The organism is Roseofilum sp., assembly GCF_982964205.1.
In genome coordinates this window covers 1-57,671 of the sequence record NZ_CEZBFX010000008.1, presented here as the reverse complement: position 1 = coordinate 57,671, position 57,671 = coordinate 1, and the positions used below count along the sequence as shown (strand labels likewise).

The 57,671-nt window shown below is 45.9% G+C and carries 52 protein-coding genes and 1 tRNA gene; 26 read left to right on the top strand and 27 right to left on the bottom strand.

Annotated features, from left to right (window positions below; genetic code table 11):
* The first annotated feature begins 142 nt into the window (after positions 1–142).
* Positions 143–901, top strand: a complete 759-nt coding sequence (gene cysH, locus AC3A14_RS04140) for a phosphoadenosine phosphosulfate reductase (RefSeq protein ID WP_318731375.1) — start codon at positions 143–145, stop codon at positions 899–901.
* Positions 902–935: 34 nt separating this feature from the next.
* On the opposite strand, the gene AC3A14_RS04135 is transcribed toward cysH, so the two are convergent.
* Positions 936–1,808 carry an alpha/beta fold hydrolase gene (locus tag AC3A14_RS04135; RefSeq protein WP_318731376.1) on the bottom strand — a complete coding sequence of 291 codons (873 nt, stop codon included), beginning with the start codon at positions 1,806–1,808 and terminating at the stop codon, positions 936–938.
* Between the two features lie 39 nt (positions 1,809–1,847).
* On the opposite strand from AC3A14_RS04135, the gene AC3A14_RS04130 reads away from it, so the two are divergent.
* Positions 1,848–2,696 carry an EI24 domain-containing protein gene (locus tag AC3A14_RS04130; RefSeq protein ID WP_318731377.1) on the top strand — a complete coding sequence of 283 codons (849 nt, stop codon included), beginning with the start codon at positions 1,848–1,850 and terminating at the stop codon, positions 2,694–2,696.
* A 7-nt stretch (positions 2,697–2,703) separates the two neighbouring features.
* Here AC3A14_RS04130 and AC3A14_RS04125 read toward each other — a convergent pair whose 3' ends face one another.
* On the bottom strand, positions 2,704–4,347 hold the full coding sequence (locus AC3A14_RS04125) for a hypothetical protein (RefSeq protein WP_318731378.1): 1,644 nt from the start codon (positions 4,345–4,347) through the stop codon (positions 2,704–2,706).
* A gap of 594 nt (positions 4,348–4,941) precedes the next feature.
* Between AC3A14_RS04125 and psaA the strand changes: the two genes are divergently transcribed.
* Together psaA and psaB are read left to right on the top strand one after the other, a co-directional pair.
* Positions 4,942–7,209, top strand: a complete 2,268-nt coding sequence (gene psaA / locus AC3A14_RS04120) for a photosystem I core protein PsaA (protein ID WP_318731379.1) — start codon at positions 4,942–4,944, stop codon at positions 7,207–7,209.
* Between the two features lie 19 nt (positions 7,210–7,228).
* Complete coding sequence (gene psaB, locus AC3A14_RS04115) at positions 7,229–9,457, top strand: photosystem I core protein PsaB (RefSeq protein ID WP_271945369.1); 2,229 nt, start codon at positions 7,229–7,231, stop codon at positions 9,455–9,457.
* Positions 9,458–9,597: 140 nt separating this feature from the next.
* On the opposite strand, the gene pap is transcribed toward psaB, so the two are convergent.
* The 4 genes from pap to AC3A14_RS04095 form a co-directional block, all read right to left on the bottom strand.
* Positions 9,598–11,085, bottom strand: a complete 1,488-nt coding sequence (pap, locus tag AC3A14_RS04110; protein WP_318731380.1) for a polyphosphate:AMP phosphotransferase — start codon at positions 11,083–11,085, stop codon at positions 9,598–9,600.
* Between the two features lie 320 nt (positions 11,086–11,405).
* Complete coding sequence (locus AC3A14_RS04105; RefSeq protein ID WP_318731381.1) at positions 11,406–12,476, bottom strand: metal ABC transporter solute-binding protein, Zn/Mn family; 1,071 nt, start codon at positions 12,474–12,476, stop codon at positions 11,406–11,408.
* 59 nt (positions 12,477–12,535) lie between these two features.
* Entirely contained in the window at positions 12,536–14,200 is a 1,665-nt protein-coding gene (locus tag AC3A14_RS04100; RefSeq protein ID WP_318731382.1) for a hypothetical protein, read from the bottom strand.
* Between the two features lie 53 nt (positions 14,201–14,253).
* Positions 14,254–15,789: a diguanylate cyclase domain-containing protein gene (locus AC3A14_RS04095; RefSeq protein WP_318731383.1), complete on the bottom strand. Its 1,536-nt coding sequence runs from the start codon at positions 15,787–15,789 to the stop codon at positions 14,254–14,256.
* A 289-nt stretch (positions 15,790–16,078) separates the two neighbouring features.
* On the opposite strand from AC3A14_RS04095, the gene AC3A14_RS04090 reads away from it, so the two are divergent.
* Positions 16,079–16,963, top strand: a complete 885-nt coding sequence (locus AC3A14_RS04090; RefSeq protein ID WP_318731385.1) for an alpha/beta fold hydrolase — start codon at positions 16,079–16,081, stop codon at positions 16,961–16,963.
* Positions 16,964–17,224: 261 nt separating this feature from the next.
* Here AC3A14_RS04090 and AC3A14_RS04085 read toward each other — a convergent pair whose 3' ends face one another.
* The 7 genes from AC3A14_RS04085 to ruvA all read right to left on the bottom strand — a co-directional run bounded on the left by AC3A14_RS04085 (position 17,225) and on the right by ruvA (position 25,740).
* Positions 17,225–18,130 carry a hypothetical protein gene (locus AC3A14_RS04085; protein ID WP_318700037.1) on the bottom strand — a complete coding sequence of 302 codons (906 nt, stop codon included), beginning with the start codon at positions 18,128–18,130 and terminating at the stop codon, positions 17,225–17,227.
* Position 18,131: 1 nt separating this feature from the next.
* Positions 18,132–21,761, bottom strand: coding sequence for a CHAT domain-containing protein (locus AC3A14_RS04080; RefSeq protein ID WP_318731386.1), 3,630 nt, complete (start codon positions 21,759–21,761; stop codon positions 18,132–18,134).
* A 37-nt stretch (positions 21,762–21,798) separates the two neighbouring features.
* The gene (gene nadA / locus AC3A14_RS04075; protein WP_318731387.1) at positions 21,799–22,761 is read right to left on the bottom strand and encodes a quinolinate synthase NadA; all 963 of its coding nucleotides are present in this window, start codon (positions 22,759–22,761) and stop codon (positions 21,799–21,801) included.
* 119 nt (positions 22,762–22,880) lie between these two features.
* On the bottom strand, positions 22,881–23,939 hold the full coding sequence (gene aroF, locus AC3A14_RS04070) for a 3-deoxy-7-phosphoheptulonate synthase (RefSeq protein ID WP_318700040.1): 1,059 nt from the start codon (positions 23,937–23,939) through the stop codon (positions 22,881–22,883).
* A gap of 24 nt (positions 23,940–23,963) precedes the next feature.
* Complete coding sequence (locus AC3A14_RS04065) at positions 23,964–24,455, bottom strand: PAM68 family protein (RefSeq protein ID WP_318731388.1); 492 nt, start codon at positions 24,453–24,455, stop codon at positions 23,964–23,966.
* An 11-nt stretch (positions 24,456–24,466) separates the two neighbouring features.
* Complete coding sequence (gene rpsO / locus AC3A14_RS04060) at positions 24,467–24,736, bottom strand: 30S ribosomal protein S15 (RefSeq protein WP_318731389.1); 270 nt, start codon at positions 24,734–24,736, stop codon at positions 24,467–24,469.
* A 380-nt stretch (positions 24,737–25,116) separates the two neighbouring features.
* Positions 25,117–25,740: a Holliday junction branch migration protein RuvA gene (gene ruvA / locus AC3A14_RS04055; protein WP_318731390.1), complete on the bottom strand. Its 624-nt coding sequence runs from the start codon at positions 25,738–25,740 to the stop codon at positions 25,117–25,119.
* A 267-nt stretch (positions 25,741–26,007) separates the two neighbouring features.
* Between ruvA and btpA the strand changes: the two genes are divergently transcribed.
* From btpA to AC3A14_RS04025, 6 genes are all read left to right on the top strand, one after another.
* The gene (gene btpA, locus AC3A14_RS04050; protein ID WP_318731391.1) at positions 26,008–26,817 is read left to right on the top strand and encodes a photosystem I biogenesis protein BtpA; all 810 of its coding nucleotides are present in this window, start codon (positions 26,008–26,010) and stop codon (positions 26,815–26,817) included.
* A gap of 89 nt (positions 26,818–26,906) precedes the next feature.
* On the top strand, positions 26,907–27,398 hold the full coding sequence (locus AC3A14_RS04045; protein WP_318731392.1) for a thioredoxin domain-containing protein: 492 nt from the start codon (positions 26,907–26,909) through the stop codon (positions 27,396–27,398).
* 547 nt (positions 27,399–27,945) lie between these two features.
* Entirely contained in the window at positions 27,946–28,854 is a 909-nt protein-coding gene (locus AC3A14_RS04040; protein ID WP_318700047.1) for a vitamin K epoxide reductase family protein, read from the top strand.
* 93 nt (positions 28,855–28,947) lie between these two features.
* Complete coding sequence (locus AC3A14_RS04035; protein WP_318731393.1) at positions 28,948–29,151, top strand: hypothetical protein; 204 nt, start codon at positions 28,948–28,950, stop codon at positions 29,149–29,151.
* A 93-nt stretch (positions 29,152–29,244) separates the two neighbouring features.
* Positions 29,245–31,416: a CHASE2 domain-containing protein gene (locus AC3A14_RS04030; RefSeq protein ID WP_318731394.1), complete on the top strand. Its 2,172-nt coding sequence runs from the start codon at positions 29,245–29,247 to the stop codon at positions 31,414–31,416.
* A gap of 261 nt (positions 31,417–31,677) precedes the next feature.
* Positions 31,678–31,890, top strand: a complete 213-nt coding sequence (locus AC3A14_RS04025; RefSeq protein WP_318734753.1) for a hypothetical protein — start codon at positions 31,678–31,680, stop codon at positions 31,888–31,890.
* Positions 31,891–32,468: 578 nt separating this feature from the next.
* On the opposite strand, the gene psbU is transcribed toward AC3A14_RS04025, so the two are convergent.
* The gene (gene psbU, locus AC3A14_RS04020) at positions 32,469–32,888 is read right to left on the bottom strand and encodes a photosystem II complex extrinsic protein PsbU (protein WP_318731396.1); all 420 of its coding nucleotides are present in this window, start codon (positions 32,886–32,888) and stop codon (positions 32,469–32,471) included.
* A 96-nt stretch (positions 32,889–32,984) separates the two neighbouring features.
* Positions 32,985–33,989 (bottom strand): adenylate/guanylate cyclase domain-containing protein, encoded by a 1,005-nt coding sequence (locus tag AC3A14_RS04015; protein ID WP_318719267.1) that lies wholly within the window; start codon positions 33,987–33,989, stop codon positions 32,985–32,987.
* 144 nt (positions 33,990–34,133) lie between these two features.
* On the opposite strand from AC3A14_RS04015, the gene AC3A14_RS04010 reads away from it, so the two are divergent.
* The gene (locus AC3A14_RS04010) at positions 34,134–34,742 is read left to right on the top strand and encodes a DUF3611 family protein (protein WP_318731397.1); all 609 of its coding nucleotides are present in this window, start codon (positions 34,134–34,136) and stop codon (positions 34,740–34,742) included.
* Between the two features lies 1 nt (position 34,743).
* On the opposite strand, the gene AC3A14_RS04005 is transcribed toward AC3A14_RS04010, so the two are convergent.
* On the bottom strand, positions 34,744–36,192 hold the full coding sequence (locus AC3A14_RS04005) for an efflux RND transporter periplasmic adaptor subunit (protein WP_318731398.1): 1,449 nt from the start codon (positions 36,190–36,192) through the stop codon (positions 34,744–34,746).
* A 193-nt stretch (positions 36,193–36,385) separates the two neighbouring features.
* Between AC3A14_RS04005 and AC3A14_RS04000 the strand changes: the two genes are divergently transcribed.
* Positions 36,386–37,552, top strand: coding sequence for a cysteine desulfurase family protein (locus AC3A14_RS04000; RefSeq protein WP_318731399.1), 1,167 nt, complete (start codon positions 36,386–36,388; stop codon positions 37,550–37,552).
* 103 nt (positions 37,553–37,655) lie between these two features.
* On the opposite strand, the gene AC3A14_RS03995 is transcribed toward AC3A14_RS04000, so the two are convergent.
* Positions 37,656–38,606 carry an o-succinylbenzoate synthase gene (locus tag AC3A14_RS03995; RefSeq protein WP_318731400.1) on the bottom strand — a complete coding sequence of 317 codons (951 nt, stop codon included), beginning with the start codon at positions 38,604–38,606 and terminating at the stop codon, positions 37,656–37,658.
* A gap of 376 nt (positions 38,607–38,982) precedes the next feature.
* Between AC3A14_RS03995 and AC3A14_RS03990 the strand changes: the two genes are divergently transcribed.
* The 3 genes from AC3A14_RS03990 to AC3A14_RS03980 all read left to right on the top strand — a co-directional run bounded on the left by AC3A14_RS03990 (position 38,983) and on the right by AC3A14_RS03980 (position 41,811).
* Positions 38,983–39,240, top strand: coding sequence for a hypothetical protein (locus AC3A14_RS03990; RefSeq protein ID WP_318698112.1), 258 nt, complete (start codon positions 38,983–38,985; stop codon positions 39,238–39,240).
* A 291-nt stretch (positions 39,241–39,531) separates the two neighbouring features.
* A complete protein-coding gene (locus AC3A14_RS03985) occupies positions 39,532–40,425 on the top strand; it encodes a M48 family metallopeptidase (protein ID WP_318731401.1) in 894 nt (297 codons plus the stop codon).
* Positions 40,426–40,584: 159 nt separating this feature from the next.
* On the top strand, positions 40,585–41,811 hold the full coding sequence (locus AC3A14_RS03980; RefSeq protein ID WP_318731402.1) for an HhoA/HhoB/HtrA family serine endopeptidase: 1,227 nt from the start codon (positions 40,585–40,587) through the stop codon (positions 41,809–41,811).
* 178 nt (positions 41,812–41,989) lie between these two features.
* Here the strand turns inward: AC3A14_RS03980 and AC3A14_RS03975 are convergent, their stop codons facing one another.
* The gene (locus AC3A14_RS03975) at positions 41,990–42,898 is read right to left on the bottom strand and encodes a hypothetical protein (RefSeq protein WP_318731403.1); all 909 of its coding nucleotides are present in this window, start codon (positions 42,896–42,898) and stop codon (positions 41,990–41,992) included.
* A gap of 139 nt (positions 42,899–43,037) precedes the next feature.
* On the opposite strand from AC3A14_RS03975, the gene AC3A14_RS03970 reads away from it, so the two are divergent.
* Positions 43,038–43,295 carry a hypothetical protein gene (locus tag AC3A14_RS03970; protein WP_413039050.1) on the top strand — a complete coding sequence of 86 codons (258 nt, stop codon included), beginning with the start codon at positions 43,038–43,040 and terminating at the stop codon, positions 43,293–43,295.
* Here AC3A14_RS03970 and AC3A14_RS03965 read toward each other — a convergent pair.
* The 3 genes from AC3A14_RS03965 to AC3A14_RS03955 form a co-directional block, all read right to left on the bottom strand.
* Positions 43,252–43,482 carry a DUF2283 domain-containing protein gene (locus AC3A14_RS03965; RefSeq protein WP_413039049.1) on the bottom strand — a complete coding sequence of 77 codons (231 nt, stop codon included), beginning with the start codon at positions 43,480–43,482 and terminating at the stop codon, positions 43,252–43,254. The two genes, AC3A14_RS03970 and AC3A14_RS03965, sit on opposite strands and share 44 nt — an antisense overlap.
* 81 nt (positions 43,483–43,563) lie before the next feature.
* Positions 43,564–43,842 carry a hypothetical protein gene (locus AC3A14_RS03960; RefSeq protein WP_318731406.1) on the bottom strand — a complete coding sequence of 93 codons (279 nt, stop codon included), beginning with the start codon at positions 43,840–43,842 and terminating at the stop codon, positions 43,564–43,566.
* Between the two features lie 220 nt (positions 43,843–44,062).
* The gene (locus AC3A14_RS03955) at positions 44,063–45,001 is read right to left on the bottom strand and encodes a DUF1822 family protein (protein WP_318731407.1); all 939 of its coding nucleotides are present in this window, start codon (positions 44,999–45,001) and stop codon (positions 44,063–44,065) included.
* 179 nt (positions 45,002–45,180) lie between these two features.
* On the opposite strand from AC3A14_RS03955, the gene AC3A14_RS03950 reads away from it, so the two are divergent.
* From AC3A14_RS03950 to AC3A14_RS03940, 3 genes are all read left to right on the top strand, one after another.
* Positions 45,181–45,336, top strand: a complete 156-nt coding sequence (locus AC3A14_RS03950; protein ID WP_318731408.1) for a hypothetical protein — start codon at positions 45,181–45,183, stop codon at positions 45,334–45,336.
* 168 nt (positions 45,337–45,504) lie between these two features.
* Positions 45,505–45,678 (top strand): hypothetical protein, encoded by a 174-nt coding sequence (locus AC3A14_RS03945; RefSeq protein ID WP_318731409.1) that lies wholly within the window; start codon positions 45,505–45,507, stop codon positions 45,676–45,678.
* A 100-nt stretch (positions 45,679–45,778) separates the two neighbouring features.
* Positions 45,779–46,117, top strand: coding sequence for a DUF4189 domain-containing protein (locus AC3A14_RS03940; protein WP_318731410.1), 339 nt, complete (start codon positions 45,779–45,781; stop codon positions 46,115–46,117).
* A 41-nt stretch (positions 46,118–46,158) separates the two neighbouring features.
* Here AC3A14_RS03940 and AC3A14_RS03935 read toward each other — a convergent pair whose 3' ends face one another.
* From AC3A14_RS03935 to AC3A14_RS03910, 6 genes are all read right to left on the bottom strand, one after another.
* Positions 46,159–48,336 carry a putative baseplate assembly protein gene (locus tag AC3A14_RS03935; protein ID WP_318731411.1) on the bottom strand — a complete coding sequence of 726 codons (2,178 nt, stop codon included), beginning with the start codon at positions 48,334–48,336 and terminating at the stop codon, positions 46,159–46,161.
* 243 nt (positions 48,337–48,579) lie between these two features.
* Positions 48,580–49,257 carry an HAS-barrel domain-containing protein gene (locus AC3A14_RS03930; RefSeq protein ID WP_318731412.1) on the bottom strand — a complete coding sequence of 226 codons (678 nt, stop codon included), beginning with the start codon at positions 49,255–49,257 and terminating at the stop codon, positions 48,580–48,582.
* A 106-nt stretch (positions 49,258–49,363) separates the two neighbouring features.
* Positions 49,364–49,549, bottom strand: coding sequence for an NAD(P)H dehydrogenase subunit NdhS (locus tag AC3A14_RS03925; RefSeq protein ID WP_318731413.1), 186 nt, complete (start codon positions 49,547–49,549; stop codon positions 49,364–49,366).
* 30 nt (positions 49,550–49,579) lie between these two features.
* Positions 49,580–50,851, bottom strand: a complete 1,272-nt coding sequence (gene rodA / locus AC3A14_RS03920) for a rod shape-determining protein RodA (protein ID WP_318731414.1) — start codon at positions 50,849–50,851, stop codon at positions 49,580–49,582.
* Positions 50,852–50,954: 103 nt separating this feature from the next.
* A complete protein-coding gene (locus AC3A14_RS03915) occupies positions 50,955–52,034 on the bottom strand; it encodes an Mrp/NBP35 family ATP-binding protein (RefSeq protein ID WP_318731415.1) in 1,080 nt (359 codons plus the stop codon).
* Between the two features lie 92 nt (positions 52,035–52,126).
* The gene (locus AC3A14_RS03910; protein WP_318701093.1) at positions 52,127–52,654 is read right to left on the bottom strand and encodes an SRPBCC family protein; all 528 of its coding nucleotides are present in this window, start codon (positions 52,652–52,654) and stop codon (positions 52,127–52,129) included.
* A 271-nt stretch (positions 52,655–52,925) separates the two neighbouring features.
* Between AC3A14_RS03910 and AC3A14_RS03905 the strand changes: the two genes are divergently transcribed.
* The 6 genes from AC3A14_RS03905 to AC3A14_RS03880 all read left to right on the top strand — a co-directional run bounded on the left by AC3A14_RS03905 (position 52,926) and on the right by AC3A14_RS03880 (position 57,638).
* The gene (locus AC3A14_RS03905) at positions 52,926–53,282 is read left to right on the top strand and encodes an STAS domain-containing protein (protein ID WP_271945430.1); all 357 of its coding nucleotides are present in this window, start codon (positions 52,926–52,928) and stop codon (positions 53,280–53,282) included.
* Positions 53,283–53,462: 180 nt separating this feature from the next.
* Complete coding sequence (gene psb29 / locus AC3A14_RS03900) at positions 53,463–54,143, top strand: photosystem II biogenesis protein Psp29 (RefSeq protein WP_318731416.1); 681 nt, start codon at positions 53,463–53,465, stop codon at positions 54,141–54,143.
* 64 nt (positions 54,144–54,207) lie between these two features.
* Positions 54,208–55,524 carry a cytosine deaminase gene (locus tag AC3A14_RS03895; RefSeq protein WP_318731417.1) on the top strand — a complete coding sequence of 439 codons (1,317 nt, stop codon included), beginning with the start codon at positions 54,208–54,210 and terminating at the stop codon, positions 55,522–55,524.
* Between the two features lie 102 nt (positions 55,525–55,626).
* Positions 55,627–56,331: a dienelactone hydrolase family protein gene (locus AC3A14_RS03890; RefSeq protein WP_318731418.1), complete on the top strand. Its 705-nt coding sequence runs from the start codon at positions 55,627–55,629 to the stop codon at positions 56,329–56,331.
* 15 nt (positions 56,332–56,346) lie between these two features.
* Positions 56,347–57,486 carry a patatin-like phospholipase family protein gene (locus AC3A14_RS03885; protein ID WP_318701098.1) on the top strand — a complete coding sequence of 380 codons (1,140 nt, stop codon included), beginning with the start codon at positions 56,347–56,349 and terminating at the stop codon, positions 57,484–57,486.
* A 63-nt stretch (positions 57,487–57,549) separates the two neighbouring features.
* Positions 57,550–57,638, top strand: a tRNA-Ser gene (locus AC3A14_RS03880).
* Positions 57,639–57,671 lie beyond the last annotated feature (33 nt).

The window sequence follows — 57,671 nt, the reverse complement described above, 5'->3', positions numbered from 1 at the left end:
CACGAATTGCTCCACCAGTGGGCAGCGCTATACCAATGGGAAATTCCTGACTTAAGGTTTAAATTCTCCCCCTTCATCTCCATCCTTTGATAACCTGATATGAATAATCCAGTCTACTACCGCTTAGGAACCTGAATCATTAATGAATTCAACCATCACCGCGCTACCCAACCTCGATACTCAAACCCTACACGAACAGTTCTCCGATATAGAAGCTAGGGATATTGTACAATGGGCTGCTAGAACCTTTGGCGAAGGTCTAGCCATGAGTACCAGTTTCGGCATTCAATCGGCTGTGATGCTCCATTTGGTCACTTCTGTTGTGCCCAATATCCCAGTTATTTGGGTAGATACGGGCTATTTACCTCCAGAAACCTATCGCTTTGCCCATGATTTAACCCACAAACTTAACCTCAACCTAAAAATTTACCAATCTTCCATGAGTCCGGCCCATATGGAAGCTATTTATGGAAAACTCTGGGAACAAGGTACAGTAGAAGCATTAAATCAATACGATCAACTGCGTAAAGTTGAACCCATGCAACGAGCGTTAAAAGAACTTAACGTCACGGCTTGGTTAGCGGGTTTGCGCCGCGACCAAACCGATCACCGTAAGAGTTTACAGTTTATTAATCGTCAAGGCAATATTTATAAGGTTTTACCCATTCTGAATTGGAATTCACGGGATGTTTACCAATATTTAGTTGCCCATGATTTACCCTATCATCCGTTGTTTGATGAGGGGTATATGACTGTTGGAGATTGGCATTCTTCTCGTCCGCTCAGTTTGGAAGATGGGCATGAACGCGATACGCGATTCCAAGGTCTTAAACAAGAATGTGGATTGCATTTGCCCGAGACTGACGATGAGGCTCACAGTCTTGATTCTAGTAGTTTATAGCGTTTTGGACTGGGGAATAGGCAAGAGGGAATAGTCATTGCCTCTTGCCTATTCCCTGAGTAATAGAAGAGGAATGACTTTGCAAAAAATCACCTAAAATTTGATTAAAGGGTTCCGGCTCAACTAAAAAGGCCCAATGGTTACTGGGGACTGTTTCAATTGTTAAATTCTGAAGATAAGTGCGGTACGGTTTTAATTGCCAGTTTGTGCGATTGAGGCCTTTTTCTGGAGTAATTAATAAAGTGGGCAGGTCTAGGAGTTGAGTCAGTCCAGCAACTTGCATCACTTCTTTAAAGATTTCATTGCGAGCATCAACAGTGAATTTGCTTCCCCAAGTTCCATCCGGTTTAGATTCGATACTGTTTTGAAAAACTTGTTGCTGTAAATCGCTCCATCCCCGATATTGCTTGAGGGTTTTGGCTTTGGTTTCGGCAACCTCATAGCTGCTAAAGGGGCCCATCCCTTGCAAGAAGGGCAAGACGCGATAGAGTAAGGGAAAAGTGACCTCAAAAAATTTGGGGATTTTATCGATAAAAAAGGGATCGACTAAGGTCATAGTCCGGAAACGTTGGGAATTCTGACTTGCCCAGAGGGGTAAAAATTTTGCGGAAAAGGAGTGACCAATAATATGGGCACTTTTCCATCCCAGATGATCCATTAATGCTTCTAAATCAGTAATGAGGCGATCGAAGGTATATCCAGTTTTGGGTTTATCACTTTCTCCATGGCCGCGCAAGTCGGGGGCAATGCAATGGAAGTTTGGCCTTAGGGAGGAAGCGAAACTTGACCAAACGAGGGCATGATCGGCTAAACCATGCAATAACAAAACGGGTTCTGTGCCTGAGCAATGCCATTGAAGGTAGGATAATTGTAGATGATCTGTGGAGAATGTATGACGGATAGCCATGTGATGCTCTCTCTGGATTTACGATAAGGTGCGATCGCTATGTTTAATCTTCCCATGGGATTGATTGCTGGAGCAACTTACCCGTTTCGGGCTTTGGCCTTATTGGTGAGTACACCTAAATTACGCGGTTATGTGATTGTGCCGATTTTAATCAATATCTTGATTGGTATTGCGCTCTATGTGGGTTTAGTTTTCCCAGGTTTGGAACTGGTGAATACTCTGACACAGCAGTGGACGCTTCAATGGAATGACTGGATCGCTAGTTTACCGATATGGTTAGGATTTTTGACCGGGTTCACAGTTGTCTTGCATTGGCTGTTGAATGCTTTGGTACTGTTGGTGTTATTCCTGGTTACGGGCTTTTTGTTGGTTCAGTTTGGGGCAATTTTAGGGTCTCCCTGGTATGGTCAATTATCGGAACAAATTGAGAAAATACGCCTGGGACAACTGCCGCAGATCAATACTCATCCGTTGGCGATCGCCCAGGATATTTGGCGAGCCATCCTGTTTGAGTTAAAAAAACTACTGTTGATGGCGATCGCTGGTATTCCCTTATTGCTATTTAACTTTATTCCGGCGATCGGAACGCTGCTCTTTAGCATCGGCAGTTTAACCCTAGCGACAACCCTCGTTTGCCTAGATTTTTTTGATTCCCCTCTAGAGCGCCGCAAGCTTCCCTTTCGGCAAAAGTTAACCTTAGTTTGGCGCACGTTTCCCGCCAGTGCCACGTTTGGCTTAGTGTGTTTTGGATTGGTGAGTGTTCCGTTTATCAATATTTTAACGGTTCCCCTTTGTGTGTCTGGTGGCACTCTATTGTTCTGCGATCGCATTTGGCCCCATCATTTTACCCAAGAGCGATCGGATATAGCGATTGGTACTAGGGAATAGAGCAGTTCTAGTTAACGCGCTCCATTGATTCTATCCTTGGAGTAGAGAGCATTTCTTCCGACTCGGATGCTTCCATTTCTGAAGGGTTAGTCAAGGTTTCCAGGGGAGGAGATTCTATAGGAGCTATCGATTCTTCCAAAGGCGCAGAATCGACTAAATCGGGAAATTCGATCGCCTCTTGAGCTTCTTCTTCTAACGCTTCTGGAGTCTCGATTTCCTCTTCTATAACTTCGGGTTCTGGCGTTTCAATTTCTTCTTCTATAGTTTCGGGTTCAGAAGGGGATTCAATCACCTCTTCTACAACCGGAGATTCAGGGGTGATTTCCAAAGTCTCTTCTGGCTCTACAGCTTTATTACCAAAGGGATTAATAGACTTAACATCAAGTTGGTTCCATTTGGATTTTAGGCGATCTCGCCACTGATTCAGATTTAGTTGCTTACGCCATACTGGAGTTTCACTAACAACTGGTTCCGCTTCCTCTTCCACTCCTGAAGATTCCAGTATGATTTCTTCTGGTTCTACCGTTTCCATCGGTTCTGACTCTAGAGTTTCTAGACTCTCTTCTTCCACATCCACAGTTTCAGCAACCTCTTCTTCTACAGGTTCCTCTACCGCTGGAGTTTCCAAAACCTCTTCCTCTACCTCTGGAGTTTCCGGAACTTCTTCCTCCGCCGCTACTGGTTCTTCCTGCGGTTCTAAAACTTCCGTCTCTGGTACAGCAGGAGTGATATAGTCTGGATCGACAATACCTTGGGCCACTTCAGCACTAATTTCACCTCGAATCAGTTGAGACAGGGTATCCGTGGCTTCAGGATCGTAGGTTACCAACCGAGCAGTGGTATTGAAAACATTGTTAATCGGGTTACCCAGTTCATCTAGAATTTCCAGTTTGACCCAGTTTTTGCCTCGGTCAAATCCTTTCAGATACAAAGGTTCCCAGCGATCGAGGATAAACTCTTCTCCATTTACCGATGCCCGAATCCGCCAGTCTAGAATATTGTCCTCTGAATTTTCTTGCGCGACAACATGCAGAGGCGCATTGGTGAGATAGAAATCTAACAGAATGGGTTCGGCACCATACGTACCGATGGGATTGCTGTAGGTGAGCAGGGGAAGGTCAGGATTAGGGATTTGGTCTTCAGTTTGCGTAAAGACGTGAAACGTGGTTTGGGCGTAAGCACTTTCATTTTTGAAGCTCTCTCCCCAGGGAGTGGTGGCGAATACTCTAATGGTATGGGTTCCCGGATTGAGGTTGCTAAACCTAAGGGGTTGGGATAGGTCATAAAGGGTTGTGTAGGGTTCGTTGTCTAGGGTCACTTCCAGGTGAGGTCCTAGAGCTAGATTCGGGTCTTTATGTATGGGTAAGTCTTGAACTTCGAGTTTTAGGGTAAAGGTGGTGTCTTGGAGTGTTTGCTCAGGTTGAGGATTGAGGATTGTGACTTGGGGTTGGTAGCTTTCGAGAATTGGCCGTAGTTTTTGGATGGCTTCTGGGGGCGAGACTTCAGCGATTTTGGAGGGAACTTCCCGCTTAAGAGGATTGGAGATCCCGGAGGTGGGATTGGGGAGATTGAGGCTTCCTTGATCCCCACAACTGACCACTCCCAGGGATAGACCCAGCACTAACATGAGTCCTAAGAGGCTTGAAATCATGCGTTTCCCGATTTTCTGATGCAACACCGACATCCTTAATCCCTTGCACGTTAAAGTACAGCGCTATTTTATCACCAACCTGGAAGTCTCTAAACTGGGTCTCCTTCATTCCATTGAGTTTTGTAAATATTATTGATAGATTATTGACTTTTGTTCTGTTTTTTGAACAAAAAGCTATCTGAAGATTTAACCCCACACTTGATGAAGGCAAATTTGAATTATTGTTAAGTAGCTTCCTCAAAGGGAAGACAAGTCCTATAATTCACAGTCAGTACACTACTTAAAACCGGTGACCTTCTGGATCGCTTGATCCTAGTGAAACCTTCGGAGTATCGGGATCAAAGAGAAAAGGCTATAAAAGGGCAATGTCCTGAGTAAGGAAATTAAAATTCCTCAAATTCAGTAACAAAGCTTTACATAGCCCCACATCTTCAAAAAAAACCGCTCTTGAACATCAAGAAATCTAATCTTGAACATCAAGAGATCGCCGAATAGATCCCAAAACCACGTTAAAGTCCCTCACAGAACTAACCCTATTAAGTAGTGCCTAGCGTTCTGTAATGACGCTACTTGTCTAAAGAGAGGAGAGTCTCAATGACAACTACCCCAAAGGAGCAAAAAGCAAAGGCGAGGGTGGTCGTCGATAAAGACCCAGTCCCCACTTCATTTGAAAAATGGGGCAAGCCGGGTCATTTTGACAGAACCCTAGCTAGAGGACCCAAAACCACAACCTGGATTTGGAATCTTCACGCCGATGCTCACGATTTCGATAGTCATACCAGCGATCTAGAAGACGTATCTAGAAAAATCTTTAGTGCCCATTTCGGTCATTTAGCTGTTGTATTTGTCTGGCTAAGTGGCGCTTATTTCCACGGTGCTAAATTCTCAAACTATGAAGCTTGGTTGAGCGATCCTCTCGGAATTAAACCGAGTGCCCAAGTGGTTTGGCCCATTGTCGGCCAAGATATTCTTAACGGTGATGTTGGTGGTGGATTCCACGGAATCCAAATTACCTCTGGGTTATTCCAACTCTGGAGAGCCTCCGGCTTCACCAACTCTTACCAACTCTACTGCACCGCGATTGGTGGGTTGGTGATGGCTGGCTTAATGTTATTTGCCGGTTGGTTCCACTATCACAAAGCAGCTCCCAAACTGGAATGGTTCCAGAATGTGGAGTCGATGATGAACCATCATCTATCTGTACTGCTCGGTTGTGGTTCCCTCGGTTGGGCCGGTCACCAAATCCACGTTTCCTTACCGATCAACAAGTTGTTGGATTCTGGAGTAGCTCTCAAGGATATTCCCTTGCCCCATGAGTTTATTCTCAATCCCAGCTTGATGACGGAACTATACCCCAGTGTAGAGTGGGGAGGTCTCGGTGGAATCCAGCCTTTCTTTACCCTGAATTGGGGTGCTTTCAGTGACTTTTTAACCTTCAAAGGTGGACTCAATCCGGTCACTGGTGGATTGTGGTTGTCTGATACAGCCCATCACCATCTGGCGATCGCCGTCCTCTTTATCATTGCTGGCCATATGTACCGCACCAACTGGGGTATTGGTCACAGCATGAAGGAAATCCTAGAAGCTCACAAAGGCCCCTTCACTGGAGAAGGCCACAAGGGATTGTATGAAATCTTCACAACCTCTTGGCACGCTCAACTGGCACTCAACCTAGCGTTGTTGGGATCATTGAGTATCATTGTGGCTCATCATATGTATGCGATGCCTCCGTATCCATACATCGCTACAGACTATCCGACTCAACTCTCCCTGTTTACTCACCATGTTTGGATTGGGGGATTCCTGATTGTCGGCGCGGGCGCTCACGCAGCTATCTTTATGGTTCGTGACTACGACCCTGCGAAAAATGTTGATAACTTGTTAGACCGGGTGATTCGTCATCGGGATGCAATTATCTCTCACCTCAATTGGGTTTGCATATGGCTAGGCTTCCACAGCTTTGGCTTGTATGTTCATAACGACACCATGCGTGCGTTAGGTCGTACCCAAGATATGTTCTCGGATACGGCAATTCAACTTCAGCCTATCTTTGCTCAGTGGGTACAGAATCTACATAATCTAGCTCCTGGCAACACAGCCCCCAATGCGTTGGCTAGTGTAAGTCCTGCCTTTGGTGGTGATGTCGTAGCTGTTGGTGGAAAAGTAGCTATGATGCCGATCGCGCTGGGAACAGCCGACTTCATGGTTCACCACATCCACGCCTTTACCATCCACGTTACGGTACTCATCCTGCTCAAAGGTGTTCTCTATGCCCGTAGCTCTCGTCTAGTTCCTGACAAAGGCAATCTGGGCTTCCGCTTCCCCTGTGATGGTCCGGGTCGGGGCGGTACTTGTCAAGTCTCAGGATGGGATCATGTCTTCCTGGGTCTGTTCTGGATGTACAACTCCCTGTCCATTGTAATTTTCCACTTTAGCTGGAAGATGCAATCGGATGTTTGGGGAAGTGTATCCTCTGATGGAACCGTTTCCCACATCACTAATGGTAATTTTGCCCAAAGTGCAATTACCATCAATGGCTGGTTGCGTGATTTCTTATGGGCGCAAGCGTCTCAAGTAATTACGTCCTACGGGTCTGCTTTGTCCGCCTATGGCATTATGTTCCTAGCTGGTCACTTCATCTTTGCCTTTAGTCTCATGTTCCTCTTTAGTGGTCGTGGATACTGGCAAGAGTTGATTGAATCAATTGTTTGGGCCCATAATAAGCTCAAAGTCGCACCCGCGATTCAGCCTCGCGCCTTGAGTATCATTCAAGGTCGCGCTGTAGGGGTAGCCCACTACCTCTTGGGAGGAATTGTCACTACTTGGGCATTCTTCCTGGCTCGCATTATTGCAGTAGGATGAGGTCGAGAAGGACTTAAACATGGCAACGAAATTCCCCAAGTTTAGCCAAGACCTCGCACAAGATCCCACAACTCGTCGGATCTGGTACGGGATAGCTACCGCCCACGATTTTGAAACCCATGATGGAATGACGGAAGAAAATCTTTACCAAAAGATTTTCGCCTCCCATTTCGGTCATCTGGCAATCATCTTCCTGTGGACTTCTGGCAACCTGTTCCACGTAGCTTGGCAAGGTAACTTTGAACAGTGGATCAAAGATCCTCTCAATGTCCGTCCCATTGCTCACGCGATTTGGGACCCACAATTTGGACAAGCAGCGATCGATGCTTACACTCAAGCTGGTGCTGCTAACCCTGTAAACATTGCTTATTCTGGTGTCTACCACTGGTGGTACACCATTGGAATGCGGACGAATGGCGATCTGTATCAAGGAGCGATCTTCCTTTTGGTTCTAGCTTCGTTGATGCTGTTCGCTGGCTGGTTACACCTCCAGCCCAGTTTCCGTCCTAGCTTGTCTTGGTTCAAGAACGCTGAATCCCGTCTGAATCACCACTTGGCTGGTTTATTCGGTGTTAGCTCTCTGGCTTGGACCGGTCACTTAGTTCACGTCGCAATCCCCGAATCTCGCGGTCAGCACGTGGGCTGGGATAACTTCCTTAGCACTTTGCCTCACCCGGCTGGTTTGGTTCCCTTCTTCACAGGGAACTGGGGCGTATATGCGGAAAATGCAGATACGGCTGGTCATGTGTTTGGCACATCTGAAGGTGCAGGAACCGCAATTCTAACCTTCTTAGGTGGTTTCCATCCCCAAACTGAGTCTCTGTGGCTCACCGATATGGCTCATCACCATTTGGCGATCGCAGTTCTCTTCATCGTTGCTGGACATATGTACCGCACGAACTGGGGTATTGGCCACAGCATGAAGGAAATCATGGAAGCCCATAATCCTCCCAAAGGAACCCCCTTTGGAGGCATGATCGGTGACGGTCATAAAGGAATGTACGATACCTACAACGAATCGTTACACTTCCAGTTGGGATGGCACTTGGCTTGTCTAGGTGTTGTGACTTCTCTAGTCGCCCAACATATGTATGCCATGCCTCCTTATGCTTTCATGGCTAAGGACTACACCACCATGGCAGCTCTATACACCCATCACCAGTACATTGCTGGATTCCTGATGGTAGGGGCTTTTGCTCACGGTGCAATCTTCTTAGTTCGGGACTACGATCCAGAAGCCAACAAGAACAACGTATTGGCTCGGATGCTTGAGCATAAAGAAGCTCTTATTTCTCACCTGAGCTGGGTTTCCTTGTTCCTCGGTTTCCATACCCTGGGACTGTATGTTCACAATGATGTTGTGGTTGCCTTTGGCACTCCTGAGAAGCAAATCTTGATTGAACCTGTGTTTGCTCAGTTCGTTCAAGCTTCTTCCGGTAAGTTAATGTATGGAATGGATGTTTTACTGTCCAATCCTGACAGCATTGCTTATACCGCATTCCCCAATCACGCTAACTTCTGGCTACCCGGATGGTTAGATGCGATTAATAACAACTCTAACTCTCTGTTCTTACCCATTGGCCCTGGTGATTTCTTGGTTCACCATGCGATCGCCCTTGGTCTGCACACCACCACCTTAATCCTTGTGAAAGGTGCGTTGGATGCACGGGGTTCCAAGCTGATGCCCGATAAGAAAGATTTCGGTTACAGCTTCCCCTGTGATGGCCCCGGTCGTGGTGGTACTTGCGACATCTCTGCTTGGGATGCCTTCTACCTCGCCATGTTCTGGATGCTCAATACCCTAGGCTGGTTAACCTTCTACTGGCACTGGAAGCATCTGGCTATTTGGCAAGGAAATCTGGCTCAGTTCAATGAGTCCTCTACCCACCTCATGGGTTGGTTCCGCGATTACCTGTGGTTAAACTCCTCTCAGTTGATCAATGGATATAATCCCTACGGCATGAATAACCTGGCTGTTTGGGCTTGGATGTTCCTCTTCGGACACCTGGTCTGGGCAACTGGATTCATGTTCCTGATTAGCTGGCGTGGTTACTGGCAAGAGTTGATTGAAACGATTGTTTGGGCCCACGAGCGTACTCCTCTAGCGAACTTGGTTCGTTGGAAAGATAAGCCCGTTGCTCTGTCTATCGTTCAAGCTCGTGTAGTTGGTCTAGCTCACTTCACTGTTGGCTACGTCCTCACCTATGCAGCCTTCTTAATTGCCTCCACTGCGGGTAAGTTCGGTTAAATCCTTCTGGACCGATCATTAACTGATAAAAACCCCTCACCTTCGGGTGGGGGGTTTTGTTGTCCGATACAGCAGGGAAAGGGATAATCAAGGAATCAGGATTTGAAACTCCTTTTTCACAACGTGACAGAAGAGGGATATCATGGGTTTCTTAAACCCAGTTCGATCGCCTCAATGACAGACTCCAATACCTTCACTCGTGCATAAAGCTTATCGTTGCCAGCGACTACTGTCCAAGGAGCATTGGGTGTATGGGTACGGCCAATGGCCTGATTCACTGCAACCTCGTATAGTCCCCATTTTTCGCGGTTTCGCCAATCTTCATCAGTTAACTTATACTGCTTAAAGGGGTCATCCTGGCGAAACTCAAAGCGCTTTAACTGCTCTTCTGGACTTACATGAAGCCAAAACTTAACCAAAACATACCCTGCATCGGTCAACATGGCTTCAAATTCGTTAATCTCACGATAGGCTCTCCGCCATTGAGTATCGGTAGCAAAGCCTTCAATGCGTTCAACTAAAACCCGGCCATACCAGGTTCGGTCAAAAATACCAATTTTGCCAGCGGTGGGTAAATCTCGCCAAAATCGCCACAGATAATGATGCATTTTTTCCTCCGCCGTCGGTGCAGAAAAGGCTTTGACTTCATAACTGCGAGGATCTAAATTATCGGTTAAGCGCTTAATGGCTCCGCCTTTTCCAGCCGCATCCCATCCTTCAAATAAGGCTAATACGGGCAATTTAGCCTTAAAAATCTTCAGTTGTAATTCTTGCAATCTCATCTGGGCTTTTTTTAGCCGTTTCTGATACTCTTTCTTAGAGAAGGAAGCACTCAGATCGACCCGCGCCAGGAAATCCGGTTCTGTGGGTTCTAAATGCTCTTGGGGAGGAAGAGAAGGGGGAATGAGTTGACTTTGACTGCGATCTAAGGCTTCTCGCAGGGTAGCGGCTACGGTTTGTAATACTTTGACTTGGGCCCAGCGTTGACAGTTGCCTTCGACTAATGTCCAGGGGGCAAACCCAGTGCTGGTTTGAATAATCATTTCTTCTGCCAGCATCCGATAGTCGTCATACCGTTTGACCTGTTGCCAATCTTCATCCCTCACTCGCCAGGCATTGAGGGTGTCTTTGGCATAGGCTTTGAGCCGTTGCTTGAGTTCTTTTTTACTCAGATGAATCCAAAATTTGGCGATCGCACAACCATCATCGCTCATTTGCCGCTCAAAAGCGTTAAGATGGCGCATCAGAGCGGGAACTTGAGCTTCTCGAACACGATTAAATAGCCGGTCTTCGAGAACATGGGTATACCAGCTATGGTAAAACAGCCCAATGCTGCCGTAGTGGGGGATTTTCTGCCAAAATCTCCAGAGGACAGGATAATTTTTTTCTTCGGTGTTTGGCGGCCAAATGGGATGCAGTGCAAATCCCCTGGGGTCCATATACCCAATCACTTTTTTGACTAGAGCGCCTTTACCAGCGGCTGCCCATCCTTCAAGCACGACGATCATGGGTAATTTTTTTTCCCAACAGGCGTGTTGAAGCGATCGCAACTGTTGCATCAGATCTTCTATTTCTATTTTGTAGCGGTGCTTGTCAAGAGAGCGATCGAGATCCAGTTGCTTGAGCATTCGTGTATATATCCTTGTATGGTTCTCGTTCTATGATCTGCGATCGCTTCCTGATTTTTCCAATCCTTTGGCTTATTTTTAAATTTGCACCCATATCCTATCCTGGGCAACATGGAGAAATGACTTAATTCTTTTTACATATAATTTGATACGCTAAACCCATGGTAACTGAAGAGATTTCATGATGGAATATCACTCCTACAACACTCAATTCCCTGCTCTCACTTGCGCTTAACAAGGGGCTGAGTGCCCCTTGCCTCTTAATGATCGATTAGGGGAAACCTTAGAAAGAAATGGTTTCAGGATTCAGAATAGTTAACTTATTCATTTAAAGCGTCAGCTAGATTAGTTGCATTTTGTTCCATAATCGTCAAATACATCGTGGGTTCAGTACTGGTTGAACCTCCTGTTTCGATTGGATCAAATGTACTAACTTCAATTTTGAGATCTTGAGCTAGAGTTTCAAAGGCTTTAGTGTTTCCTTGCTGCTCTTGGAGTAAGGCTTGAATTTGTTCTGCTTGCACAATTTCGATCAAGCGGCGCACATCTTCAGGAGAGGGATTTTCTTCCGGAATGTCTACCAAGAATTCAGCTCTGAGACCATAACTCTGAGCAAAATAATTGGCAAAATCATGGAAGGTGATAAAGGTTTGTCCGGCGTAAGGTTTCAGTTGTTCGGTAATCTGAGCATCTAAGCTTTTCAGTTCCTCGATAAAAGCAGCAGCATTTTGGGTATAAACTTCTGTTCCTTCTGGATCGGCAGCAATTAAAGCATCACGAATATTTTCGACTTGCTCAATTGCTCGTTTGGGATCGAGCCAAATATGAGGATCGAATTCTCCATGATCATGGTGACCATGCTCGCGATCGTGGTCGTGGTCGTGGTCGTGGTCATGATCGTGGTCGCGATCGTCTTCGTCACCATGGTCGTGGTCATGATCGTCTTCATCACCATGGTCGTGGTCATCATGGTCTTGTTCTGCAAACTTTAATGGTTCAATACCGGAACTTGAATCAACGATGATTAAATCGGTATTCTCGGCATTGTTAATGAGGTCATCTAGGAAAAATTCTAGTTCTAACCCATTTTTAATCAATATATCCGCTTGGGCGATCGCCTGAACATCACCAGGTTTGGCTTGGAAGTCATGGGGGCCGATGTTGGTTGGTAGTAATTGTATGACTTCTGCGCGATCGCCCGCCACTGCCTTCGTAAATTGGGTAATCGGCAAAAATGTGGTCACTACCTCCAAGCCGTCTTGCTCTTCGACAACGGCTGTATTTTGCCCTGTAATGGGTTCAGTGCTGGAGTTAGAAACACAACTGACGAGAGATAGGGCAGTGAAAACCGCGATCCCCAATTGACTTACTCTCTTTCCTGGAATGATCATGGACTTAAATTAGAATGATTATCATTGTATTTTAGCAGGAGGAGCAAAAAAATGTTCGCTTATTGGCACTCTTTTTCCTCAAACCCACGATTGCCGGTCACGGAAATTAGACAAGAAAACTCTAATACACTCTCACCCGTTCCCTGATTATTGATAATCGCATTTCCTCGTCCTCCTTGAGAAGCCTTAACTACAATATTGCCATGGACTTGATTATTTTCAATTCTGACATTATTCATCCCACTTGCTCCTCGATTGGTATCGGCACTGACGTAAATATTCGATTTCCCAATTGGAGCAGGTAAGAGGAGATTATCCGCGATTGTCACATTTTCAATCTCAGGAATTTTATAAATGCCAATATACGCATTACCTTGATTTCCCCGAATCACTGCTCCCTTAACCGACGTTCCTCCACAGCACTCTTGAATTAAAATCCCTTCTCCATCCACACTCCAATACCGATTATCCATAATTTGATGGCGATACACCTCATACTCATTTCCCTCAATAGTAACCTGATGTCCTGACCAATCAATCCCTCTATTTTCAAACGTATTAGCATTTCTGGGTTGACCTAATCCTGTCGGGTGAGTCCACACTTGCTTTCGCTGTTTATCGTAAATTTTATTGTCTTTAATCACCAATCCTTGACCAGAAGCTTGAATCCCAGAGCGCATCGTATGATAAATCCAATTATCTCGAATGGTAATTCCGTGACGAAATAATCCAGGTTGAGTCCTGGGAGTTTCTGCTAAACCGAACTGGCCAGAGCGATTCACGGCAATCCCATGATGGGCGCTATAATCGAAAGGGACACGACTACCTTGAGCATAAGTAATAATCTGTTTTTTCTTCAGTCCTTTCACTTTATATCCCGGTTGCTCATAAGTATCGGTAATCCGATCGTTGATGCGATTATTGGCGACTAAAATATGTTCATAGCCATTAATTTTAAAATTGGCACTAAAGCGACTTGCAAACCGCATCCAAGCATCTTGAAAAGAGCGATCGGGTACTCGACTGTCAGGATAGGCAACATTATTACTACGAATCCCAAATAGGATGATATTTCGGTTCTTTGCTGAGTTCAAATCTGGTACAATCTGCACTCCTGCGCGATTAATATCTAAATAGACTAACCCTAGATTACTGTCTGTTTCAGGATGAGCCGTACGAATCGTCTTAAATGCCGTGTCGTTGGCAGTTCCTTCTCCCGATAACTGGGGTTTATACTCGGGGAAAACCAAACGGGAGCGGGGTTGAAAGTCATCGAATTTTGCGTTGGTTATCTTCGGACGCTCTCCCCGCAGAATAATTCTATTGTCTAAAACCAGATCCTCGGAAAATTCATAGGTTCCGGTGGGAAAATAGATGACTCCTCCCCCGTGTTCCATGGCTGTTGCTTTGGCTTGCTCAAACTGGCGATCGCTGTTTTCTCCCGGAAAGTCCTTAATATTATACACGCATCCCCAAGGTAAGCGATCGCTCCAGGGATAAGCCTCTTTTCCATACCAATCGGCGATCGGATTAGTTTCCAGAACTGAATAATCCGCAGGACAATCGAGATCTGCAACTTGAATAATAGATACCGGTAAAGGCTCTAGATTAATACTTTCTAGAAAGAGATTCAAAAATAGAATATAACTGAGCAAGCATAAAATACCCATCCACCCTATGCTAAAAACTAATTTCTTGTATTTCCTCCATAATTTGCGGTTCATAAATTTGACCGTTGTCTCCCCTCAATACTTCCGCTGGAAACCTTTATAATCAATCAACACAGCTCGTTATCTAAAGGATGACAACAAAATCTATTTCTCCCTAACTTCTTAGCTTGATATAATGCCTGATCGGCAGCATTAATCAGAGATTTTACAGACCACTTATCGGATGGTATTACACTGCTAACTCCTAAACTCAACGTTACATACCGATCGATTTCAGACTCCTCGTGTATAATCTGCAAATCAGCCATTTCCTTCTGTAAACTACGAGCTACATCGCAAGCTCCATTCCGATTTGTACTGGGCAAAATTATAGCAAACTCTTCTCCACCATATCGAGCAACCAAATCCCCTGGTCTTCTCGCTGCTTTCGTCAATGCACCAGCAATTTCAATCAAACAATCATCCCCTGACAAATGCCCATAAAAATCATTATATTTCTTAAAATAATCTACATCACACAAAACCAAGGATAGGCATTTTTGTTCCCGTTTCATTCGCAACCATTCTTTTTCTAATACAGAATCAAAAACGCGTCTATTCGCTACCTGTGTCAATCCATCTCGATTAGCTAAACGTTCTAACTCTTGGTTCGCTATTTCTAGTTTTTGATACAATTTCGACTTTTCTAAAGGTGAAGCTAATTGATTGACAACTGCTTGAATTAAATCCACCAAATAATCCTGGCAATCTTCAACGCTTAATTTATAAAAAACTAGAATCGCTAAGACTCTTTGGTTGGCAACAATAGGGACACCAAAAACCGATTTAAATCCCGACTTTTCAGCCATTTTTTTACCCACACATAAATCATCTAAATAATCACAACAATCATGAATCCATTCTGGTTTTTGAGATGTCCAAATTCTACCAGGCAAACCTTGATTAGGAGCCAAGGCAATCTGGGCACTTTTTTCTTGAAATTCTTGAAATTGCTCTCTTCCAGTTTCTAGACAAGGAATATAGGTTAACCAAGTTTCCTCATGATTAGGAATCCAAGCTTCTGCATAATCCCACAAGATATGACGGCAGACTCGATCTAAAACTTGAGAAATAGCCAGTTGAATATCAAAAACATCATTGATTATTTTAGTAACATCTAACATTAAACTCATCTCTCCTTGAGTTTTCTGCAATTGTCTATTCTTGATCTCTAGAAAATTATTATTGAGTTGTAATTCTCGTTGTAAATCTCTTAATTCCAGATGATGTTTAACCCGAGCTAACAGTTCCTCCATTTGAAACGGTTTCGTCAAATAATCGGCTCCTCCCAATTGAAATGCTTTAGCCTTATCCATTCCTTCTTGAAGAGCGCTCAAAAAAATGACCGGGATATCAGAGGTTTTGGGATTTTGCTTCAGTTCTTGACAAAAAAGATACCCATTCATTTCAGGCATCATGATATCCAGAAGAATTAAATCAGGCTGGAAATGGTCAAGACTGGTGAGTGCAAATTTACCATTAGCGGCTAAACGAACTTCATAACCTTGCTGTTGCAAAACAGTTTTCAGTAGTCGAAGATTTTCTGTAAAATCATCAACGACTAACAGTTGTGGAGACAGGTTAGAATTAAAAGACTGAATCATGTTTTTAAATAAGAGTTGTATAAGCTACAAAGTTTAACTATAAAGACAATTCTCAATTATCAGGCTCAATCATCAAGATTAAAGCCATGTAAAGGGATAGAGTTTAGTAACTGAGATTCAGAGGACTAAAGATCTTAATTCTCATGATATGGCATGTTCAAATAATCAGCCATGCGATCGCACAAGCAATGGGTTGCGCGATCGCCCCCTACCTCACCTCTGACCCTAACCCCCAACTGTCAAAAGGGTTTAAAATCCAATCAGCACACCTGATATTCTCTCAAACCCTGTGACAACTCAACAGTTATCTCCAAAACTCTCAACCCCTCAAACCTGGCTCTGGCAAAACCATCGAATTATCTATACGGTTCAGGGCGAGGGTATTCCCCTTGTCCTACTCCATGGTTTTGGCGGGTGTGTGGGTCATTGGCGCAAAAATATCCCCATGTTAGCCCAGGCTGGATATCAAGTGTTTGCCCTCGATTTACTAGGGTTTGGAGCTTCAGATAAACCCCCTTTAGACTACTCTATGGATCTCTGGTATAGCCTGCTTCAGGACTTTTGGGCAACTCATATTCAACAGCCAGCCGTATGGATTGGTAATTCTATTGGCGGACTGTTGAGCTTAATGATTCTAGCCCAAACTCCAGAGCGGGGACAGGCTGGCGTTTTGATTAACTGTGCTGGAGGATTGAACCATCGTCCTGAAGAGCTGAATTTTCCCTTACGGATAATCATGGGAGCATTTACCCGTTTGGTAAGTTCTCCGGTTACTGGGCCATTTCTGTTCAATCAGGTGCGACAAAAACATCGTATTCGCAGGACGCTCCACCAAGTCTATATGTCCTCCGAGGCTATTACAGATGAGCTAGTAGATTTACTCTATCAACCCTCCTGCGATCCTGGCGCACAAAAAGTCTTTGCTTCGGTATTAACTGCTCCTCCAGGGCCAAAACCGGAAGAGTTATTAACCCAAGTCAAACAGCCCTTGTTGGTCTTGTGGGGCGAAAATGACCCTTGGACTCCGATTAGTGCAGGTAAGCTGTATCGTTGTTTGGCTCAAACCCGCGCAGATGTTGAGTTTATCTCGATTCCGAATGCGGGTCATTGTCCCCATGATGAATATCCGGATTTAGTAAATCGGTTGATTTTAAGGGGTTTGACTCAATTTTGAAGTTAGCCAATCATCATAGCGCGATCGCCGGAAACCACAGTTTCGATGGTAGATCAATATTCTGACAGTAGAACGGGGATTTAGATTTTTGAAAGATCCTTATTTTTTAACCGATAGTGTCTTTCTGAAATCCCCTCACAGAATAGAAGCTTTAGGACTGCTGATGGGGCTGTACTTATTGGTTTGGCATGGTTATGCAATCCCGACTTTTGAGTTGATCTTTTCAGCAAAACACCACTGATAAAGGTTGCTACACCGACCTTAGCGGCTAATGCCAAAAGCAATATAATTGTGGGGAATTAACTCGGTATGATCGTAATCGTTAACGACCTGACTTGTTTCAGCATCGTACACCCAATCGCTCCAGTCCCACACGCGCCTTTCTTTTTCTGGGATTTGCACGGCGACGTAAACCCCTTCAGCTAAACGGGCTCCTAGAGGATTGCTGCCAAAATCTAATCCCAAGTAAAAATCCTGCACGGGAACATTTTTTCGGCGACGAGCAATCGCTTTAGTCAAACCAACCGCCATCGCTGATAGAGGCGCGATCGCTGGCTGTACGGTTGACGATAGCTTAAGTCCAGCTTTAAATACGTCGGACTCCAAAAACTTTACAGCAGCCTCGTCTTCTTCGTTTTTGATATTGACCGTATAACACTTAAAAGGAATTCCATCATTACCGACATTCAACCCAACGAAGATAGGATAATTGATAATAGCCGCTCTTTCTCCTTCGCGCACGCGATAGGTGCTGTTGAAGTGCAAATGCTCTTGGGTGTTTTGTAATTGGTTTTGAGTATAAAAATCAAACAATATTTGGTGAGTGTCACCCCCAGGATAGGAGGCTACGCGCAAGCAGTTTAGCGTAATTTTAATACGAGCATTTTTGAGCGATAGGTCGGGATTAATATTTCCGGCAGATTTAATGGGAATAATTTTAGTGTTAGCAGGCACCGGAGCAATGTAGCCAAAGGTATGAGCGGCGTGCTGCCAGGGTCTTTCAAACAGACTCCATCCAGAAAAGGTACTTGCAGCCGGTTGCCGGTCTTCCGCTGCTAAGAGCGCTATAGCCAACTCCTCCTCTCCTATCTCGCGCAATTTGGCCGCTGCTTGCGTCACGGGCATTTTACCTATCGCGGGTAAGTCATCGAACCAGTTTACATTCATATTATTGACCTCGTTTGTGCCTTATAAGAACAATTAATTGCCTTGTCTTCTGAACGTCGTTTAAAGCTTTATCTCCATAGCCTTCGTAGTTGCTAAGAGCGGCCTCAGCAAAAAGCAAAGCATCGCTATACCGATTATCCCTTAGCAGATGCAAGGCTACATTGAAGCGGGTTCGGGCGGCTTGGTAAATATCTCCTTGGTCTTCTTCGTAACGAATGGCCTTCTGCCAGTGTTCCAAGGCAAGAGGAGAATAAGTAGCATCCGCTATGCTGTAGATGTTGCCAAGCTGGTTATGCACTAGCGCTAAGTAACTTAGCGCACCCGAAGGCAACAAATTGAGAGCCTTTTGGTAGCAGGCTAGCGCGTCATTGAGGTGATGGAGTTGGTCTTCCTGCGACTGCCCGGTGGCGATTGCTTCTTTGCATCGTTCGTAAGCTATCTGCCCCTGCTGTGCCAAAATACCGGCAATTTTTAGCGGGTCTTTCTCGCCAGGGACTGTTAAAGTTTCTAGATAGCTAGTCTCCGCTCGTGCTAAATCGCACAGATCGGGAACTGTCATATAGGCTTTACGAATATTGATGGCGGTAACAGCCGCACCCTCTCGGTCGCCTATGCGAAGCGACAGGTTGTAATCTTCCTCGTAAGCTATAAGACATTCGGGCGACCCTAGGTCACGCAGAATATCGCCCAACTGACTCAACGCTACCGCTAGGGTTCTAATAGCATCCCTTTGGCTGCCGTCTAACGATTCTGGAGGCGCGGCTAGAGATGGTTTGGCACGTTTGCGAGCTTCACGGACTGATAGCCGTTGCAAGCGTTCGGCCTTTTCCCACTGATGCCTTGCAGCGGCAACTTTTACGCGATATTCGGTAACGAGAATCCATAAAACCTCCCGCTCTGGAAGGGGTTCGTCACTGTCTGCATCGACGAACTCCGGTACGATTTCCTCTACCAGCCGCGCCCACTCCGAATGGTGTCCCGTATGTTCGTAAAGTGCCTTTAAACCTTGCATTGGATTTATAATTCCATTCCACCAGCTCCTTGCCAGCGATACTTCCCTTGCGTGGAGCAAGTTAGCCTCCTCCGCAGCGATTAAATTGACAACATTGCGCTTGCCTTTGTCATATTCGCGGTAGAAATAATCCCCCATATCGCCAATTGCTCGAACGTAAGCATGGATAGCTAAAGTTGCTTCCGATTCTTCTCCCTCAACGGAAGGAGACGCGGGGTAGTATCGGTCGAACAGGCGCTTAAAATACCACGGCAGGGCTGGGTGGATAGTGTAGAATCCGTTGCCGCGAGCAGTAAGCAGGCCAACCTCAGCAGCCCGGTCGAGCTTGGCAATACCAGCTTCGCGGGTCAAACCGCGCGTGGCAGGCACGCACCAGTCCTCATCGGGGTCGCCCATCCAACACAACACGTCCACATTTACAAAACCCTGAAATAAATGCAGCAATGCTAGTTGTTGGCGTTCCTCCTCTGTAAAGGCACGAGCAAAGCCGTAACTCAACGACACGCCCAATGACTTAGATCGCCCCTCCCTCTCGTCATCTTCAATCGCGGCTTTGCCCGTTCTTAGCCGAGCCACAAAATTCTCGACTTGCTGCTTGGTTTTCAATCCGTCATGCAGTGCTTGGCCTACTAGCACCGCAATCGTTAGTGGATTTCCCTGGCTGAATTGCAGCAAAGGCCACCAATCCCCTACCTCTATCAATTGATGTCCCAGCCTCTGGGCGATCGCCCGTGTCAGTTGCACCCGTTCCTGCATGGGCATTGGCGGTATTGCAATCCTGATAGGCTCTTCGCCCAACCACCCTCTCTCATCGCGACGGGAGGTAAGTAGAAACTTAGCCTGCGTCTGGCTTGCCTCCTGCAAAAATTTAGCCAGTTCGTCGCGCTCTTGGGAACTCCACGTCGACTCCGTGCCAGCAGGAAACCCAGCTACTGATTCGACGTTATCCCAAATCCACAGCACGGGAACTTCTCGCAATGCTAAAAGCGCCCAAGAATACCGCTGGCTATCGCTTAGCGTTAGCCAGCGAACTCCCCTTGTTTTTAACCAGCCCTCAAATGCTACGCCAACCTCGTCCAGCACTCGCCTCAAAGGCAAATATCGATCGAAAGAGGAAAACAGCACCCGTCCCTCCACGCCCCCAGTTTGCGCGTACCAGCGGCCAAACTCAACAGCGGTACTCGTTTTGCCGCTTCCAGCATAAGAATGCAGCAGAGTAATGCGCCCCGTATCGAAAGCACGGTCGAGTGCCAGCAGGGTTTCGTCGCGGCCCAAGAAAAACGCATCGGGGGTTTTGGACGATTGCCATCTCCTTTCTTCACCTGCAAGCGGAGTATCGTTGTCGCTAAGGTTAAAGGCTTGTTTGAGAGTGTTGGCAGAACTGGGGAACGCCACGGGGGCTGCTTCGTAAACTATCGGCACCGTCCAGTCTTGCAATGGCAGCGGGCTTAAGGCAACTTCCCGAATCGGTTGAGCGCGTAACTGCTGGCGTCCTTTTGTGACGGCTTCGCCCAGTGTTTGACCTAGAGCTAAAGCCTCGTACAAATTAGCCACAAACTCGGCAGCGGTGAAAACATAAACGTTGTAGCGCATTGCCACCACGCCAGCCACGCCAGCATTTATGACCTCTTGTGCTAGAGAACCTAATGCGCTACTCCTGTTATCTGCAAGAGTTTGACCCGGTTTGCTAGGTGTCTCAATATAAGCCGAACGACAAGCATTAAGCACCAGCAAAGATACCTCCGTTTCCGCGAGCAACGAACCGAGTAATTGCCCATGAACTAAGTCCTCCCGATCGCGAAGCGTCTCCGCAGGAGAATCGCCAGACTCGGAATCCGAGCTTTCAAATATCAGGTAACCTCGCTTTTTTTGAGGGGGCTTACCCGTTTTTTTTGCTCTGAGGTCTTCATAAATCCCGTGTCCGTCAAAATGGACGATTCGATAGGGAAATCCATCCTCCTTGGCTCTTCGCAAAACCTTCTCTAGCTCGTCATATGTTGGCGGGCGTAAAACGTCTAATTGAAAAACCTCGCTGCCGCCGTCTGTCAGCCCCTTAATCAACTTGGTTGCCACCGACCGAAACGCCACGTCTTTGCTACCTTGAGGGCGACAGATAACCATTAAAATCTTAATCTTGCTATTGCCGTAGCGAGCGGCGTGACTGTCCTGTCTTCCCTGAAACCCGGTACGAACAAAGGCGCTTGCACTCAATGCTAGAGGCGTATTGCTGCGCGGAACGCGCATGAGTTCCCACGGAATTGTCGCCGCATCAGAACCGTTGGGAGAAGCGATTTCTATGCGAGCGTTGCCGATTTTATGGCGTAAAACTTCCCATAGGTTGCGGGTATCGTTGTTGGCGTAAAATACCTTCTCGAACAGTTCCGTTCCAATTTCGTACATCCGCCGTTCTATCCTACGGGCAATCTTGGGTGCGGGTTCTTGAGGGTATTGCAAAAAGTCTTCGAGATACCAGCGAATGTCTTCAAGCTCTTGCTCCTCAATTCTAAATTCAAAGTCTGCCGCCGCACTCTGGCTCACCTCTGAGCCTTCCAGGGTAATTGCAACCTGGTATTTATCTCCCTGGTTATCTCCTTGCTGGATAATTCTGACTGTCACCATTGACTTCTAGGTTTCTAAAGATGTTTTTTTCCAATCATTAGGTCATCTCTAACATTCTTTGAATGGGACGTAAAGCGGCTACCTGAATCTCTTCGGGTAGGGTAATTTCTGGAGTCCGTTTTTTCATGGCCAAGTAGAGCTTTTCTAACGTATTGAGCCGCATATGAGGACATTCATTACAAGCACAGTTATTTATCGGTGGTGCAGGAATAAACTGTTTATGGGGCGCTTCCTTCTCCATTTGATGGATAATTCCCGGTTCAGTAGCCACAATAAATGTGGGACTGTGACTGGTTTGGGCATAGTTGAGTAAAGCAGTCGTGGAACCGATATGATCGGCATGGCGCAGTACGGAGGGTTCGCATTCGGGATGGGCTATAATTTCCGCTTCGGGGTGCTGCACTTTCAGTTGCACGATTTTCTTTTCGGAAAAGGTTTCATGGACAATACAACTGCCATCCCAGAGGAGGAGATCTCGTCCGGTTTGTTCCATGACATAGCGTCCTAAGTTGCGATCTGGTGCAAAGATGATGGGTTGATGGGTGGGAATTTGCTCGACTATCTGGACAGCGTTGGAACTGGTGCAGATAATATCGCTCATGGCCTTAATTTCGGCCGTACAGTTAATGTAGGAGATTACCAAATGATCTCGATTTTGGGCCTTAAATGCAGCAAAGGCATCAGGTGGACAACTATCGGCTAGGGAGCAACCTGCATCGAGATCTGGTAAAAGTACCAATTTATTAGGGTTAAGAATTTTGGCAGTTTCGGCCATAAAGTGAACCCCAGCAAAGACAATGACTTCTGCGTCAGTATTTGCAGCTTTGCGGGATAGGCCAAGGGAGTCACCGATATAGTCGGCAATGTCCTGAATATCGGGGTCTTGGTAGTAATGGGCCAAGACAATGGCGTTGAGTTCTCGCTTGAGAGTGGCGATCGCCTCAAAGAGGTCGTCGGGAAGTTCAGAGACGCGAGTGGGGGAGGAAACAGCAGTAAACAAGGTGAATAATAACCTAAACCATTATTACTTTCAGTTCTAATTATAGTTTATTTCACTAAAAAGGGTAGGGTGACCAACGCCCCTACCCAATTAGGGCATACTGATAACTCCCGAAACTCTTAAGCCAGAACGGTTTCTGGGATAGACCAGCGATCGACCGTTTTACCGATCGCCGCCAATTCTTTCATCAGTTCATCGAACTCATCTGGGGTGAGGGACTGAGGCCCATCCGAGAGCGCTTTCGAGGGGCTGGGATGAACTTCAATCATTAAGGCATCGGCTCCTACGGCGATCGCCCCTTTCGCCATCGCAGGTACATGCTGAGACCAGCCCGTCCCATGGGACGGGTCAATCATCACGGGTAAATGGGTCAGCGTCCGCAAGACCGGAACGACAGACAGATCCAAGGTATTGCGGGTATATTGACGGTCAAACGTGCGAATTCCCCGCTCACACAAGATCACTTGAGAATTTCCCCCAGCCAAAATATACTCAGCCGCCATCAGCCATTCCTGAATGGTTGCGGACATTCCTCGCTTGAGTAAAACCGGCTTATCCTGGGCCCCGACCTTCTTCAGCAAGGCAAAATTTTGCATATTTCTGGCCCCAATCTGAATCACATCAGCCACTTCTGCCACTGCATCCAGATCTGCCGTATCCATGATTTCTGTAATAATACCTAAGCCGCTCTTGTCCCGCGCTGTGGCCAGTAGCCCTAGGGCACTTTCTCCATGGCCTTGGAACGAATAGGGTGAGGTTCTTGGTTTATAAGCGCCACCGCGCAGAAACTTAGCTCCTGCCGCCTTAACTCGCAGGGCCGTTTCAACGATCATCTCCTCCGTCTCCACTGAACAAGGGCCAGCAACTACAACGATAGGATGACTTTCGCCAAAGGGAACATCACCTTGAGGTGTAGAAACTACCACATCCGAGGCTTGACCATGACGATATTCACGACTGGCACGCTTAAAGGGTTGTTCGACACGCAATACTAATTCAATCCAAGGACTCAATTCTTGAATTCTCTCCCGGTCTAAATCTGCTGTATCCCCAACTAAACCAATGACCACCTTGTGCTGACCCACTATTTTTTCTGGTGTCAGGCCCCAAGTTCCCAGTTCATCACTGACTCGGTCAATTTCTGCGGTTGGCGTACCGCTTTTCATTACTACAATCATGGTTGATATCCTGATTCGATAGGGTCATTCTGAATACTTATCTTGTTTGATCGATCGCCACGCGGCGATCGTTCTACCTAAATTTTGGGTAAAGTCCTGCCAACCGAGCAGAGTCCCTACTCGATTTTCATCCCAAGAGGCCGAGAGTACCCCATAACTTAAACCGAGGACACCCAGGCCAAAAAACCCCATACTCACCAACACCACAGCAATATGAGGTAAATCAAACTCTGTTTGGGTCAAAATCCAATAGCTGATCGCAAACGTTAACACACCTAGGGCAGTAGGTACACCAGACAACAAAGCCATGCGCTTAATCATCCGCTTACTTACAACTTCGGGGATCGCCCGGTCTTCTTGACGAATTGGGGTTCTTTTCTGCGACCCTTGAGAGGACTTTGATTTCCTGGAGGAGGATGAAGGAGTAGAACGATTTTTTTTACGGCTGGTTTTTGGCTCGAAGGGCAATCGTTCCTTCGCAACCGACTCACCCTTTTGAGTGGGTTCAGGGGACATAGGCAATTACTCTAGCCTCGGATACTCAAACGACTAATTAACGCTTTGTAACGGTCTTGGTCTTGTTTGTTAATGTAACCTAACAAACGCTTGCGCTGACCAATCATTTTCATCAGACCTCGCTGAGAAGCATAGTCTTTCTTATTCGATTTTAAGTGGGCACTTAAACGGTTAATCCGCTCAGTCAAAACAGCTACTTGCAGATCCGCTGAACCGGTATCGGTTTCGTGAACCTGGTACTCAGCCATTATTTGATGTTTTTTGGTTTGTGTGAGACTCATAAGGTGTTTTGTTGGTATAATCCATCAAAATTCAGCAACTTTGTACTATAACACAAATTTCGATTGTGACCCAAGCTCCTAAGCAAATCAGCCAGTTACACAAGCCAATGGGAAAGGTCACGGTTAATTAGCTCTTGCAGCTTGAGGATATCTTAACGATAAAATTCAATAACTTGTTGATGTTCTTCAGCGGATAAAGGCATAACTTTTTCTTTCGATAGGTTCATAAAAATGGCTTTATTTTTCTCCATAAAAGACGTTCTTGAAAAGCATTAATTATTTCTCCTTAGTCACGATGTGTTATCGCCTCTCAAACCTGCATCAAGCGCTCCGAGTAAGCACAAGCTGAATTCATGGAATCACCTCTGGAAAAATAAAACTTAACTCAACCAACTAATGGCTTCCCTGATCCAATCTTCTGCCTCTTGAGTTTTCATCAGATTGGGTTTCTGACTCAATGCACCTAACGCTTGGGCGATTTCTTCCTGGTTATATCCTAAAGCGAGAAGAGTCATTTCCACATCTTCTTGCAAAGCTGAAGGAATGGTACTAGAGACCGGTAGAGCGACTCCAGATGTATCTCGCCATTGGGATAACTTGTTTCTTAACTCTAGAGCAATACGTTCGGCTGTTTTACTACCCACCCCAGGAGTGCGTACCAGTTGTTTAATATTACCCGTAACGATCGCCTGCACCAAATCGGACAACCCCAACGTATCCAAAAGAGCGATCGCCAATTGTGCCCCAATACCACTTACTCCCACCAACTGGCGAAATAGATCCCGCTCTGCTGACGACGTAAAGCCATACAACAAGGGTTGCTCCTCGCGAATCATCAAATGGGTAAATACTTGAACCTCATCTTGACGCTCAGAGATCCCATCGCCTAACTGACGAGTCACTTGGATCTCATAACCTAAACCATTCACCTCCAACACCAGAGTCACACGATTTCCCGATCGCCGGTCAACTTGGGAAACGGTTCCCCTCAGATAACTGAGCATTTTGCTATCCCCTTGCGTGATTGAATCGCACAGCATAGCCTATGGTATTATCATACGGTGTTGTCTTACCAGCACACCCAAAAAGCAACTCCAAAAGTCAACCTGACTGGAGAGCCAACCGTGGCTCCTGCTTGCATCCGTTCCTGTAAGAAACAATAAATGTATGAAAGAGCAATCCCCAATCCATAAAATTTATAACCCTTACAGAAAACCGACTTCAGATATCCAAGTGGAGTTGTTGTTGATGAGTCCGGAAAGAGAAAACGGGTGGACTTAACTAAGATTTTTCAAACCTCAAACCCCATTATTGGCGTGGTTCATCTTTTACCCCTACCAACATCATCGCGGTGGGGAGGGAACCTGCAAACCGTCATTGCTAGAGCCGAACGAGAAGCCACTGCCCTAGCATCAGGCGGAGTCCATGGCATCATGGTAGAAAACTTTTTTGATGCCCCCTTCACAAAAGATCGGGTCGATCCATCTGTGGTGAGCGCCATGAGCCTAATTATCGATCGCCTAAAAAACCTTGTGACCTTGCCCATTGGAGTCAATGTCCTGCGCAATGATGCTCATAGTGCTTTGGCGATCGCCTCCTGCACCGAATCAGCATTTATTCGCGTCAACGTCCTCACTGGCGTAATGGCTACCGATCAAGGATTAATTGAAGGTAAAGCACACGAACTCCTACGCTATCGGCGCGAACTTGGAGCAGACGTAAAAATTTTGGCAGATGTCTTAGTCAAACATGCTCACACCTTAGGAGAGCAAACCCTCGCGTCTACTCTTACAGACACGATTGAACGAGGACTGGCCGATGCCATCATTCTATCTGGCCCAGCAACTGGCAGTCCCCCTGATATTAAAGACCTGAAATTGGCCAGCCAACTCGCCCAAGAAACCCCCGTATTTATCGGTAGTGGAGCAGATTGGCAGAATATTGGTCATCTATTCCCCCATGCTGATGGCGTGATTGTCTCCAGTTCCCTCAAACGCCATGGGCATATTGAACACCCCATTGATCCCAACCGAGTCAATCAATTTGTCGAAGTTGCCCAACAGAGTTTACCCTCAAACTAACCTAAATTAAGTGAATCGGTGGAAACTTCCAGCATTGAATCCTAGTCCACATCCACACTTCTGAAACCCCTATCTATGGAGGAACACCTGTGAACTCTTCCCGAAAATGGATTCCCAAAGGATTAACCCTTTCCCTCTTGTGGCTCGGCCTATGCACGGGTGGATTATTATTCCTAGAAGATTTTAACCCTTCCACCATCGGCAGATCGGCTCAAGCTCAACCCTCAAAACCTGAAAACCGGCCAATAGAAACAGCTTCAACCCCAGCGAGTTTAGCTCTAGCAGAGCATCTCCAGCGCATTGGCGCTAAAATGTATGGCGCTTATTGGTGTCCCCATTGCCATGACCAAAAAGAACGGTTTGGGCAAGAAGCTGTCGATCGCATCCTGCTAGCTGAAAGTGAGCCGGTTTATATCGAATGTTCCCCAGAAGGGCGAACAGCTCCCCAAGCACAAATCTGTCAACAGGCAAACATTAGCGCTTATCCAACTTGGATCGTTGACGGTCAAAAATATGAAGGAAATTTGTCCTTAGAGGAGTTGGCCCAATTGTCTGGATATCAAGGTTCACAGAACTTTTAACTGCGGAAAACCGGCTTCACCTGAATTCATTGCAGGTGGCAAGCCTAAGATTTGTATAGGGGATATGCCGAAACCCCCGTGAATTCATTCCGGGGATGAAGGCTAAAAGCAAGTTAAAACTTGCCTGTTAACTCCCTTCATTTTAGGACAGATTATGTTAAAATAATATTGGTCAATGACCCACCCGCGACGCAGACGAAACAGAAAGCCTTAACGTGACGAAATCGAGTTCAGCTCGTGGCGCAGAAAGCTCGGTAGACCGGGAAAAGAGGACAGGGCAATAAAAAGTATAAACTTTAAGAGTTTTAACCCTAGAATCAAACTTAAAATTGAATTTTCTGGTATGGATTTCAATACATAAGAACCGCGTGGCTCGCGGGGATAGTCTGTGGAGTGAGTGTAAGACCGGAGTCGAGGAAATCGGCGAAGGCAACTGCGATGAAGCAGAAACCTAAATTGTGAGATTTAGGAATCCCTGTGTCTTTAGACCGGGGAGGAGGTCAAGCTGCAATCGAAATATCTACATCGTTATTACTCAATTTAAGTTATGAGGCGTAGGCGTTCTAGTCCCTGGATTCATCGTTGGTCTCGACCCATTACCGCTGCGATAGCGACCGTTGGGGCGATTGAAACAGCATTTTTAACCGTGGCTGAGTTCATGGGTAGTGCAGAAGTGGTTTGCCCTAACACAGGCTGTAAAGAGGTCTTGGGCAGTCCCTATGCAACGGTTTTTGGTTTGCCTCTCACCCTGTTCGGCTTTTTTGGCTATGCAGCCATGCTGATGCTAGCGATCGCTCCCTTACTTATCAATCCCGATCGCAATCAGGAACTACGAACCACCCTAGACCAGTGGACTCGTTTCCTGATGTTCATCGCCAGTACGGTGATGGTCGTGGGGAGTGTCTATTTAATGTACATCATGGCCTTCGCCATTGGAGCTTTTTGTCCCTATTGTGTGCTTTCAGCTCTCTTATCTCTCTCCCTATTTGTGGTTACCCTCATGGGCCACGCTTGGGACGATATCGGACAATTAGCGTTTACCGGGTTAACTGTAGCCATGGTTACCCTGGTCGCTACCCTAGGCGTTTATGGAAGTGTCAATAATCCCCAAGCTGCCGCAGGAGCGCCACCCCCAATTACGACCCCCTCTGGACCGGCTGAATTGGCCTTGATTGACCATCTCAATGAGATTGGAGCCAAAAAATATGGTGCGTATTGGTGTCCCCACTGCCATGACCAAAAACAAATGTTTGGTAAAGAAGCAGTGGATAAACTCAATTATGTTGAATGTGCTGCTGACGGAATAAATCCGCAAGTGGAACAATGTCAAACTGCTGGCATTCAGGCTTTTCCCAGTTGGGAAATTAACGGTCAGATTTATGCTGGAGTGCTATCACTCAACGAGTTAGCTGATTTATCTGATTATCAGGGGCCCCGTGATTTCCTACAACGGTGATTGGAATCACTCACCCACTCTGGAAATTATCACACACTCCAAGAGCAAAAGCGCATATAAAGGATTCTGGTAGTCTTTCAAGGGTCGATAATCATGCGTTTACAGTTTAAGGGATGGGTTTTTTTTCACGCGATCGCCTTAACCGTCGGTCTAGGAGCGATCGCTCACCTTGAGCAACCTTGGCCTTCAACCTCAGATCGCAACTCATTGATTGAAAATGTAAATGCTAGTCCCTTAAAACCAACGATCCAAACGCCCTTATCAGGAAAAGTTTGGAGTACAACTTTACCCCTCTAGTTCTGTGCATCTATATCTTTAATCAGTGAATAACCGGATATGCCATCCTGCTTTTGGGGTCACTACCCTTCTCCTTAACCTAAAACCCGATCCGTGTCATATCCAATTTTCATACCCGCTTTTTGGAATCGGCTCATCCGGCGCTTTTTCAATCAACATCGAGTCATTTTTACCGCTTCTGGCATCACTCTCGCTCTCCTGACTCTACGCTTTTTCGGTCTATTCCAGGCGATCGAATTACTGGCCTTTGATGCCTTCATTCGTCTGCGTCCTGCCTTACCAAAAGATGACCGAATCATTATTATTGGCATCAATGAACCAGACCTACAAAACCTAGGATGGCCAGTCCCTGATTCTACCTTGGCTACTCTCCTAGAAACGATTGCTCAAAGCCAACCTCAAGCCATTGGATTAGATTTATATCGGGATTTACCGGTCAATCCTGGCCATGAAGAACTCAAACAGGTGATGCAACAGTTGCCTAACCTAGTCGGTATTGAACGGGTAGCTGATAAAAAAGCTCCAAATATTCCCGCTCCTCCAGTTTTGAACCCCACAACCCAAGTGGGATTTAATAATGTTCTCTTAGATGTTGATGGTAAGGTGCGTCGAGGGTTACTCTATGTGCATACGGAAACGGTTCACAAAAGTTTTGCCCTTCAACTTGCCTTAAAGTACTTAGGCCAGTTCGGTATAGAGGAAACAGCTTCATCAGTCAATCCCAAATACTTACAATTAGGCGAAGCCGTCTTCTATCCCTTTAAGTCCTACGATGGAGCCTATGTCAATGCAGAGGCTAGCGGATACCCTTTTTTAGCGGATTTTCGCGGTCCTCGCGATACTTTTACAACCGTTTCTATGTCTGAGGTTTTAAATGGAGAAGTTGATCCACAGTTATTTCGCGATCGCCTGGTTTTAATTGGTTTAACTGCTATTAGTCTCAAAGATTTTGTTCCGATTCCCTACAGCAACCCCGATCCGGTTCCTGGTGTTGAAGCTCAAGCCAATTTAATTAGCTTTATTTTAGATTTGGCTGCTGGAGAACAGAGTGCAATCCGAACCTTATCCGATCCTATTGAAGGGCTGTGGATTTTCGCTTGGTCAGGATTAGGCTCTATTCTAGCCTGGAAATTGAGAAGACCCTTCCAATTAACCCTCAGTTCAGGAGTCACCCTAGGAACGCTCTGTCTCACCAGCTATGTTCTGTTTCTGGCTCGCTGGTGGTTTCCCTTCATTCCACCTCTGTTCGGCTTTGTTGGCTCATCCCTGATGATTTTGATTCATTTTGCCCATCAGGAAGGAGAACTTAAACGCTCTACAGAATTTCTCCAGGGAATTATTAATACGATTCCCGATCCCATTTTTGTCAAAGATCAAAACCATCGTTGGATTGTCTTAAACCAAGCCTACGCTCAATTAGTGGGTTATCCCTTGCAAGTGTTAATGGATAAATCGGATTATGATTTGTTTGCACCTGAAGAAGCAGAACAATTCTGGAAACAAGATGAGAGCCTGTTTGTAACTCAGGAAAGTACCCAACAAGAAGAGGGATTTACGGATGCTGGGGGAATTCACCGAGTAATTGAAACTAAGCGATCGCTTCATCGGGATGCTGGGGGTAATTCATTTCTAGTGGGTGTGATCCGCGATATTACTCAACAAAAAGAACGGGAAGCGGAATTAGAGCGATTAGCTGAAGATCTCAAACGCCACAATGCCGAATTGAAGCTCTCAGAAGACCAGATGCGCCATATTGCCAATCATGACGTACTGACCGGTTTAGCCAATCGTAAGTTGTTTGAAGAAAGACTGCAAGAAGCGCTCGTTTATGCTCAGGCCAATGAAAAAATGCTAGCGACCTTCTTCCTCGATTTAGATGGCTTTAAAAATATTAATGATACATTTGGCCATGATATGGGGGATTTGGTGATTAAGGAAGTGGCTAAACGCCTGAAAAGTTGTTTGCGTGGAAGTGATACTGTCGCTCGACTTGGAGGAGATGAGTTTACAGTCCTGTTACCCCAAATTCCCAGTCGATCTGTAGCCATTCGGGTTGCAGAAAAGATTATTTTGGCAGTGACTCAACCCCTAGCTCTCAAAGGAGCGGATCTGAAAATCACTTTAAGTTTGGGCATTAGTCTATATCCTCAAGATGGCAAGAGTCTTGAGGTGTTGATCAAATCTGCCGATCAAGCGATGTACCAAGCCAAGATCCAGGGTAAAAATCAGTATTTTCTTGCTTCTTCCCATCAGAGCAATCCCTAAAGTTGTATCAAATCTTTACAATTAGAGCTTTAGGATTTCCGGGTTTGAGGGAACGGGTCAGAATAAAAGAATAAGGTTACGTAAATCCTCAGAATCAAGTCTGAGGTGTGGCACTTACCACGATCGTAAGCATTCTGAAGGCAAAACCGTATATCTACGGAATCTTCAGGATTGACCAATTGACAATATTTGTTAAATTCGGTAAAACTGCCAGTAAAATTGCCAGTATAATGGAAAGTAGGTCTCGCATTAACTAGGGTTATGGGTATGAGAACACCGTTAAGCCTTGACAAATATACAGCTCTCCTCTTAGCGGGAGCATTAGCGATCGCCAGTTGGGCACAACCCAGTTGGGCCAATTCCTCTATCGAGAGGGTTGATACCCCCTATCAAGATGCGATCCAACTGCTTAAAGGGTACGAACCTCCTGATAATGGTTCTCCTGACAGTACAGGAGATACTGGGGGGCGCTAACGCTCATACTCTACAAGGAACTATTTTGGCGATTGATGGATAAATATCACTAACCAGAATCTTCTAGCTAGAAAGGTAAGAATATTCCGACCCTTGTATTCTTGCTTTGTCAGCGAACTGAGGACACCTAACCGGGTTCGTCGCAACGAGATTTGACCGAGTAGGACTTTAGAATCGGCAGCATCCTAGTATAGTTCAGGTTGTTTCCAGTATTCAGTAGCGTAGGTAACAGATAGCTCACAATCGTACGAGTTTTTGATCTTTATTGAGTTCAATAATTTATCAGTTACCTTCATACCATTTCTATGTAAAGATGCGCTTCATGATTAGCTCTAAACCATTGCTGCTCAAGGATCGATTGGTTGCAGCTTTATAGATAGATAGTATCAGTATAGCACGTTCTCAATTGCGTAACCAGGGCAAAAGACAGAAAAATCCCAGCCTCTTGTGAATCTATAGAGAAAGAGACTGGGGGAGAAAAAACTTTAAAAATTGATCCTGAACCTGAATCAGAGGATCGGATAGGTTGAGGAGTCATCTATACAATGATCCCAACCTCTTAGTTTCAGTAATTGTGCTTAGTCATAGTTACCGTTATTCACATTATTTTGTCCATAGACAAACGCTTCTGTGGGTTCAGTAACGGTGAACTTATCCAAATTGGCTTCAAGTCTAGCTTTTTGGCGATCGCTCAACCCAGGAATGTCCAGAATCTCTTCCACATTCCCATAAGGGCTATTGTTCACAATTTTGGTCGCTAAGACTGGATAAAATCCTTTCAGCTCTAGAAAAGATCGGACACTAGAGTTATTCAAATCAATGAGATCGCCTATTTCCGCCAATTTATCATCGGCCTTATTGCGCACATTAGCCTCGGCCAAGATAGGCTGTACACTTGAAACTGTCAAAGCCCCAGCCGTAGCAGGTGCTGTATTAACGCTCATCAGAGTGGCAAGCAAAATCACGAAAGCAGAGAATAGGCACAGCAATCGTTTCATGGGCATCATTCCTCCTTTATTAATCAGTTATTACTAAACCATGACACAGCCATCATTACCTATTATGGGACTGATTTGGCCCATTGATGCCATGCATCAGTGAAATTTAGGGGATTTAAGCAAAAATGCCTGCAATTGAGAAAACGAGCAGCCATAGGTAACAGCAGGATGTTCATACCCTTTCAGTTGCACCATATGTTTTTCAAATAGAGTCGGATTCGTTCCCACACTAAACAAATACTGATAAGTTGTTTTACCTAGAGCAATATCTTTCTGAATTTGCTTCGTACAAGATTCGAGTCGGAAAGCCGCATTAACGGTATCTCCTAAAGCTGTATAATCCGGGCGATCGCCACTTCCCGTATTGCCCACCATGGCATATCCCGTATTTACTCCAGCTCCAATACGCATCGGTGACGGCAAAGGATACTCCTTGGCCAACTTCTGGGTCATCTGATGCAGTTGATGGAGAGCATAGAGGATTTTCATCACCTCCATTTGGTTTACCCCCTCCGTACCATGAAACCAAACCGCCATCACCGCATCCCCAATATACTTATCCACCCAGCTATCATACTTGCGGAGAATCTTGCCAACATTGCGAAACCAATTGCCCATCATCGTTGATAAAGTGACATCATCCATCTGCTGAGTCAAACCGGTAAAATTGCGAATATCAACCACCATCACCGAAATCAACCGACGCACATGTAAAGCCGCCGTCACATGGGAATTCTCTTCTATATCTTCCAAATCTAAGGTTGGGTCTGGAACCGCCAAGGGATCGTGAAAGTGGGCCTCAGTCTGGCCAAACATCAAATGATCCCCATCTTGTAGGGTGACTGGCACATTCACCCGACGACCATTGACAAACGTTCCATTACGACTTCCAAGATCGATTAAATAAACTGTTCCCGTGTCTGTATGTTGGATCATGGCATGGTTACGCGAGATCCATGGATCAGACAACACGACGGTATTGTCTTGAGTGCGTCCAATGGTCCAACACTGATTGCCCGCTAATGAAAGATGGCGAATTGATGAAGGGGTTTTAAGGACAAGATAAGGAGGAGTATTTACGCTCACTGTGGACGGCCTCATTGCAGTTATGATGTCCCTAGATGCATCCTGACATAGTTTTTAAGATAAACGAATTCTCTAGAAGTTAAAGAAGTAAGGATCTAATTCTCTCGAGTTTCCTGTTCCTTGTACACTATCGATCATAGTCTCTGCTTTCCTAAATTTATGTTTGATCCGCTACCTCCTTCTAAACCTAATGTCCACCAAATTGCCAGCGAATTTTATCGATTGGGATGGATTGGTTTTTGGGTACAACTTGGTTTAGGAATCATACCCATTGTTATTTTGCTGTTTGTCTTGTTATTTGACAATAGACCGAACTCTGCACAAGCGGGTAATGCTTGGCTAGGTACAATTCTAGCCTATGGGTGTTTATTAACCTTAATTTTTACGATTTATTGGTGTTTTCATTACACTCAATTGTCCGATCAACTCAAAAATCCAGAATTGCGCCCCTCTAAGGCTCAAATTCGTCGTAGTCTATGGATTGGGATTCTAGCCAATTTGTGTGGCATGACTTGCGCGATGATTGTGGCTCTCTGGCGAGTCGGAACCTTATTATTCCGGATGTTATCCTTGCCTCCTGGAGCCTCAACCATTTATACGCCTATGCCAGGAGCTGCGGTTGTTAACCCCGGCTCTATTATTGTGCCTATGAATATGATTTCCCTACAAGCAATGATGAATACGATCGCCGCTGAACTCGTTGGTGTAACCGTCACCCTCTGGCTTCTCTATCGAGTCATCCAACATACCTCCCCTGGAGAATCTTAAGTCACCCATCCTCACTCGATTGGGTCTCTAAAGGGGTTCCCGGTTCCAAATTTAGATCTGGATTGGGTAGAATCACGTTATCCCCTGGTGTTAAACCAGATAGCACTTCTACTGTATCTAAGCCTTCTAAACCTAGGGTCACTTCTCGTTTTTGGGCGAAACCCTGCTCATCTTTGACCCAAACAAACGTCATTTTGCCTGACCTTTGTAACGCCTCTAAACCAACCACCACCACATCTTGGCGTTGATCGAGGATAATTTCCACATTGACCTGACTTCCCGGAATCAAAGTTCCTGTGGACTGATTGAGTTGAATGATAGCTGATACAGTCGCCAGTCCACCTGGCGAGCCTTGAGAGTCGGAGACGGAGATCGCTTGGGGAGATAACGCCACGACTTGACCGTCATAAACTGGGGAATCCGGACCAATAATCGTAATCCGAGCAGGTTGATTCAAGCGTACTTTGGCTGCATTCAGGGTGGATAAACTCAGCCGTACATATTCCTGGGTGGGGTCTCCCAGGGTTAATAACTCATGCCCCCGTGTGACTCCCTCACCATTATTAACATTCACCCGTAAAACTACGCCATTGATGGGAGTAGTAATCAGGGTATCTTGCAGTTCTTGTTGAATTTTGCGTAACTCTAACTCTTGTCGTTGCAGTTGCAGTTGGATTCTGTTGACAGCAAGTTGGGCATTTTGCAGTTCAGAAGTGGCACTTGCGATCGCCGTCTGCTGTTGATTAGATTGTTCTAATTTCTGCCGTTCTAAGATGAGGGTTTCTGTTTCTACTGTTAATTGGGCCTCACGCACAGCAATTTCAGCATCTCTGACCTTTCGGCGTTGGCTTCGCAATTGATCTCCAGAAATAAATCCCTTCTCCTCTAATTCTAGTAGATTTTCTAACTCTTCTTGACTATCGGCTAAATCCGCTTGTTTTTCCTGCACCTGTTGTTGGTGACGTTCTAACCTTAACTGTTTTTCTTCCAATTCCAACGTGTGAATCTGAAGTTGTCGTTGGGTTGTTTCTAATGTCTGTTCGGCTGCTTGCACCTTCTGTCGATCGTGTGCCAACTGAACCATCGTTTCTTCGATTTCAGTCAGTTGTGCTTGCAAACGAGTTTCCCGTTCTGGATTGCGTAACCGAATGATTTCCTCTCCAGCCTGTACCTGTTCACCCACAGTGACTAACACTTGCTCGACTGTACTATCATCAGGGGCTTTGATCGTTTGTTGATCGCCCAATCGCACGATTCCACTTTCGTTAATCGTCTGCTCTAGTGAACCGGATTCAATCGCTGTTGTCGTGACTTTCACGGGTGAAGGGGTACGTTGAAGTATTGAGGTATAAGCCAGAAGACTGAAAACAGAAATTGCGGCGATCGCCCCCGATCCCATCAACCACCGAATTCCCTGTTTATGTTGTTGTTTAGCCAAAATTTCCATCATTGTTAAGCATAGGTAGATCAATTGGCGATCCTGCTCCCTGTCGCCTAAATTTTCGGACTCAGGTAATCAAAGTCCCGTATGGCAATCACCTTGCTTAGTCTATCCAATCTCTAGCCGAAGATGCCAATTGACACACAGCGGTCAAACCATACTAAGCTGAAGAGAGGAGATCCCGACGCTACTGAACCCACTTATGCAAATTTATTTGGATTATAGTGCTACCACCCCAACACGCCCAGAGGCGATCGCTGCCATGCAGGAGATTTTGCTTCATCAATGGGGCAATCCGTCCAGTTTACATAGTTGGGGACAACGGGCAGCGACGGTATTAGAATTAGCCAGAATGCAGGTGGCTGGTTTAATTGGAGCCAGTTCTAGCGAATCGATTATTTTTACGTCTGGTGGCACCGAGTCTGATAATTTAGCCCTGATGGGGATTGCTGGGCAATATACTCAACCGCAACATTTAATTATTTCCAGTGTGGAGCATTCGGCTGTTGCCCAACCGGCCCAATTTTTAGAGCAACGGGGATGGAGGGTGACTCGTTTACCGGTGAGTCGCCAGGGCAGGATCAATCCGGCGGATTTAGAAGCGGCTATTAGTAAGGATACGGTGTTAATTTCGGTTATCTATGGTCAAAGTGAGGTGGGAACCTTACAACCGATTGAGGAGTTGGGAAAAATTGCACAAGCCCATGGCATCGTTTTTCACACAGATGCGGTACAGGTGGCAGGACGATTACCTTTAGATGTGGCTAGTTTGCCGGTAGATTTGTTGTCGTTGTCGAGTCATAAGATTTATGGTCCTCAAGGAACGGGAGCGTTGTATGTGCGACCGGGAGTTCAGTTGTATCCCTTAATCGGTGGAGGCGGACAGGAGCGGGGATTACGTTCGGGAACAGAGGCTACGGTGGCGATCGCTGGTTTTGGGGTAGCTGCGGAATTAGCAAGTGAAGAGTTACCAGAAGAAATGCTGCGGTTAAGGCGGTTGCGAGATCGCCTCTTTGAGCAATTGGTGGATATTGAGGGCTTAGTCCCTACGGGCGATCGCTGGCATCGCTTACCTCATCACGTAAGCTTATGTTGGCAAGATACTCGGGAAATTACGGGAAAAACCTTAGTACGGCAACTGAATTTAGCGGGAATTGGGATTAGTGCGGGTTCGGCTTGTCATAGTGGGAAACTTTCTCCAAGTCCGATTTTAAGAGCGATGGGATATTCCGATCGGGAGGCGATCGGCGGCATTCGCTTCACGTTGGGTAAACAAACCACTGAAGCGGACATAGATTGGACCGCAATGGTGTTAAAGCAGATTTTGCAACGGTTGCGCTCAGAGTCTCCATGTTTGGTAAGAATTTGAGGGAAGAGGGAAGAGGGAATAGGGAAGAGGGAATAGGGAATAGGGAATCTCCCCGCGTATGGAGCGTCCCCGTGTCTCCCTATCGCCCCATCCACGCGTCCCCTCAGTCCTCGAACCAGCGATCGGTTCCCAATCCAAGGGCACGCTGTAGGTTAAGAGTCGCCGCTAATCTGAGGAGCATTTTACGGGCGATCGCCGTTTCAAAGACAGAAGAGAGAACCATATCCACTCGATAAGCTTGGCAAAACTCGATCAACCGGGAGGGAAAGCCTAAAATTGCGGGTTTAACAACCATAACTCCTGGCCATACTGCGTGATAACAGTTTAGGAACTGTTGCCAGGTGGCGATCGATTCATCTAAAGCTAAAGGGGTTGGATACTCCTGAGAGAGGGCTAACATAGCCTCAAACTCAGATATCCCTAGAGGTTGTTCCAAAAATTCCACCGGCCGATCTGCACAGGCTTGCAACCATTGATGGGCCTGAGTTTCCGTGAGTCCTCCATTAGCATCCAAGCGCAGTTTTATCCCATCTGGAAGCATTGATAAGAGGTCTTGAAAATCGTTCAATTCTTGGGAAATCTCTGCTACCGCTATTTTCCATTTCAATGTTTGATAGCCCTGATTCCAAATCGGTAATTGGAGGTCGAGGGCTGCTTTTCCTGTCGGTAATAAGCCACAAACGTGAGTTAAATTAGGCGGCACTTCCCAATTGTGTAGATCGATTAAGGCTGACTCAAAACCAAATTGACAGGCAGGGAAATGATCGGGAATAGAACGAATCTGTTCCTCGGTAATTTGATCGCCAAACGACTGACAAAATTGTAAAGCTTCTGTAACATTTTCTGACCCAAACCCAGGTAAGGGGGAAATTTCTCCCCAACCGCGATCGTTCGATTCTTCTTCGTCGATCCGGCGCAACTGAATCCAAATCCCTTGGCGATCTCGCCACACGCCATGATGGGTATGCAAGGGCTGTTTAAATGGACGGCAATAAGCTTGGATACTTAACCGATATCGATCGTTATTTTGAGAATTCTTAAAATTGATCCCCATGTGCCAACAAACTTGTTACTATAGATATAAGTTCTTTTTCCTGTAATTCTAACTTAATTTAAACCCAATTTTTATCCAATCATGTCTGATATGAATTAGAGACTGAAACTCTTGACTTGCTGCTCTATTTGTCTTCTATAGTGTTTCTCTCTTCTTATGGAGTTCAGCTTGAAGCCTTAGACCTTAAGTGATACAGACTATTGCTAGAGTGTGAAGCGCTATATTGTCTATTCCAGTTGCCCAGCAAGACTTTCAAGCGATCCGAATCTATATCAGCCGTCAATTAGTAAAAAACCAGATGGAAAACAATTCCTGAAGATGATATCATAGGATAAAAAAGATAACCACATCAGTTAGTCAGGAATAAAACGAGTCATTGCTTATTTTTATTCCCTTAATCTTGGGTCAAACTGCCATGAGAGAATTATCCTATTCCACCCCTCCCCCTGCCGTTTCTGCGGATAGGCTAGAACTGCAAGTTGAGCCGAATTCGTTACAGAAAATAGCGTCTGTCGATCGCGGATTAGTTCAATGGGTTAAACGTTTAATTTTCGTATTGCTCTTAGGAGTAGCCAGTGTGGGACTCCTGTTCTTAGCCGTAACTGTGGTGTCTCCAGTAGAAGGGGACGATTGATCTAGCTATTCTCAACTAACCTTCTGTGGCTCAACCTCAATTGGACACCCTTTTATGCAACACCAGAACAATCAATTCACGATAATAGGGGCAATTCATTGCCCCTATTTCGCCTTGATGTAAGACGACCCTTGAGAGTCCTGATTCCCTAAAACTAGACTGTACATTACATTAAAGTGTAGATAGAAAACTTTCCTCAGGATCGAACTCTAGAGCTTCAAGCAACCTTTGAAGAGGTGGGTGCGTCTAAGGACATCTGCGTGACGGTGAATGATGGCTATGTTAAGTCTTATGAAGAAATTGAAGCTTCGGCGATGGATTTATCCCGTGATTTCCCTTTGGGTTGCCCTGGGAGTTTGGGTGGGGAGTCCCCAAATGAGCCAAGGGTTTTCGATTTGGGATATTCTTCCAGATGTGATTCAATATGTGCAACTGGCCAGTTTAGGCGATCTCCAAGAAATGGCTCTAGGCAAACAAATTAACCAGCAACTCATTAGCCAAGAAGTCCGAATCTATGACGATCCTGAATTAACGGATTACATCGATCGTATTGGGCAACGGCTGGCGAAAGAAAGTTACCGTCCACCCACATCAAATTATCGGTATACATTCCAAATCGTTGATGATGATTCTGTTAATGCCTTTGCTACCCTGGGCGGCTTTGTTTATCTCCACACCGGACTGATGAAAGAAGCTGAAAACGAAGCCGAATTAGCGAGCGTCATCGGTCATGAAATTGCCCATATCACCGAACGTCATGCCATTAACCAAATGCGTCGCGTCGCTCTAACCAATGGGTTAGCCACTGCTGCGGGAGTCGATCAAAGCCAGATCGTGCGCTTAGGTGTAGAAATTGCCTTGCGTTTACCCCATTCTAGGGAAGCCGAATATGAAGCAGATCGAGTGGGACTGAATATGATCGCAGCGGCAGGCTATGCCCAAATTGGCATGGTAGACTTCATGAAAAAATTAAGCCGATCGCCCTCTAGACCAACCTTTCTCAGCACCCATCCCCATACTAACGATCGAGTTCAAGCTTTAGAACAGGCGATCGATCCAGAATTTGCAGCCATGGGTAAGGGACTCGATCCGAATGATTATCAACGTCAAATTGCTACGTTGAATGGCGGAAGTGGCGATCGGAATTCATCCGATCAATCTGATGAAGAATTTTGGCCCCTATAGCATAAGGCGTAGTGATTAATCTGCGCATCTGGAGTGCCCCCGCATCTTCTCCCAGTGCGGTTAACCGAAACAGCCAATCAACCGACAAAATCGCTAACCTAATAATATAAAGCTAAACGGTCAGCATTGACTTAACCTGATATCGCCAGAGTGTGACCCATGACCAATCCCTATCCATCCGATAAACCGGCAACTCCAGCCCCCTGGAAACAACCCCTCATCTACATTACCCTAATGCTCTTGGGCAGTACGCTCACTTTAGTTGGGACTCAGGTTTTATCGCGATCGCCAAATTTATCCACTTCAACTCAACAAACCTCTACGACTGTCTCAGCCCTTCCTTCAAGCGCAACGGCTCCATTAGTGCCCACCAGTAATGATAGTTTTGTCAGTCAGGTTGTACAAAATGTTGGTCCTGCGGTTGTTCGCATTGATGCGTCCCGGATTGTCACGCAACAAGTCCCGGATATCTTCAACGATCCCTTTTTCCGGCGCTTCTTTGGTGGTGCAACTCCCATGCCCCAAGAACGAGAAGTTCGAGGGTCAGGTTCAGGATTTATTATTAATGAAGAAGGTATGATTTTAACCAATGCCCATGTGATTGAGGGCACAGATATCGTAGATGTGACGCTCAAAGATGGACGCACCTTAGAAGGAAAAGTTTTAGGTACAGACCCAGTCACTGATGTAGCAGTTGTCAAGATTGAAGGAGAAAATCTACCCACGGTAAAATTGGGGAATTCGGATACTTTACAGCCCGGTGAATGGGCGATCGCCATTGGTAACCCCCTCGGTTTAGATAATACGGTTACCGTAGGCATTATCAGCGCCACCGGTCGCTCTAGCGCCCAAGTGGGGATTCCCGATAAACGAGTGAGCTTTATTCAAACCGATGCAGCCATTAACCCCGGTAATTCTGGCGGCCCCCTACTCAACCAAAATGGGGAAGTTATTGGTATTAATACCGCCATTATTCAAGGGGCCCAAGGCTTAGGCTTTTCCATTCCCATCAATACAGCCCAAAACATTGCCGATCAACTGGTCAGTAAAGGTCAAGTAGACCATCCCTACCTTGGCATTCAAATGGTCACCCTAACGCCAGATCTGCAAAAAGAAATTAATCAAAATCCGAATAGTGGCTTTAAGATCTCCGCAGAGCAGGGGGTTTTAATTGTGCAAGTCATGCCCGAATCTCCAGCCGCTCAAGCTGGTATCCGCGCTGGAGATGTGATTACCGAAATCGATGGTAAACCCATGAGGGAAGCCACAGACATTCAACAAGCGGTACAAAATACCCAAGTGGGTAGTGCTTTAAATGTGTTAATCCGTCGTGGCGATCGGTCTTTACCTTTAACTGTCCGTCCAGGAGTCTTTCCTGCTCAATAGAGGGAGGAAGAGTTAAGAAGCTAGGGAGCCAGACGCTCCCACACCAAAACATTCAAGGTTTCAGTAGTGTCCTCCCGTAGCGAAGCGACTGCCCCTCATCCCCCAGGAGAAGGGGAAAGTCAAGAATCCCGTGGGAGAGGGCATTTCCTGTTGCACAATTCATTTAGACTAGCAATACTTAAGATTGGCGATCGCCAAATCGCTCCAACAACTCCTCACGGGATAACTGCAAACACAAAGGCATAAACTCATCGGGAGATAAGACTAACAGAGAGTCAATAATGCCCAAAATCGCCTCATCCAACTCACCAAACCGAGTTCGCAATAAGGCTTCAATCATCAAGCATTGTCCCCGTTCAATCCCTTGTTGAATTCCTTCTTGCAGGGTATCTTCTCGCCATTTTAGATAGGCTGGTGATAATTCCATAATCAACTCCCTTTCTTCTGTGTCTAACTCTATTTTACTGGCAACATTAATCCGCCATATCCCCACTAACTGTAGAATATTTCGCCGTTGAGGATGTTCTATGGGTAGTTCCAGCACTTGCTCAATGGCTCTTTTCTGTGTTCCTCCTTTTCCCAACATCCTTAACCATAAGGTTTCTGGGATTTCCGGGAGTTGGTTGATGGCAATAATCCCCGCTTTGAGTGTTTTTGCTAAAAGATGTACTCCTGCACACCATTGTTTTAAGTCAGGACGAGCGCCTAATCCTTCTAATACTTTCTCAGAAACAGTTGGCGTTAAAATCCATAATCGAGGCAATTGCTCTTCCTCCAGGGTTCGCTGCTCCCGTTTGGCTTGACGTTGCAGTTCTGCATGGACATGGAAAAGCTTGAGAATACAGTTGCGAATTTCTGGGTTGCTGGGACAGTTGCGATAGGGTTCTAGTAAACAAGGCGTAGAAGCCAGTTGAGAGAGTAAACCCAAGGCTGGAGGGTTGTTTGGTGGTTTAGGGGATGGCTCGAAAATCAGGTCAATAGCCAGAGTTTCCCCTGAAATTTCCCGACTAATTTCTACTTCTCCCAGGGGTTCGAGTAGTTCTTTGAGGTACTGCTTGGCAAATTGATCGTGGGGTTGGCGCGTCACGACAAGAGGGCGGTTGAGTAGGAGTGATACTCTATTTTATTACAGTTGGGGCGATCGCCACCGTATATCCTGTAATGGGATACTGGTAGTTGAGATAGTCTCATCGACTCATAGAGATGGGAAAGATATACTGCCTAATATCAAGAACCAAAGTGTTTCCGGAAAGAAGAGGGCTACCTATCAAGAGATTTGCCGCCACGTCCAAACTCTGACTCCAGATGAGCAACTTCGCTTGTTAGAAGAATTAGCTGGAATGGTACGTCAGCGTATGCTTATCCAACCTAAGTGTAACATTATGGATTTAGAAGGATTGGGGAAAGATATTTGGCATGGACTTGATGCTCAAGAGTATGTTAATCAGGAACGTGCTTGGACGATGCAAGCACTGATGGACTGATGCTGTATTCTATTGCTTCGGGGTTGTCAATGTGCTGAGAGGCTTGCAGGATCTCGATCCCGACCACATTACCATTCTGATCAAAGTCTAGGATCATACCGGGTGTTTCTTCGTCACTTTCGGTAATCATTGCTTCTTTGAGGGTGATGCGTAGGACATCAACTTGGCGATCGTATTTGATTTTCATGGGTTCCTCCAATATTTTTGACCTTTAATGATTGCGATCATTCTCATTAAGAAAAAAATCAAATTCAAATAAATTCTTAATTTATTCATTATTGCTAGATTCAATTTCACAAAGATCTTGATCTCTCTCACTAAAAGCCATATTATTTTTTATATGATTCCCAATAAAGCATAATCGCTTATGTTGAGTTACAGATATTGCTTTCAATAAGTCACCTTCAAGATTATAAAATTCTATATGGTTATTATTACCTAAAACTAAAGTTTGATCATTCTTGCTAAAGTCAATAGTTTTGGCGCTGCCTGAAATATAAGATTCTAGCTCTCCTAAAATTGGCTTGAGTTTAATTTTTTGAGACATTTTTACCTCCCCTGAATTTGGGTATTCTTTCCAAGGTGTTGGGGCGGGTTTACATAATTTATGGTGTATCGAGCCACGTTAATGGTGAACCCGCCCCTACTGCTATGTCATTGTGAATGGAACGCAGTGGAATGAAGCAATCTCTGCCCTCTCGGTAATCTTGGCGATTGCTTCCCTGCGATCGCAATGACAACTATTTAGCTGCGCTCCAACTTTACGATTACACCACAAATCGTTCGCTCACGATTGTATCATCGATGCCCAAACAGACGGTAAATTCTTCACCAAAGTTAGCATCAAACTCACATTGAATCCACACATCCGCAGCTCTAGCTGTGACTTCCTTAAATACCTCCCCTTCCACGAGGATAGTCATTTTCAGGTTAACGGGCAAAAACTCGGTATCCTTGGGATAGACTTTTAAGTTGGCGATCGCCTTCTCCTCTTCTTCCTGTATCAGATTAATCAGCAACACCACCTGACACTGAAGCAAGTCTACACTCAGATCGTAAAACTTGGCTCGCTGAGTGCGATCGCTCCACACCATCACCGGACGCAACTGTTCTGGTGTTAACAACTTCTCTGCTCTTTGCCAACCTTCAGTAAATACACCCTGAAACCAATCCCTTAACCTGGTCGGTTCTTCCTCCCATTCCGGATAAACATCCAACACCTGAAACCCAGCAATTTCCTGCAATTCCCCCGCTTCAAACAATTCCTCAATGCGCCTGAGTCCTTCCGGCGAACCCTCGATCACCACAACCACACTACCCGGTTTCATAATTTTAATTTGAATAGTTTCATCCTTGGATGCTTCTCTGAGTATCTGTAGCCATCGATCCACTTTAGGCTTCAACTCATCAATCGAACCTTCTAGGGTAATGACCATTTCTTTTCTGTCTAAACCGTACAATTGTTCTACATCGACAATATTGCTTAACTCTAGTCCAAAGAATTCAGCAATTGCTTTAGCACTTTCAACTGAAACTTTTTTCCGTTCAAAAAAACGCGAAACTGTTGAGCGACTTAGATAGCCTATTTGTTGGGCTATATAGGCATGCGTTATTTTTTGATAATTCGCTTTTTCTTGGTCAGATCTTGCTTTTTCAAGCTTGTCCCATCCCAGAGTTGTTGCAATACCTCTAGATCTTGACCTCATTTTATATCTCCATATCCGAGGGCTAAATATTCATTATTAATAATGCTATTATACTCCATTTCATTTTTTGGTGCAGATAGTGCAAAACAGAGTATCAATGACGAACTAAAGCGGCCCAAAAGACTGATAAGTTGTGTTTTGATGTAAATGCACAGTTAAACGTCCAGGAGCCAATAATTATGAGCCCTCACGAGTACGATCGGGAATTTCATACCGAATTGCATCAACCGCACTATCATCCCCCGCACAACTTCGATCATAGCTTTGATGGAGGTGGCGATGATGATAGCTGGGTTCACGATTTCCTTGAAGGTATTTTGTCCTGGCTCATGTAAAGCGAATAATTGATATCTTATTAATTCTCTCGCCGTAAAACGTCAGCGTTTTACCTTTAAGTGCAGATGATGCAGAATATTCCTAAATGCTGCATCATCTGCCCTCGAAATCCAATCCATAAGCTTGTTAGCCTAACAATGTAAATCAATTTTCCTAGGAGGAAAACTATGCGCCAGCGTGAGTGGTATGAAGAAGATCCTTATCTGCTTCGAGCCAAACGTGGAGTACGCCATGAACTTGCTCAATCCATGCAACAGTCGTCCAATACCCCTTTGGGTGGAGATGATAGTGATGGTAATGGTTTAGCGGAGCTTTTGATTAATCTATTCTTCGGCGGTTAATTCACGGAAACTTCTGAATCGGGCGGGTTTTTGCGGCTAAAACTTCTCTCAGCCCGCCCTTTTATTCATCAAATTATCTACTCATTTAGGAGCAACAATCATGAATAATCCTGTCAAATTTACGATCGCGATCGCCAGCGCCATGGCTGTTCAATGTCTCATGCCGAACATTGCTCTAGCGGACTACGGAGCGATCGCCTATTCTCGAAGTACCGGACGCTGGGGAGCCTCCTGGCAGCACCTATACAGTGATTTAGCCAGAGACAGAGCCTTGTATAATTGCGATCGCCGAGACTGCGTTGTTGAAGCTCTAATCGAAAACACCTGTGGCGCTCTAGCTCGCAAACGCAATAACACTCAAGTTGTTGCCACTGGATTTAGCGATCGCCGCGATCGAGCGGTAAACCGTGCTTTAGCAGCCTGCGGAAGCAACTACTAGCTTGTGACCACTATCTGTAGCAATTCTAGAAACTAGCTCCATCATTCAATGATGTTAATCATGTGATTCGATCGCAGATTCGGATCGGCCCAGGAGCAAATCAGACCAGTGGGGCCCGGATCGACGAGGTGAACCGGTTGACTTCTAATCCATTGGCCAGCAATAGATAGGCGCAATTCAAACAGTTGCACTGCTCCTAAACGGCGAATGCCTGGAACTTGTTGCAACAAGGCGATCGCATCGGACATATAGGCGGGTTGACCGAGTGGCCAACCGTTACCTCCTGGGCCGCCGGTTAGGGGATTAAAGAAGCGATAGAGGGTTACATTGAGAGTATGCAGGAGTTCCGTTTGCGCTTCTGGGGTGCGATAGCTGGGGTCTAGGGAGACTTCGGTTTGTACGGAAAGTCCCACATATTCAGGTTCTAAAAGCTCCACCTGCACGCCCAATAAGCGCCGTTCATCTAGGTAGGCCATGAGTTTGCGATGCAAGGGAGGACTGAGGCGAAACTGTTCGGGAGGGATGCCAACCCCTTGTGCGATCGCCTGTCGGTTGGAGTCGGGAACCACTAATAGTTGCACGGTTCCTGGTTTTTTGGGGTTGGTGGGTAAACAAGTGGCGCGGGCGATCGCCCCATCTCCTCCTAAAATCGTCAAAGATTCAAAGTCTTCTGGAGTCACCGCGCGATCGCGAGTTCGCAACATTTGAGGCACGCGCATGGCTGCTTGTTCAATGGTTTCTGCTTCCGTCCCATTGCGAGCTGGAATTAGATTCACCACATTGGCGACATAGGGAACCGCAGATTTCAGCGTATTAAGACTGCGATCTTCCACATTGCCTCGCAACCCACCTCCGGTGCGATAGCGGCTCATTTGCACAGTTGCTCCCCTAGGGGGTATGGCTCCATATTGGTGTTCCATGCTGGGGGGTTGGAGCGGAGGGCGATCCTGTCCCTGTTGTAGAATAGCGCGGATATCCTTAGCCTGCTTGAGTTGGGCGGGTTCCCGGATCAGGGGGCCAAACTGGAGCGTACCGGTAAGGGAATCAATCAGATAATGCAGATCGCTCGGACTAGAATTAGAAAAGTCAGTCACTTCTTGCCATCGTTGAGCGGTTTCCCCTGGAGGCGTGACGATCAGATATTCGTCTTCTTGACGGTCGAGAATGGGCGATCGCCGCAGTTGGAACCGTTGCCCTGGTTCTCCATTACTGTTACCCAGTAGGTCATTTTCGATCAGTTCGCATTGAGTCGCTTCCGTGGTTCCGCCAATGGCTTTGACTCCAATACCAATGATTTGTGGCGATCGCGTGTAACTTGGTTGACTCAGGCGTGGAGTCGCATAAACACAGCGCAACCATCGCCCTTGATAGGCGGTAAATTGGGCTACTGGAAAATTCAAGGGTAGATGTAACGTAATATCCACTCCCTGTAAGGGATTTCCCCCTCGTTGGGCAATGTCCGCGAAGCTAAAGCCTTGGGTTTCATCATCTGATTCTTCAAGTAGCACTGGCTGCCAATACTGACCATTCCAGGCTTCCCAGCGTCGCGGGGGGTCAGTGGGGTCAATGCCTGTGGGAGTCGCCTCCTGTCCTTTTAATGTAAGAATGATAACATTTCCATCCAAGGATTCTTGGGGATCGAAGACCAGATAGAAACAATTCCCTGGTTGGGGTTGAGCGTTGAAAAGGGGCAATTCGGGGCCAGACCATTCCCCTGTAGGGGTCAGATTCCAGAGATGGGTAAAGCGATCGCGTAAAATTTGCGGCGTTTCCTCGATTTGCTCGGCTCCCAGAAAATGGTTAATCTGAGGATTACCAATTGTTAGGGGGCGATCGGTACTAAATACAATAGGGTCAAGTCCGGGTTGCCGCTCCGTTGCCACCTCAATCCCCACCGGTATTGTATAAGACTCTGGCAAATCCGACACCAAATAAAAAGTTACTTCTGTTGTCGCTGGATTCGGCGGCTCTAAGCGAATACCGAGCAATTCTAAGAATAAAATATAATTGCGCCGAGGCAGTTGGTTAAACCGCAGCAGCATTTGATGGGTTAACCAGGCAAACATTTCAATCATGGTAATGCCTGGATCGCTCGGATTATGATTCGTCCATTCTGGACAATAGCGTGGAATTCTCAACAGACATTCTTCGATCAAGTCTTGGTATTCTCGGTCATCTAAATTCGCTTTCGGTAATTTTGGTAAAAAATCAAAAACCATAATTAATTCCTGTCTGCAAGAAGAAAAGAAAGAAACGAAGACTGTTAATGGTGTAAGTCTACCGATTGATCGCTTTATGATGAATGGAGGTAAGCGAATTCAAAACGCAGATCCCAAGACAAGGTAAGACTATTCCCATCGTATTACCCCTCACTTAGTCTACCTCTTAGAACCTCGAAAAGAAAATAGTTCTACTGAAACTCATCAAGCCTTACAATAGAACAAGCTGGGGGATAGGAAGGGCTAAAGATAAACTTGGCTGAGAATATAGCGTAGGCGATCGTAATCATCTTTGAGGAGTAGACTCAAATTTCGTCCGGCTTGCACTAACCAGGAGTGTTCCGTATGGCGCAGTTGGTAAATCGTTCTCAAGGTCGCTGCAATCAAGGCATCAACTGGCGTTCCGGGAATTTCTAGCAAAATGCGAATAAAATCAAATTCCTCGCTAAAGCGAATCACTTCATCAGGATGACATTGATAGACTGCTTGGTGAATTTGCGGGGGACGCGGGGGTAAATGCTGATAAACTCTGGAGCGAGAATTCCGGGGTTCAAGGGTTTCAAATCCGACAATCGCCGCTCGAAACTCAGTTTTAAGCATGGCAAAAATTTGCGGTTGCTCTGATCGCAGTTGTTCTAGAGATAATCCCAAAGCTCTAGCACGATGGATCGAATCAATGGGAGTAGTGGTGGCATGATACACCACCGCATAAACCCAATAGCCTGTATCTGGTTCTGAGGAGCGTTCGGGAGTGACACCAAGCGATCGCACAAAAGAACCAAACGCTGGCATCATGGGAAAGTTGAGATCTTCTGGTTCCAGACATTGGGCTAAAAATTCCGAAGTTGCCGTTTCGATCACCTCAGCAATATGATTTTCTGGGCGATCGGTGATGGCAGTTTGAGTTAAGGGTAAGCGCATGGAGAATGCGAGATGAGGTAATAGTGGGGATGGGCAGACGCGGGAACACGGAAAGGACTAAGTGCCTATGACTACTTCCTGCTCCCTCCTGTCTACTCCCTACCCCTTATTTTTTACTCGTCGGATCGACGATTTCCAACTCTGCGAGTCGGAAGGTAACCAACTTATCCCAGTTTCCCCCTTCAAAGAGTACCGCTGCTTTACCATCGGTTACCCGTTGCACTTGGCCGGTAAAACCATAATAAGTATCTCCCATATTTTTTACCCGTACTGCTACACCTGGTAAGATCATCCTTTTTTACCTCAAGCGATAAAATATCCATTAAAACTTTAGCCGATGTCGGTGATTGGCTACTGCTTCTACCAAGCCGATCGCCAAAAAATTGGTCAATAGAGCCGATCGCCCATAACTCATCCAAGGTAGCGGAATTCCGGTAACTGGGGCAAGGCCGATGGTCATGCCAATATTCACCATCACCTGAAACACAATCATCGATAATACCCCGATCGCCAGCAAAGAACCAAAGTTATCCTTCGCATTTTGGGCAATCATCACTAAGCGCAGACAAATTAACCAAAAGACCAATAACAGGATCGTCGCGCCAATAAATCCCAACTCCTCACCCACAGCCGAAAAGATAAAATCCGTGTGTTGTTCGGGAATAAAATGCAGTTGGGTTTGGGTTCCCTGATTTAACCCTGTGCCATGGAGTTGTCCCGAACCAATGGCAATCCGAGATTGAATGAGATGATAACCTCCGCCTAGGGGGTCTTTTTCCGGGTTGAGAAATAAAATTAAGCGGTCTTTCTGATAATCCTTAAGCAGTCCCCAAAAGACCTCACCCAGGAATCCAAACGCCGTACTTAGAGCAACTGTAACGCCTGTTCCGATACGCGGCCAAGGTAAACTGGTCCAAGCTAAAAGGGCTAGTAAACCCACCCAAGCAAACCAGGCTGGAAGATAAAGATTAAATAGGATCGCTGAGATCATTGGAGAGATCAACAAAATCAGCCAACTGGGATTGGTATTAGCCCAGTAAAGCATTCCCAAGGCGATCGCCCCAAACACGAGGGAGGTTCCTAAGTCAGGTTGCAGAAACACAAAACCCCAAGGAACGCCTACAATAGCGAGAGTTTTGAAGAGGCTCGATAGGGTTGAAGCCCCCTTACTGTGGAGCAGAGAAGCTAAGGTAATAATTACCCCCAATTTGGCGAATTCCGAGGGCTGAATATTAAACCCACCAATGGTAATCCATCGTTGCGCGCCTAAAGCCGTTGTGCCAATAAAAATAACCGCTAATAAGGAAACATTAGTAATACCATAGATCACCCATTGCCACTGGATGAGTTGCTGGTAGCGCCAACGGGCAATAAATAGAGCTAGAATACACCCCATCCCCCCAATAATCCAATGTTGCAGCCAATCAGTATATTGAAGATTGAGCTGGGTTGAGCGAATCATGATCCCACCAAACAGGGTTAAGCCAATCACCAGAATCAGCAATAGCCAATCTAAATTTTTCCAACTATTGAGTATAGACAGCCAGCGAATTCTAGAACCTGAATTAGCAGAGTAAAATAGAGATCTACGCATAAGAATGGGGAATGGGGAATGGGGAATGGGGAATAGGGAATGGGGAATAGGGAAGGATGAATCCCTCTCTATTCTTGATAGAGTATCCCTGATTGACTCTAATTTATCTGGTGAGGACGGCGACAGAGATTTTAGCTGCGATCGCCTTAGCGACCTTGACTAACGCTTGAGCTGAAGCCGATTCAGGATCGCTGACCACAATAGGTAAGCCGCGATCGCCACCTTCCCGTAAACCTATTTCTAGGGGAATACAACCGAGCAGGGAAACACCCAGTTCTTCTGAGGTCTTTGCACCCCCTCCCGAACCAAAAATGTCATAGTGGCGATCGGGCAGATCCGGCGGGATAAAATAACTCATATTTTCCACCATTCCCAGCACTGGAACCCCCATCTGTTCAAACATTTTCAGCCCCTTACGCGAATCAAGAAGGGCCACATTTTGGGGAGTGGTCACAATAATGGCACCTACCATGGGAACCGCTTGAGTCAAGGTTAATTGGGCATCTCCAGTTCCAGGAGGCATATCCACAATCAGATAATCTAACTCACCCCAGTCCACTTGATAGAGGAATTGGCGAATCACCCCATTGAGCATGGGGCCGCGCCAAACCACTGGTTGGTCTTTTTCAATCAAAAAGCCCATGGAAACCAGCTTTACGCCATGATTAAAAGCCGGTTCTAGGACTTCTTTGCCCCCTCTGTCCTGTACCATCACCTTAGCCGAGTCTAAGCCCAACATCGTTGGGGCATTGGGGCCATAAATATCAGCATCAATTAAGCCCACCTTAGCCCCCGTTTGGGCTAAAGCGACAGCCACATTCACTGCCACCGTACTTTTTCCCACTCCCCCTTTACCACTGGAAATGGCAATAATATTTTTCACGCCCTCAATCCCTTGGCGATCGGGTAAGGTATTCTTAGCTTGAGGGGTTTCTGCTGTCACCTCAATATTCACCGATTGAACCCCTGGAAGCTTTTTCACCGCTTTTGTACAGTCTTCGACAATAAATTCCCGCAGTGGACAAGCGGGAGTAGTCAGCACCAAAGTAAAATTCACATTTCCCTGGGCATCAATCTCAATTTGGCGAATCATATTTAATTCCACCAAACTTTTCCGCAGTTCTGGGTCTTCCACAGGTCGTAGGACTTCTAAAACGGATTGGGGATCGAGGGTCAAAGTCATAAGGATTTGCTATTGGCTGTTGATTATTCCGACGTTACTTATCAAATCTTAACGCCCTTGGGCAATTCTCATCGGTTTTCATACGGGTTGACTTAAAATCCAAAATCTACCGAGTTTCCTGGATGGGTTTTCTTTCCAGGACCACCTTGAAGGGGCGCTTTCTCTGCTGCTTTGGCTAGAGCTTCAGCGACTTTGGCTGCATAGGGACGAATAAACGACCAAATCAGAGGAGAGAGCCATCCGCGCAAGGTGACTGAATAGGAGATGCGAGTGCCCCAAACCGTCGATTCGACTTGATAGATCATCCTCTCTTCAATTCCGGGCATAGCCAAAATTCTAATGCTTAAGAGTTCTCCGGGTCTGACTCGTTCCACAAAAATGCGGATTGGAATGGGGCTTAACCGAGTCACAGCCCTAAAAATCAGTCCCGGTTTAGGAACCAAACCCCTAGGGACATTGGTTCGCGCTAAGAGGGGATGCCAAGAGACATCAGCGAAATCAACAACGGTTTGCCATAGATCGTCAACCGAAGCTGAACTAATGACACGATAGGTTTTGGCTAGGGTACAGCGAACTCTACGACTCTTGCGGCCCAATAGCTTAGACAAAAAATCTGGCATTGTCTATTCAATACTCACACTAAAAAATAAAGAAATCATTGATGCACTTAGGTTTGAGCAGGATTAGGCGGGTTTTAATGTCAACGGGGAGTGGGTCATTCACGCTAGGGTAACATTGCCAGTGAGATCTGCGGATCGTGGATTAAGAATTATTTCAGTTTACCAGCGCCCAACAGTATATTATGGGTCTAAGGCTTGTTCCAAGTCGATTTGAGATACTACAATCAACCCAGAAGTCCACAATTCCTAATAGAAAAGGTAGACGATCAAAATGGAGCAAAGAACACACGAAACGGAAGATGGAACAACAGTTATTGTTTTAACGCCAACTGGACGTTTAGATATCACTACAGCCTGGCAATTTCGTTTGAAACTACAGGAATGTATTTCTAAGCTCAGTAGGCATGTGGTGGTAAATCTGGGTCAAGTAAACTTTATTGATAGCTCAGGCCTAACGTCTTTGGTCGCTGGGATGCGGGATGCGGAGAAGGTTAAAGGCTCTTTTCGTATCTGTAATGTTCATCCGGAAGCTAAGTTGGTGTTTGAAGTGACGATGATGGATTCTGTATTTGAAATTTTTGAAACAGAAAATGATGCACTAGAAGGGGTTCCCAGGGTTGCAGGATAATTGGGGCAAAAGGGTCTGACGAATGTGTTTGAGTCACTAGGAGAGGGGACGGTCAGCTTTCTGGAAGCAATTGTCTTAAACTCCTGGTGACGGGACTTTAATGCTGGTTTTTTGCGAAAACCTTGGCAAAGTGACCTTTAGGCGCGAGAATGGAATCACCCACTCTTGATAATTGTAGCTGTGAATACTGTCCGCACTGTTTCCGATACTAAGCGAGCGTTTTATACTAATCATACCCGGCCCATTAATTCTATCTACCGCCGTGTGGTGGAGGAATTGATGGTAGAGATGCATTTGCTGTCGGTCAATGTGGACTTTGAGTATGACCCCATTTATGCCCTTGGGGTTGTTTCGTCCTTTGACCAATTTATGGAGGGATATTCACCAGAGGGTGAAAAAGCATCTATTTTTGCAGCGTTGTGTCAAGCGTTGGAGAGCGATGTCAATGTTTATCGGGCAGAGGCTCAACAGGCTCAGGAACAGATTAAGGATTGGTCTGGAGATGCTGTGGTGACTTTGCTTTGCGATCCGCATCAGGGTGAAGGTGCGGAGGCTCTGCGGGGGCGCTTGAAGGCGATCGCCGATAATCCTAAGTTTAAGTATAGTCGTTTGTTTGCGATTGGTTTGTATACTCTCGTCTCTACGGTTGATTCTGAACGACTCCAAACTGAGGAGAGTCGTAACCAAACGTTGGAAAAGATTGCCCAAGGATTGGGACTTTCTTTGGAGAAATTGCAAAAGGATATTGAATTGTATCGGTCGAATTTGGAAAAAGTGAAGCAAGCTCAGGCGGTAATGAAGGATATTTTGGAAGCTGGACGTAAAAAACGACAAGAGCGAGCTTTGCAAAAGGAGGAATAATAGGGATGTGTAGCTCCCTTCGAGTCAGCTCAGGGAGCATAAACATGGAGATTAACCATTACCCATGACTTCTCGTAATATTCTAGAGTGCGAAGGCTACTGGCTCTATAATGCTCAAGTTCCTCTGTCTCTGTTTCTGCCCAAACATTGCCCTCCTACAGTGACACCTAATTCAGAAAAACTGGTGCGGGTGGATATCTGTATTGAAGAGGGCATGATTACTAAAATTTGCGCCAGTGGCGATCGCCCTCCGAGCAATGAAAATAATGTCTATGATATGAAGGGAGGCCAAGTCTGGCCGACTTTTGTCGATATCCATACTCATCTGGATAAGGGGCATATTTGGCATCGTAGCCCTAATCTTGATGGTACATTCGAGGGGGCGATCGCTGCTTCTGGAGAAGATGGCGATCGCTATTGGACGGCTGAAGATCTCTATCGGCGTATGAATTTTGCCCTAAAGTGTAGTTATGCCCACGGAACCCAAGCCATTCGCACCCATCTCGACTTGAGAGGTGAAGAAACCGAAGTGACTTGGGAAGTTTTTCAAGCTCTCCGGAAAGAATGGCAAGGGAAACTTGAATTGCAAGCAGTGAGCTTAAGCACGTTAGAAGAATTACTAACTCCAGAAGGACAACAGTTTGTTGATCGCTTGGCAGAAATAGGAGGAATTTTAGGGGGAATGCCCCTCATGAATTCTAATCTTTCACGCCAACTTGGTTCGGTATTTTCTTTGGCACGAGAGCGAAACTTAGACCTAGATTTCCATACGGATGAAAATCTAGATCCGCAAGCGCGTACCCTTTATCAGGTAACACAAACGGCGCTTGGCTATCAATTTGAAGGTCAAATTACCTGCGGTCATTGTTGTAGTTTAGCCCTGCAAACTCCAGAGCAGATCCAGTCAACCCTAGAAGCGGCAAAAGCAGCGAACATTGCTATTGTCAGCTTACCAATGTGCAATCTCTACCTGCAAGACCGGCAACCGGGAAAAACCCCCACCTATCGCGGTGTAACCTTAGTTCAGGAAATGCAAAAGATGGGAATTCCGGTAATATTTGCCTCCGATAATTGTCGCGATCCGTTTTTTGCCTTTGGCGATCATGACATGTTAGAAGTCTTTAATCAAACTGTGCGAATTGCCCATTTAGATATTCCTTATGGCAACTGGCCGCAAGCAGTCACTACAATTCCAGGTAAAATTATGAAGTTACCTAATCCAGTGGCGATCGCCGTCGGTTTACCCGCTAACTTAATTCTCTTCAAAGGACGGCGATTTACTGAACTCTTAACCCGTTCCCAACATGACCGTATTGTATTGCGTAATGGTAAACCCATTGATACAACTTTACCCGACTATGCTGAATTGGATAAGCTCTGAACACCTGGATCTTAGCTATAGCTTCTTCCGATGAGAGAAAAAAGCGGTACACTATAGCTGTACGCTGGCTAAGTACAGTCAGGCTGGAGATAAGCGATCGCCATGACAAACCAAGACCTAATCCTATCTACCCTTGATGGTGGTAACTTTAGCGCCTATGTTTCTGAACCCCCTGAAGGAAACGGCCCAGGATTAATCGTCATTCAAGAAATTTTTGGGGTGAATGCTATCATGCGTCAGATAGCAGATGAGTACGCTAGTTTGGGCTATCTGGCTGTAGTTCCCGATTTGTTTTGGCGACTCGAACCCAACATTGAACTAGAACCCGACAATCAAGAAGATTTAGCTAAAGCCTTTAGTCTTTACGAGCAGTTTAATGAAGATCAAGGTGTAGACGATTTGATCGCTACCTTAGAAGCAGTCAAAGCCTTACCGAGTTGTAGCGGGAAAGTGGGAACCCTGGGATTTTGTCTGGGAGGAAAACTGTCCTATTTAATGGCCACGCGATCGCTGGCTGATTGTAATATTTCCTATTATGGGGTGGGTATTGATAACAATCTCCATGAACAAGAGCAGATTAAAACCCCCCTGATGCTTCACCTAGCAGAATTGGATGAATATGTCAGTCCCGATGCCCAAACTCAAATGATCTCTAGTCTCCAAGACCATCCTCAAGTTATTCTACATCGCTACTTAGGTGTAAATCATGGCTTTAGTCGGGTGAACTCCACTGCCTATGTTAGCGAAATCGCTCAACAAGCGGGCGATCGTACTCTACAATTCTTGCAGCAACATCTAAAACCGTGATCTCCGAAGGTGAACATGGCATCATTTATCAACATCAATCCCCAACTCCTAGAAGATCAAGACCTCCGACTCACAGAAAAACAAAAAGAAGAGATTTGGAGTCGTTTTCCCAAACCTGTTGATGGTCATTACTGTGCTGATGCCATCTTTGAAGGGGGAGGAGTACGGGGAATTGCCCTATTAGGAGCCTTACGCTGCTGTGAAGATTTGGGCATTCAGTGGAAAAAGCTGGCTGGAACCTCTGCGGGTTCATTAACCGCAGCTTTTTTAGCGGCTAGTTTTCCGATTAATAAACTCGAAGAGATCTTGAGTAGCATCGACTACAATGGGATCTTCTCTCAAAAAACTAGCCCCTTCATTTTCAATGGCGATCCTAGCGACGACCTCCAAGCGCCCTTATGGATGATCGTATCTTTATTATTGACCCAACAACTCGGTCAATACTCCTCAGATCCCTTCCGAGACTGGATTGCTAAAACCCTTAAATCCAGGGGAATTGAAACTTTTACTGATGTCAAACGCTTCGATCCCCAACGAGAACTGAAGATTGTCGTCTCCAATATCACCCACTGCGAGATGTGGGTTCTACCTGACGATCTCAATCCCAATTCTGCTCGACTTAACAAAGACCAAAAAAGCCATCGCCAAGCTATCCTACAACAGCATAATCTCAAGCATTACCAAGACTTTAGTATCGCTGAAGCCGTACGCTTATCTTCGAGTATTCCTTTATTTTTCAAACCCGAACAACTCGGTAATGCCTATATTCTCGATGGTGGTTTGCTCAGTAACTTCCCTTTGTGGATTTATGACCGCCCTTCCGGCGATCCCTTGAACCCTCCAAAATGGCCCACATTTGGCTTTCGCTTAATCGATCAAACCCTGAACCCACCTAAAATTAACAACGCCCTTGATCTATTTACTGCTTCCCTGCGATCAATGGCTAATGCTAGAGACCGATACCATGTGCGCCACGGTGACCAAGGTCGGGTGATTAATATTGATGTCACCAAGGCCAAAGTCACCACTACCGACTTTTCCCTTAGCTCGGAGAAGAAGGTTAAACTCTATCGCTTGGGATACAAACAAACCAAAGACTTTTTCCTCCACCATTGGAACTGGAAGCGCCATTTGAAGGAACGAGGATTTTGCTAAAAAACTTCCCCACTTCCCTTGCCTTTCTTAGCTCAGTTTGTTATCATGGGGAAGGCTTTCCTTGGAGAGGTGGCTGAGTGGTCGAAAGCGGCAGATTGCTAATCTGTTGAAGGTATTAATACCTTCCGAGGGTTCAAATCCCTCTCTCTCCGTTGAATCTGTCTCTTCCATGGAGAGACTTTCAC

Excerpts from the sequence above, each read along its gene's own strand:
- AC3A14_RS04105 (WP_318731381.1), bottom strand. The coding sequence starts at position 12,476 with ATGATCATTCCAGGAAAGAGAGTAAGTCAATTGGGGATCGCGGTTTTC.
- ruvA (WP_318731390.1), bottom strand. The coding sequence starts at position 25,740 with ATGCTCAGTTATCTGAGGGGAACCGTTTCCCAAGTTGACCGGCGATCG.
- AC3A14_RS03895 (WP_318731417.1), top strand. The coding sequence starts at position 54,208 with ATGACTTCTCGTAATATTCTAGAGTGCGAAGGCTACTGGCTCTATAAT.
- AC3A14_RS03905 (WP_271945430.1), top strand. The coding sequence starts at position 52,926 with ATGGAGCAAAGAACACACGAAACGGAAGATGGAACAACAGTTATTGTT.
- AC3A14_RS03950 (WP_318731408.1), top strand. The coding sequence starts at position 45,181 with ATGAGCCCTCACGAGTACGATCGGGAATTTCATACCGAATTGCATCAA.
- AC3A14_RS04135 (WP_318731376.1), bottom strand. The coding sequence starts at position 1,808 with ATGGCTATCCGTCATACATTCTCCACAGATCATCTACAATTATCCTAC.
- AC3A14_RS03885 (WP_318701098.1), top strand. The coding sequence starts at position 56,347 with ATGGCATCATTTATCAACATCAATCCCCAACTCCTAGAAGATCAAGAC.
- AC3A14_RS04095 (WP_318731383.1), bottom strand. The coding sequence starts at position 15,789 with ATGATTCAGTCTTTTAATTCTAACCTGTCTCCACAACTGTTAGTCGTT.
- aroF (WP_318700040.1), bottom strand. The coding sequence starts at position 23,939 with ATGATTGTAGTAATGAAAAGCGGTACGCCAACCGCAGAAATTGACCGA.
- cysH (WP_318731375.1), top strand. The coding sequence starts at position 143 with ATGAATTCAACCATCACCGCGCTACCCAACCTCGATACTCAAACCCTA.
- psaA (WP_318731379.1), top strand. The coding sequence starts at position 4,942 with ATGACAACTACCCCAAAGGAGCAAAAAGCAAAGGCGAGGGTGGTCGTC.
- AC3A14_RS04125 (WP_318731378.1), bottom strand. The coding sequence starts at position 4,347 with ATGATTTCAAGCCTCTTAGGACTCATGTTAGTGCTGGGTCTATCCCTG.
- rpsO (WP_318731389.1), bottom strand. The coding sequence starts at position 24,736 with ATGAGTCTCACACAAACCAAAAAACATCAAATAATGGCTGAGTACCAG.
- AC3A14_RS03985 (WP_318731401.1), top strand. The coding sequence starts at position 39,532 with ATGAAGAAATTGAAGCTTCGGCGATGGATTTATCCCGTGATTTCCCTT.
- psaB (WP_271945369.1), top strand. The coding sequence starts at position 7,229 with ATGGCAACGAAATTCCCCAAGTTTAGCCAAGACCTCGCACAAGATCCC.
- rodA (WP_318731414.1), bottom strand. The coding sequence starts at position 50,851 with ATGCGTAGATCTCTATTTTACTCTGCTAATTCAGGTTCTAGAATTCGC.
- AC3A14_RS03940 (WP_318731410.1), top strand. The coding sequence starts at position 45,779 with ATGAATAATCCTGTCAAATTTACGATCGCGATCGCCAGCGCCATGGCT.
- AC3A14_RS04015 (WP_318719267.1), bottom strand. The coding sequence starts at position 33,989 with ATGAGGCCGTCCACAGTGAGCGTAAATACTCCTCCTTATCTTGTCCTT.
- AC3A14_RS03955 (WP_318731407.1), bottom strand. The coding sequence starts at position 45,001 with ATGAGGTCAAGATCTAGAGGTATTGCAACAACTCTGGGATGGGACAAG.
- AC3A14_RS04000 (WP_318731399.1), top strand. The coding sequence starts at position 36,386 with ATGCAAATTTATTTGGATTATAGTGCTACCACCCCAACACGCCCAGAG.
- AC3A14_RS04080 (WP_318731386.1), bottom strand. The coding sequence starts at position 21,761 with ATGGTGACAGTCAGAATTATCCAGCAAGGAGATAACCAGGGAGATAAA.
- AC3A14_RS03915 (WP_318731415.1), bottom strand. The coding sequence starts at position 52,034 with ATGACTTTGACCCTCGATCCCCAATCCGTTTTAGAAGTCCTACGACCT.
- AC3A14_RS04100 (WP_318731382.1), bottom strand. The coding sequence starts at position 14,200 with ATGAACCGCAAATTATGGAGGAAATACAAGAAATTAGTTTTTAGCATA.
- psbU (WP_318731396.1), bottom strand. The coding sequence starts at position 32,888 with ATGAAACGATTGCTGTGCCTATTCTCTGCTTTCGTGATTTTGCTTGCC.
- AC3A14_RS04025 (WP_318734753.1), top strand. The coding sequence starts at position 31,678 with ATGGGTATGAGAACACCGTTAAGCCTTGACAAATATACAGCTCTCCTC.
- AC3A14_RS03960 (WP_318731406.1), bottom strand. The coding sequence starts at position 43,842 with ATGTCTCAAAAAATTAAACTCAAGCCAATTTTAGGAGAGCTAGAATCT.
- AC3A14_RS03965 (WP_413039049.1), bottom strand. The coding sequence starts at position 43,482 with ATGAAAATCAAATACGATCGCCAAGTTGATGTCCTACGCATCACCCTC.
- AC3A14_RS03945 (WP_318731409.1), top strand. The coding sequence starts at position 45,505 with ATGCGCCAGCGTGAGTGGTATGAAGAAGATCCTTATCTGCTTCGAGCC.
- AC3A14_RS04130 (WP_318731377.1), top strand. The coding sequence starts at position 1,848 with ATGTTTAATCTTCCCATGGGATTGATTGCTGGAGCAACTTACCCGTTT.
- AC3A14_RS04065 (WP_318731388.1), bottom strand. The coding sequence starts at position 24,455 with ATGTCCCCTGAACCCACTCAAAAGGGTGAGTCGGTTGCGAAGGAACGA.
- AC3A14_RS04010 (WP_318731397.1), top strand. The coding sequence starts at position 34,134 with ATGTTTGATCCGCTACCTCCTTCTAAACCTAATGTCCACCAAATTGCC.
- AC3A14_RS03910 (WP_318701093.1), bottom strand. The coding sequence starts at position 52,654 with ATGCCAGATTTTTTGTCTAAGCTATTGGGCCGCAAGAGTCGTAGAGTT.
- AC3A14_RS03980 (WP_318731402.1), top strand. The coding sequence starts at position 40,585 with ATGACCAATCCCTATCCATCCGATAAACCGGCAACTCCAGCCCCCTGG.
- AC3A14_RS04085 (WP_318700037.1), bottom strand. The coding sequence starts at position 18,130 with ATGAATGTAAACTGGTTCGATGACTTACCCGCGATAGGTAAAATGCCC.
- pap (WP_318731380.1), bottom strand. The coding sequence starts at position 11,085 with ATGCTCAAGCAACTGGATCTCGATCGCTCTCTTGACAAGCACCGCTAC.
- AC3A14_RS03995 (WP_318731400.1), bottom strand. The coding sequence starts at position 38,606 with ATGGGGATCAATTTTAAGAATTCTCAAAATAACGATCGATATCGGTTA.
- AC3A14_RS03935 (WP_318731411.1), bottom strand. The coding sequence starts at position 48,336 with ATGGTTTTTGATTTTTTACCAAAATTACCGAAAGCGAATTTAGATGAC.
- AC3A14_RS03890 (WP_318731418.1), top strand. The coding sequence starts at position 55,627 with ATGACAAACCAAGACCTAATCCTATCTACCCTTGATGGTGGTAACTTT.
- AC3A14_RS03930 (WP_318731412.1), bottom strand. The coding sequence starts at position 49,257 with ATGCGCTTACCCTTAACTCAAACTGCCATCACCGATCGCCCAGAAAAT.
- AC3A14_RS04005 (WP_318731398.1), bottom strand. The coding sequence starts at position 36,192 with ATGATGGAAATTTTGGCTAAACAACAACATAAACAGGGAATTCGGTGG.
- AC3A14_RS04040 (WP_318700047.1), top strand. The coding sequence starts at position 27,946 with ATGAGGCGTAGGCGTTCTAGTCCCTGGATTCATCGTTGGTCTCGACCC.
- AC3A14_RS04035 (WP_318731393.1), top strand. The coding sequence starts at position 28,948 with ATGCGTTTACAGTTTAAGGGATGGGTTTTTTTTCACGCGATCGCCTTA.
- AC3A14_RS03925 (WP_318731413.1), bottom strand. The coding sequence starts at position 49,549 with ATGATCTTACCAGGTGTAGCAGTACGGGTAAAAAATATGGGAGATACT.